We start from the raw sequence: 57671 nt of genomic DNA on the forward strand, positions 1-57671 counted from the left end.
TTAACCGCTATCAGCCGGGGGCCAAATTGTCGCTGCACCAGGATAAAGACGAAGCGCGCCTGGATGCACCGATCGTCTCGGTCTCGCTTGGGCTGCCCGCCGTGTTTCAGTTTGGCGGCTTACGGCGCAGCGATCCGCTGCGGCGGGTGCTGCTCGAGCACGGTGACGTGGTGGTGTGGGGCGGTGAATCACGGCTGTTCTATCACGCGATTCTGCCGCTGAAAGAAGGTTGTCATCCGCAGGTTGGACCGTGGCGCTATAACCTGACCTTCCGCCGCGCCGCATGATAACGAATAAAAATAAGAATTATTCTTGATGTGGTAGCTCAGCAGTTTACACTGCTGGCTGTTTTGATTGCTCTGGTTGCTGTTATGGAACTTCTGTTACTTGTCTGGCGTCAGTATCGCTGGCCCTTTATCGGCGTTATCGCCCTGAGCCTGCTGAGCGCCGCACTCGGTATCGGGCTTATCGCCTTCATCAACGTACGTCTGATTGAGACGGTCGACACGACGCTCGCCGTACTGCCAGAATTTCTCGGCCTGCTGTTGCTGCTGATGGCGGTCACCCTGGGCTCGCAGCTCGCGCTGACGACCCTGGGCCACCATTTTGTCTATCGCCTGCGCCGCGAGTTTATCAAACGGATCCTCGACACGCAGGTCGAGCGCGTAGAGAAGCTCGGCAGCGCCTCGCTGCTGGCAGGCCTGACCAGCGATATCCGTGCCATCACCATTGCCTTTGTGCGCCTGCCGGAGCTGGTGCAGGGCATTATCCTGACCGGTGGCTCGGCGGCCTACCTGGCCATGCTGTCGACGAAAATGCTGCTGATCACCGCGCTGTGGATGGCGCTGACCATCTGGGGCGGCTTCATGCTGGTGGCGCGGGTGTATCGCCATATGGCGACGCTGCGCGAAACCGAAGACCGACTGTATAACGATTATCAGACGGTGCTGGAAGGGCGCAAAGAGCTGACCCTCAATCGTGAACGCGCGGAGTACGTGTTTGAGAAAAAATTCACGCCGAATGCTCAGGACTATCGTCATCATATTGTGCGCGCCGACACGTTCCACCTGAGCGCTGTTAACTGGTCGAACATTATGATGCTGGGCGCCATTGGCCTGGTGTTCTGGATGGCGAACAGTCTCGGCTGGGCCGATACCAACGTCGCTGCCACTTATTCACTGACGCTGCTGTTCCTGCGCACGCCGCTGTTGTCGGCGGTGGGGGCGTTGCCTACGCTGCTGAGCGCACAGGTGGCCTTTAACAAGCTGAATAAGTTCGCGCTGGCGCCGTTCAGGGAGTCCTTCCCGCAGCCCACGGCCCACCCGAACTGGCAGACGCTAGAACTGCGTGACGTCACTTTCCACTATGAAGACAACACGTTTGCGGTGGGTCCGCTGAATCTGACGCTCAAGCGCGGTGAGCTGGTGTTCTTGATTGGTGGTAACGGCAGCGGCAAGTCGACGCTGGCGATGCTGTTGACCGGACTTTATCAGCCGGTGTCCGGGCAGATCCTGCTGGACGGCCAGCCGCTGGCGGCCGATAAACCGGAAGACTACCGGAAGCTGTTCTCGGCGGTATTCACCGACGTCTGGCTGTTTGATCAACTGCTGGGGCCGGAAGGCCAGGTTGCCGATCCGGCGCTGGTCGATAAATGGCTGGCTCAGCTGCAGATGACACATAAAGTGGCGCTGGAAGGCGGGCGCATTCTTGACCTGAAGCTGTCCAAAGGACAGAAGAAACGCGTGGCGCTGCTGCTGGCGCTGGCGGAAGAGCGCGACATCATTATGCTTGATGAATGGGCCGCCGATCAGGATCCGCATTTCCGCCGCGAGTTCTATCAGGTATTGCTGCCGTTAATGCAGCAGATGGGGAAAACGATTTTCGCCATCAGCCACGACGACCATTACTTTATTCACGCCGACCGGTTGCTGGAAATGCGCAACGGTCAGCTCAGTGAGCTGGTCGGCGAGGAGCGCGAGCGGGCTTCCCGCGACGCGGTGGCTCGTACCGCCTGATTTTTTTAACCGTTCTGCCGCTTTTTTCAGCGTCCGAACGGCCCGTTTAAACTTTTTTACATCTCTGCGCGCTATGCTTAATTCGCCCGGCGATCCGTCCGGGCGATGTCCCACGAATAAGGATTATTCATGCCACTGTTGAAAAAGAACAGCGCCCGTTTGCGTGATGAAGAGCGTCAGCGCCTGATTTGGCTGTTAACCACCGATAAAGCCGTCACTTCCGCGCTGCTGGGCAAGCTGACGCTTGCAGAGCAGTACGATGAAGGCACGCTGGCTGACGACCTGGCGGAAGTCGGCACGCTGGTGGCGCATCTGCCGCCGCCGGATCTTGCCGATACGCTGGAAGCGCTGCCGTCCGAAGAACGCCATGCGCTGTGGAATATGGTCGAAGATGACCGCCGCGGGAAAGTGCTGCTGGAAGCATCGGAGAACGTCTGGGACGACCTCATTGAAGATATGAGCGACCGGGCGTTGCTCGATGCACTGCAAACGCTGGATATTGACGAACAAATCTACCTGGTGCAGCACCTGCCGCGTGACCTGACCGGACGTCTGCTGGCGTCGATGTCGCCAGCGGAACGCGCGCGTGTGCATCAGGTAATGAACTATGCCCACGACCAGGTGGGGTCAATTATGGAGTTCGAGGTGATCACTATTCGCCCGGACGTCACGTTGGCCTCGGTACAGCGCTTCCTGCGTCGGTTGGGCAAAATGCCGGAAAACACCGATAAACTGTTCGTCGTGCAGCGCGATCAGACCCTGATTGGCGAGCTGGAGCTGAAAACAATTTTGCTCAACTCGGCCGATAAACACGTTCACGAGGTGATGGAGCCCGATCCGGTGGCTTTTCACCCGGAAGAAAAATCGGAAATTGTTGCCCGTACCTTCGAACGTGACAACCTGATCAGCGCCGCGGTCATTGATACCCATGGCAAGCTGATGGGGCGTCTGACCATCGATGAGATCGTTGACGTCGTGTATGAGGAAACCGACAGCGACCTGCGTCGAATGGGCGGTCTGAGCAGCGAGGAAGACGTCTTTGCGCCGGTGACCAAAGCGGTAAAAACCCGCTGGGCGTGGCTGGCGATTAACCTGTGTACGGCGTTTATTGCCTCACGGGTGATTGACGGTTTTGAACACACCATTTCTCAGCTGGTGGCGCTGGCGTCGTTGATGCCGATTGTTGCCGGGATAGGCGGTAATACCGGTAACCAGACCATCACAATGATCGTTCGTGCATTGGCCCTTCAGCATATTCAGCCGGGGAACTTTTCGTTTCTGATCCTGCGTGAAATGGGAGTCGCGCTGATTAACGGTATCGTCTGGGGCGGCATTATGGGCACTGTCACCTGGCTGTTGTACGACGATCTGGCGCTCGGCGGCGTGATGACGCTGGCGATGATCCTTAACCTGCTGGTGGCCTCAATCATGGGGGTGTTGATCCCGATGATCATGGCGAAGCTCGGGCGCGACCCGGCGGTCGGCTCGAGCGTGATGATTACCGCCATCACCGATACCGGCGGGTTCTTTATTTTTCTGGGGCTGGCGACGGTGTTTCTGCTTTAAGCTTCGCCCGCTGTTTCAGGCGTGCGGGCACCAGCACCATCATTATAATACCGGCCAGCACGCCAATGGCCAGGTTTCCGGTACTGACCGTCGCTGCGACGGTCACCAGCATCACCAGCGTTTCCGGCCACGGCGTCCGCTTCAGCGACGCTGGCTGGAGGCTTGGCCAGTTGAACGTCTTAAATGCCACAATCACCATAATGCCAGCCAGCACCGACATCGGTATTTTTGCCATCACTTCGCTGAGCGCGGTGACCAGCAGCAACAGCACCAGCGCTGCAGCAACGGTGGAAATTCGGCTGCGGGCTCTCCCCATTTCAACGTTAACGATGGTCTGACCGATCATGGCGCAGCCGGCAATACCGCCGTAGCAGCCGGCCAGGATATTGGCGATGCCCAGACCGGCGCTTTCCCGCGTTTTGTTTGACGGTGTCGCGCTGAGCTCGTCCACCAGTTTAGCGGTCAGCAGCGATTCCATCAGCCCGACTAAGGCGATGCTCAGGGCGCAGGGCCAGATAATTTTCAGGGTGTTGAGGTCCAACGGTACCTGCCACTGAGTCAGACCCGGCAGGCCGCCGCTCATTGAGCCTTCATCACCGACGGTTGGCAGAATTTGCCCGCTGGTGACGGTAAACAGAGTCAGCAGCACGATGGCGACCAGTGGGGAAGGGATGCTTTTCATCACGCGCGGTAGCCACAGGACGATAAGCATCGTGGCGACAAACAGCGCAACGATAAGCGGATTCCGACTCCAGAAGTGCGGAACCTGAGCAAAAAAGATCAGAATGCCCAGCGCATTCACGAAGCCGGTCATCACCGCATGCGGGATAAAACGCATCAGCTTCGCCATACCGCAAAGGGCAAATAAAATTTGAATGATGCCAGCCAGCAGCACCGCCGGTAGAATGTACGCCACGCCGTGCGCATGCACCATCGGGCCGATCACCAGCGCCACTGAGCCCGCGGCAGCAGTGACCATCGCCGGGCGGCCGCCGAGAAACGACATACTCAGGCACAGGACGACCGAGGCGATCAGGCTGACCTTGGGGTCAACGCCGGCAATGACCGAAAACGAGATCACTTCAGGAATTAATGCCAGCGCGGTGATGACGCCAGCGAGCACTTCGCGCGTAAACAGCGACGGTGAGCGCAAAACGCTCAGGGATGAGGTGTTTGACATAGGGTGTTCGCAGGTTATCGATGGCCGGTTTTCTATAAGCCACAGCTTGCGTGCGTACCATCACAAAGGGGAGAATAATACCGCTTCCCGTCACATTCTACTAGTACCAAATCTCATTTTCTGTACACATTTATTAAACATTTTAATAACAGATCTCAAAACTCAACTTAAATTTTAAACAATATTTAAATTTACCCGCCCTGGTGGTAACGTAACCGTACGGATGTTTTTACCTGCGTGTAACAACTCGAAAGTCAAGTAAGGCCCCCTACGATGAAAAAAAACATAGCTGTACCCAACTCACAGAAATCGGGTACCGAGAAGACTTCTGTGGCGAATAAGGCGAAGACTCGTGCGGTGCATGAGACAGATGTATTGCTGATCGGTGGCGGAATTATGAGCGCTACGCTGGGTACATGGCTGGAGGAACTGGAGCCAGACTGGTCGATTACCATGGTTGAGCAGATGGAGAGCGTGGCGGAAGAGAGCTCAAACGGCTGGAACAACGCCGGAACCGGGCATTCGGCGCTGATGGAACTCAACTATACCCCACAAAAAGCGGACGGCTCCGTCAGCATCGAAAAAGCCATTGATATCAACGAAGCCTTCCAGATCTCGCGTCAATTCTGGGCCCACCAGGTGACGCGAGGCGTGCTGACGCAGCCGAAAAGTTTTATTAATACCGTGCCGCACATGAGCTTTGTGTGGGGCGATGACAACGTTAATTTCCTGCGCGCCCGCTATCGCGCGCTGCAGAAGAGCCCGCTGTTTAACGGCATGCGCTATTCCGAAGACCACGAGCAGATCAAAGCGTGGGCTCCGCTGGTGATGGAAGGACGCGATCCGCAGCAGAAAATTGCGGCGACTCGTACCGAAGCCGGCACTGACGTCAACTATGGCGAAATTACCCGCCAGCTGATCAACGCACTGAAAAAGCGCGATCGCTTTTCCCTACAGCTGAACACCGTGGTGCGTCGTTTCCGTCGTAACGCCGATAACAGCTGGAGCGTGACGGTATCTGATGCCAACAATAGCCATGAGAAACGCACCATTAAGGCGAAGTTTATCTTTATTGGTGCGGGCGGTGCTGCGTTGAAACTGCTGCAGCAGACCAAAATTCCACAGGCCAAAGAGTACGCGGGTTTCCCGGTTGGCGGCCAGTTCCTGGTGTGCGAAAACCCGGACGTGGTGAACCATCACCTGGCGAAAGTTTATGGTCAGGCTGATGTTGGTGCGCCGCCAATGTCGGTGCCGCACATTGATACCCGTATTATTGATGGTAAGCGCGTGGTGTTGTTTGGGCCATTCGCGACCTTCTCAACGCGTTTTCTGAAAAATGGATCGCTGTGGGACCTGCTGGCCTCGACCAATAAATCCAACATTCTGCCGATGCTTAACGTCGGGCTGGATAACTTCGATCTGGTTAAATATCTGGTCAGCCAGGTGCTACAGAAAGATAAGGACCGCCATGCGGCGCTGCGTGCCTACTATCCGATGGCGAAAAAACAGGACTGGCGCCTGTGGCAGGCGGGCCAGCGTGTGCAGATAATCAAACGTGACGCGCGGATTGGCGGCGTGCTGCGTCTGGGGACTGAAGTTGTCAGCGACGATGAAGGGACCGTTGCCGCACTGCTCGGCGCATCGCCGGGGGCGTCGACCGCTGCGCCGATAATGCTTGAGCTGATGGAAAAAGTGTTTAAGGATAAAATGCAGACCGCAGAGTGGCAGACGAAGATTCGCCAGGTTGTGCCAACCTATGGCTCAACGTTAACTGAGAATCCGCATCTGATTGATAAAACGCTGGCCTACACCAGTGAAGTGCTGGGCCTGCGTCATGAAGGCGTTCGCGAGGCGGATCCTGTCCCGGCCGTTCAGACCGCGCCGAAGGCGGTACCGGTGAAAGAGATTGCGGATATTGCGCTGTAAGGTATGAACGTGACCCGCGGCGTAATTTCTGGTCACGAGAGATAAAAAAACCGGCGAATGCCGGTTTTTTTATTGTCACCTCAAGCCCGTCAGGGGGAGATTAACGCACTTCGGCGTTATGCACCGTTTCCTGAGCCTGCCAGATGCGATATTTGACTTCGACATTCTCGGGCGCGTAGACCACGATCGGCAGCTTGCTGTTGTAGCGCAGCATAGCGTCATCGCCTAGCGAAGCGGTGATGAATTTCTTGGTTTTTTCCTGGTTCGGGCAGGCCATCATGGTTGACGCCGGGCCGCTGATTTTTTCAACTACGTAATAGTCGTAGCCCCAGCCTTCCAGCGTTTTGCTTTCCAGTTCGCCGCCCAGGCGATGTTGGTTGCAGTCGACTTCCAGCGTTTTACCAATCAACAGTTCTACCTTATAGGCAGACTCATCTTTCTGCGCCGGTAGCTGAATCACCTGGCGCTTCATGCCTTTCTCAGCCTGCGGGTAAGGGGCAATTTTTTCCAGCGGCTGTTCAGCAGCCCACGCGCTGCTGGAGACGCAGGCGATGGCGAGTAATGATGCGGCAAGCTTATGTGCGTTTTTCACTGTTCATCCTTTTTATCAGTTTGCAACCGGGAGAGAATATCATTCCTGCGATGAATGATAATCGTCTTTTACCAAATTTTGCATTAGGAATAGTTCTATATATCGATTTCTGCCTTATGCTTGGTTTTTTATCTCATTCGCGGGCAAGGGGCCTTACCTGTTGCGCACGCCGATGCCGCTGACGGTGAGCTGAGAAAATATCCATAAAATAAATTCCTCTGCATAAATCATCATAGTCGATGATATCCCCGATCAAAAAAAGAGATAGTTGCACCGTGAAAAAGTTTCATTGGTGTATCACAGCACATATTGCTACATTGCCGCGCCTACGTCATTTGCATTACCGAACATGAGCGCAATATTTATCTGCGCGGAATCGCCATGCTCGTTTTACGTATTAATGCGTTTGATGTTGATGTATGTGGGTTGTTAACGAGTTGGCCATATTTATTGTTTTTACATTGATATCTGACCAACGTTGTTAGTAAAAGGTAATCTGGTTTTAATCAGTAACCGATAAATATTAATAATTTTAAAAAAGCATTATCGCTATCCGAAAGGGTAGACGTTTTATTTGATATGGTTTGTTGTCATAGTTAAAGGTTAAATGGTGAAAAAGTTAATTGTTGTTCTCTCTTTTATTTCTGCGTCTGTTTCTGCGACGGTAGATTTTAGTCATAGTGAGGTCGTCAATGAGGCTCAGGATGGTTCTTATTCTGTAAAAATGTCGGATGGTAGCGTGTGGCGCGGCGTCACTGAAAGTGAATTGACCGCACAACAAATAAAAGGCTACCAAATGCAGCAGGCGCTGCTCCATGCTCAACAAGTTAATCACTATGGCGTGAAAGGTCATTTAAATCTGACGCCGCAGATAAACCCTGGGACTATCAACGTTGCCGTCTCCAGCCTGCATTCTGAGGCTTTAATTCAGACCCCAAACGGCATTGTGAAGGCGGGTTCGCTCCCCCCTGACGCTCAGGTTGCGGTACCCTTCAATGGCGCATTCAATCAGCCGTTAAGAAGAGGGGGCGACCATGGCGGGATGCATTCCGGCGTTGAACACGGTACGGGCAACGGTGGAAATAATGCGGCTAATTCTACTAGTGCGCATGGTTTAGGTGGTGATAATCATATCGGCGGCGGCGCTGCTCAATCAGGTTCCCGAGGTCATTGGTAATGAAAAAAATAATTTTAGCTGGTCTTATTCTCTCCGTCACATTCACCGCGCAGGCCATCAGCGAGGGATATCGCAAACAGCTGGATAAATCTGGCTGTACGCAAATGAATGATGGGCACGGCTGTGATATTCACAAAACCAAAGCGCAGAATCAGGCGGCTGCTGCAAAAGCTAAGCCAGTTGCCATTGGTGAAGTCCGGGGGGATGCCGAAACAATATTAGGAATGCGTGCTAACGTTGCTCTGGATTATTTATTAAACCATAAGTATCAGCCTTATGGCGAAAGCGATTATGTTAAAGGGAAATGGATGATTAGAGTCGTCATTGATAAAAATAAAGATTACCAGGTGGTGAATGCGCAGATTCTCCCTTTTAGTCAATAAAACAATGTTCAGAAAAATACTCTATATTTTAGCGCTGCTGTGTCTGGTATCGATATTTGCAATTGGCTGTATTGCGATTGCATGGTTAATGACGCATACACGTTAAGCCTGAAGAGCAGGCATAAAAAAACCAGCCATGATGGCTGGTTTTTTTTGACTTTTTGGTCGGCACGAGAGGATTTGAACCTCCGACCCCCGACACCCCATGACGGTGCGCTACCAGGCTGCGCTACGTGCCGACGCATGAAGGCCATACTACCGCTTTTATCGCTGATTGCAAGTCGTCGGCTTGCCGATTGATTCATAATTAATCAATCAGTTAGCGATAAAGCGTTTTTCCTCTGTTAACACCTGTAACAGCAGGCTGAGCTGCGCTTTCTGGTCACGCACGCGCTCGCCTTCGGCGGTCCAGGTTTTATAGTGACCGTTACGATCGAGCACCACGGTCATCGTCGGGGTCGTAATGGCCAGCGAGTCGTTATCCGCTGAGGTGACCCAGTTATGACGGCGAGCTGCGCTGAACAGGTCCTGCCCCTGCGAGTATTCGTTGGCCGACGTACTGACGTGCAGCAGGCGCTGCATCAGCGTCGTCATAATATCTTTATGGTTGGTCAGCAAACCAATGCGCTGCGCCGGTGTGCCCGGCCAGTGGATGACCAGCGGAACCTGAAGCTGCGCGCGTGACCACTCGAAGCTATTATTCTGCCCGTTCAGCGCGACGCCGTGGCCAGCGGTAATAATGACGACCGTATCCTTCAGCTTGCCTGAGTCACGCAGGGCGTCCAGCACGCGGCTAATTTGTTCATCAACCTGGGCGGCCGCGCGGCCGTACTGCTGATCGGTTGCCTGCGCGTTACTGACGCTGGTGCCGTTAAACGATACCCACGAGAACCAGCGGTTCTCATCCTGGGCATTGTTCTTCAGCCAGTTAATCCACTGGTTCGCCGTTTGCGTATCGTTCTGCGCTTTGCCCGGCGGCAGCGAGAAGTCGGACAGCAGCGCCTGACGATAAATCGGGCTTTCAAAACCGTCGGAAGAGAACAGCCCCAGCTGGTAGCCCTGCTGGTTCAGCGCGCTGATCAGCGCCGCGGGAATACGCGCGGCCAGGACGCCATCCATGTAGGTTGGTGAAATACCGTAGAACAGTCCGAAGAGACCGTTATCGGCGGTATTCCCGGCGCTCATATGTTGGGTAAAGTTGACGTTATCGTGGGCAAAATGCGCCAGCGATGGCATCTGTTTTTCGAACCGTGAGTAGTTCAGGCCATCGACGGTAATCAGCAGTACGTTCTGCCCGGCACCCATATCGCGGAAGCGCAGATCGCTAAGCGGATATTGTACGGTGACGGCTTCAGGATCGCCCTGTTCAACCAGACGGCGCTGGTAGTCCTGGGCGTCGAGCAGACCGTGTTTTTCCAGGAAGCGGCGGGCCGTCATCGGATAGGAAAGCGGCAGGTTAGCGCGCTGCATGGTAATCGGGCGATAGAAGTTCGCATCCGCCCAGATATACATCACGTGCGAGGCAATAAAGGACGCAAAGAAGAACCATGCCACCGGGCGCGCATAGTGGCGGCGGCGCGTCAGGCTGCGTAGCTTCTGCCAGCTCCAGGTTGCAAAGAGCATTTCTACGAGCAGGATAACCGGCACGCTGATAAACATGAGCTGCCAGTCGCGGGCCGTCTCGTTTTGATCGGGGTTGATCACCAGCTCCCACACCACCGGATTAAGGTGCAGGTGGAAGCGGGTAAAGACCTCGCTATCGATAAGCAGCAGCGTCATGCCCGCCGTCGCCAGAATGGCGGACAAGAAGCGCATCAGGCGCTGGGACATGACGACAAAGGTCAGGGGGAACAGTATCAGCAGGTAGGCAGAGAACACCAGAAAGCTGAAGTGCCCGACAAGGCTGATGTAGGAGAAAACGCGTCCGGCCAGCGTTGTCGGCCAGTCGGCAACAAACAGATAGCGGCTACCGAGCACCATGGCCAACAGCATGTTGAACAGGGCGAACCAGTGCCCCCAGCTAACCATCTGGGAGACTTTTTCTCGATAGGGCTGACGATGTGTCACCATAAACTGTTGCTTGTACCCTTAGTGCGCAGGATCGCTATCAATGGAAGATTGCAGCGCCTGGGCAAAAGAACGTGCGATAGCCTGGCGTTGAGCCGGAGCTACGCTGCTGTTAATCAGGTTGGTCACCATATTACCCAGAACCATCAGCGAAAGGTCGGTCGGGGTTTTATGTTGTTCCAGCACGTTAGCCAGCTCGCTCAGCAGCTGTTCTACGTGTTCATCACTATAGCGGGATTGTTGTGGCATAAATCGAAATCTGTCTGTTCATTAAAGGGCAGTATATTACCGTAGCAGCAGCATTTTTTCCGCTTTTTTTCGGCGTAACGCGTTATCCTTTGCGCATTATACTGCCGCGACCTCGGTAAAGTGCGTGTTGCACAGTGACATCGGGGGTGGTTGAATACACCCGATCATTAAGGAGAGTTTAACATGAGTCTGGATATCGACCAGATTGCTTTGCATCAGCTCGTCAAACGCGACGAGCAAAACCTTGACGTGGTGCTGCGCGACACGCTGCTGGAGCCAACCGCGCCGGTTGAAGAAATGATGGCAGAGTTGCATCGGGTGTACAGCGCAAAGAACAAGGCCTACGGCCTGTTTACTGAAGAAAGCGAGCTGGCGCAGGCGCTGAAACTGCAGCGTCAGGGCGAGGAAGACTTCCTGGCGTTCAGCCGTGCGGCCACCGGCCGTCTGCGTGACGAACTGGCGAAGTATCCGTTTGCCGACGGCGGCATCGTGCTGTTTTGCCACTATCGTTATCTGGCGGTGGAATACCTGCTGGTGGCGGTGCTCAATAACCTGAGCAGTATGCGCGTTAACGAACAGCTGGATATCAGCGCGACCCACTACCTGGACATTAACCACGCGGATATCGTGGCGCGTATTGATTTAACCGAGTGGGAAACTAATCCGGAGTCAACCCGCTATCTGACCTTCCTCAAAGGCCGCGTCGGCCGCAAAGTTGCCGACTTCTTTATGGACTTCCTCGGCGCCAGCGAGGGCCTTAACGCCAAGGTGCAGAACCGTGGCCTGCTGCAGGCGCTGGACGATTTTGCCGCTGAAGCGGAGCTGGATAAAAACGAACGTCAGAACGTGCGTCAGCAGGTTTACGCCTACTGCAACGAACAACTGCAGGCTGGGGAAGAAATCGAGCTGGAATCGCTGTCTAAAGAGCTGTCTGGCGTGAGTGAAGTGAGCTTCAGCGAGTTTACCGCCGAAAAAGGCTACGAGCTGGAAGAGAGCTTCCCGGCGGATCGCAGCACGCTGCGTCAGCTGACTAAATTTGCCGGCAGCGGCGGCGGCCTGACGATTAACTTCGACGCCATGCTGCTGGGTGAGCGTATTTTCTGGGACCCTGCGACCGACACGCTGACCATTAAAGGCACGCCTCCAAACCTGCGCGACCAGCTACAGCGCCGGACCTCAGGCAAGAGTTAACCCCTCAGAGCCCGCACGCACTGCTGCGGGCTCTGTCTATCCCCGCATTCGCGTATCTTGAGTGACCCCACTCGCAATTCTGCTATCACACCGCGCCTTAACGGGTTGAATTTTGACCTTACTCTCAGTTATTTCTTAACAAAATAAATAAAAATGCGTTTCATTTTATATGCAAAGTTATTTTGATTCGATAAAGGAGGGCCGTTTTAGCAAAGAACGGCCTATGGCCGCGGTATTTTTTGCCTGATGCCGCGGGTAACTGAGAGGATAATTAAACATGCACAATACCTTCAGACACTCCCGGATCGCGTTAGCCTTGGCGATCGTCTTCGCTGGTGCGCTCAGCGGCTGTGATAATAGCGCTGCGGCACAGCGCGAGGGATCTGCGGCCCCACAGAATGTCCAGTCGCCGGTACTCTCCGCCGATGATACGCACGCGGTGTTGGTATGGGAAAAGCCGCTCGCCGAGGCAGAAAAGGTGGTCGATTACCATATCTACCGCGACGGGACGTTTGTGGGCAGCGTGCGGGATAACCAGGACGTTTACTCGCCGGCTAAACCCTACATTGATAATTTTTACCAAACGCTGGATGACGGCTGGCAGCAAAAGGTGGATCTGCGCAGTTTCACCGCCGATGGCCTGAAGGCCGATACGCAGTATCGCTTCACGGTTCGCGCCGTCTATGCCGATGGAAAAGAGTCTGCTGACAGCCAGCCAATAACGCTGCGTACGACCAAAACACCGCACGTGATTGATGTGAAAAGCGTGGGGGCGATAGGCGATGGCAAAACGCTGAACACGACGGCGTTACAAAAGGCGATCGACAGCTGCACGCTTGCTGCTTATCCCCAGGGGTGTAAGGTGACGATTCGCGATGGCGTCTTTAAAACCGGCGCCCTGTTCCTGCACAGCGACATGACGCTGGAAATCGCCGAAGGGGCAACCCTGCTAGGCTCGGATAATCCGGCAGACTACCCGATGAGCAAAGGTTATTTCCTCTATCCCTACACCGATAATCCGTTGCCGAAGCGCCCACCGTCGCTGATTAACGCACTGGAAGCGAACGATCGCGGTAGCTCGCATGCGGGAACCTTCCAGAATATTCGTCTGGTCGGTAAGGGTACCGTTGATGGCAACGGCTGGACGCGCGGCGTGAAGGCGGGCGGGGCGGAATCGATAGTGGATGAACTGGGCAATACCCTGCCGCAGTATCGCGCCAGTAATGCGAAGAAAGTCGGGGAAGATGGCGTACTGGCAAAAAATCAGACCGAGCAGGCGGTAGCGGAAGGCATGGACCGCGATAGCGCGTATAAAAACCGTCGTTCTAGCCTGATGACGCTGCGCGGCGTGCGCAATCTTTATCTGGAAGGTCTTACCATCCTGAATCCGGCCTTCCACGGCATTATGGTGCTGGAGTCGGAGAATCTCGCCTTCAATGCGCTTAGCCATAAAACTTTCGACGGTAATAACGCCGACGGCATTGAGCTGGGCAACAGTCAGCATGGCCTGGTGTTTAACAACTTCTTTGATACCGGCGATGACGGCATGAATTTCGCCGCGGGCTACGGGAAAGGCGTGGAAACTTTTGCTCAGAAGGCGCAAAGCGGCGCGTGGATCTTTAACAACTATTTCCGCAAAGCGCACGGCGCAGTGGTAACCGGTAGTCATACCGGCGCGTGGATAGAAAAAATTATCGCCGAAGATAACGTGATGTACCTGACCGATATCGGCCTGCGCATGAAAAGTCGCCCTTATTACGGCGGCGGCGCACGTGAGGTGGTATTCCGTAATAACGCCATGAAAGACCTGGCGAAAGAACCCTTTATTTTCACTATTAAATACAGCGCGGATGTTAACGACACCACGCCAGCGGCCGAGCCTGCGCAGTTCCGCAACGTGACCGTGGAGAACGTCTCCGTGGACGGTACGGCAGCGAAGAAAAGTATTCTGGTTGACGGCATGACCGCGCAGGAAATGACGCAAGCGTACGGCATTACCTATGCGCGCGATGCTTATCATCAGGATATTGCGTTCCACAACGTGAAGTTTCGCCATACCCAGGCGAGCAATATTAGCTTCCTGCGAGACAGTCAGTTTACGCAGGTCACTTTCGATCCTGCCGGGAAAGCGTGGAACTTTGCGCAGGTGAGCGGAATTACGCTGAAAGACGGCGTGAATGATGCCGTGATATCGGCGACAGGTACGGAGAAGATTGTGCGGGATGCCGCATCGAAGTAAAAAAAAACGGCTCCCATAAGGAGCCGTTCTTTCATCACGTAGATTCGTTAGCGATTAAGCGCGTACGAAGTCGATGTGAGACAGTTTCGGCTTGAACGGGTGACGCTGCACCGCCTGAGCTTTAACTTTTTCTTCTTTACCATCAACAACGATGGTCAGAACTTCGCTGTAAAATTCAGCGTTGTTCTGCAGGTTCCACAGCTTGTCGTGGTCCAGTTCGATAGCAACCGGAGCTGCTTCGCCACCATAAATGATAGCCGGGAACTTGTTAGCTGCGCGCAGGCGGCGGCTCGCACCCTTACCCTGCTCTTTACGTGCTTGTGCTTCGATAGTAAACATTGAATAGCTCTCTTGATTAATCCTGCTACAGGCGACCCAGCAGCAGGCAAATGATCTGCTTCACGGATGTGAAAGCGGGCGGCATTATAGCTTCGATTCCCCGGGCGGGCAATGAAAACCTCACCGGGCAGAGGGCGTTACGCCAGGGCTCGCTCCCTTGTCTGAATTTGACCACGCGGCTTTTCTATCCTCTACACTTAAGGCGAGCCATTTTTGACAGGAGGAGACATGAGAATATGGCCCATCGTGACGGGGGTGGCTATTTCTTTGGCGCTGGTGGCCTGCCGCTCGCCGACGCCGCCGAAAGGCGTCACGCCCATTAATGATTTTGACGCGAGCCGTTATCTGGGCAAGTGGTATGAGATTGCTCGCCTGGAGAACCGCTTTGAACGGGGATTGGAGCAGGTTAATGCAACCTATGGCAAACGGGCCGACGGCGGGATTTCTGTCGCCAACCGCGGCTTCGACCCGCAGAAAGGCGAGTGGAAGCTGAGTGAAGGGAAGGCGTATTTTACCGGTGAGCCCACGACGGCAGCGCTGAAGGTTTCCTTCTTTGGTCCGTTCTACGGTGGCTACAACGTGATTGCGTTGGATGATGAATACCAATATGCGCTGGTCAGCGGGCCCAACCGCGACTATCTGTGGATTCTGTCGCGCACGCCGACGCTGCCGCCGCAGGTACGTCAGAATTACCTGAACATTGCCCGCGGCCTCGGTTTTGCTGTCGATCGCTTGGTGTGGGTGAAGCAAACGCACAGCTAGCGTAGTTCGTTGGCCCGGCGGTAGCGCCCTTCATAGTCGAAGATCTTTTCCCGCACCTGCCAGTAGGGGCCTTTTTTGCGGGCGACGATAAAATCCGGTGCCCGCAGCAGAGCCTGCTGGCTGAGGATATCGGCGGGCGTTATCCAGCGCAGCGGTACGCCGGGCGTACGGGTATGCGGGCGAATAAACAGCTGCTCAAACGCCGTTTTCTGTGCGGGTGTGTGCAGGCGGAAGCGTTCGCTGACGTCGGCACCATCTTCGTCGTAATAGGTGATTTTCAGCCAGCCACCTTTTTCGTCCATCCCGTCCTGTAACACCATGCCGCTACAGCGCAGCACCAGCGCGTCTTTTAGCTTCAGCGCCGCCTTCAGCATATCGTCCGGGTCCACCAGTACGGTGTCGCACTCGCGACAGCGGCGGGCGGCAATATCGTTCTCGGCGTTACACTGCGGGCAGTTTTTAAAGCGGAAGCGGTAGTCGCACTGCTCGCGGTGGCCTTCATCATCCTCAAGCCAGCCCTGGCAGCGGCGGCCAAAATGCTCAATGAGCGTGCCGTCGGCGGTCATTTTGCCCCAGAAGGTATTGGCAAAGCCGCAGCCAGGGCAGAATACCTGTACCGGCACGTTATCGCTTTTACCTTTGGGTGCCCCCACTTCCGGGGCGTACAGGTCGTGTGGGTTGCCGGCGTAATCCAGAATCAGACAGTCCGTTTTCCCCGGCGCCAGCCGCAGGCCGCGGCCGACAATCTGTTGATACAGACTGATCGATTCCGTTGGGCGCAGGATAGCAATCAGATCGACGTGCGGCGCATCAAAGCCGGTCGTCAGGACCGCGACGTTCACCAGGTAGCGGAACCGCTGGTTTTTAAACGCCTCAATCAGGCTGTCGCGCTGCGGCCCCGGCGTTTCGCCGGTGATCAGCGCGGCATCATCGGCGGGCAGCAGGCCGGTGATTTCCCGGGCGTGTTCAACGGTGGCGGCGAAGATCATCACCCCTTTGCGCGTCTGTGCGAACTCTTCTATCTGGCTAATAATGTGCGGCGTGATGCGCTGCTGCTGTTTGAGTTCACGGTTGAGATCCGCCTCGCTAAACAGGCCATTGCTGTTGGCCTGCAGGCGGCTGAAATCGTACTGCACGACCGGCATGTCCAGCCGTTCCGGCGGCGTCAGGTAGCCGTGCTTTATCATGTAGCGCAGCGGCAGCTCGTAGATACAGTCGCGGAACAGGGCATTTTTATCGCCGCGCACCATACCATGATAGTGGAACTGATAAATCCAGCCTTTGCCGAGGCGGAAGGGCGTTGCCGTGAGTCCGAGCAGGCGGATCTGCGGATTGACCTTTTGCAGGTGGCCGAGGATTTGCTGGTACTGACTATCGTCGTCGTCGCTGATGCGGTGGCATTCGTCGACGATCAGCAGCGAAAACTCCCCCTGAAAATGGTCAAGATTTCGCGCTACGGACTGTACGCTGCCAAAAACCACCTTACCGTGACTCTCTTTGCGTTTCAGCCCGGCGGCATAAATATCGGCTTCCAGCCCGAGCGCGCAGTATTTGGCATGGTTCTGTGCGACCAGCTCTTTCACGTGAGCCAGCACCAGAACGCGGCCGCGCGCCAGCCGCGCCAGCTCGGCGATGACCAGACTTTTGCCTGCGCCGGTGGGGAGCACGATAACCGCAGGTTCGGTATGGCGGCGAAAGTAGGCCAGGGTGGCGTCAACCGCTTCCTGTTGATAGGGACGTAGTGTAAAAGTCATTGCCGTGATGTTAGTCCTTAATAGCCAAATAGTATGCCATGAATCTTTTCGCTTGAGTGGGATAACAAGCCCGTTATACTTAACGATTGTTACTACTCCTTTTGCGGACGTTTCGTCCGGCACCCGGCACTATTACAGGCTAAAAATACTTCATGCGACTTGATAAGTTTATCGCTCAGCAACTCGGCGTCAGCCGTGCTATTGCCGGGCGTTTGATCCGCGGGCACCACGTGACCGTTGATGACGAAGTGGTACGCGATACCGCCTTCAAACTGCAACCCGAACATAGCGTGGCCTATGAAGGCAATTCGCTGACGCAGCAGAGCGGCCCGCGCTATTTTATGCTCAACAAGCCTCAGGGCTATGTCTGCTCAACCGAAGATCCGGATCACCCGACGGTGCTGTATTTCCTTGATGAACCGGTAGCGCACAAGCTGCATGCTGCGGGGCGTCTGGATATCGACACGACCGGGCTGGTGCTGATGACCGACGACGGTCAATGGTCTCATCGCATCACCTCGCCGCGTCACCACTGCGAAAAAACCTATCTGGTGACGCTGGAAAACCCGGTAAGCGATGATACCGCCGCGCAGTTTGCCAAAGGTGTGCAGCTGCACAATGAAAAAGATCTCACCAAACCCGCCGTGCTGGAAGTGGTGACGCCTACTGAAGTGCGTCTGACCATCAGCGAAGGCCGTTACCACCAGGTAAAACGGATGTTTGCCGCCGTGGGCAACCACGTCGTAGGGCTGCATCGTGAACGCATCGGCGAGATAGCCCTCGACCCCACGCTGGAGCCAGGGGAATACCGCCCATTAACCGCAGAAGAAATCGCCAGCGTTGGCGCCCCAATGCGCTAACCCACTCATTAGAGGTAGATTGTGACGTCCAGGCCGCGCTCGTCGTTAAAGATTGTTTTTATTCTTGGCCTTCTGGCCATGTTAATGCCGCTGTCGATCGACATGTACCTTCCGGCGCTGCCGGTCATTTCCGCGCAGTTTGGCGTTCCGGCCGGCAGCGCGCAGATGACCCTCAGCACCTATATTCTCGGCTTTGCGCTTGGCCAGTTGCTGTATGGCCCGATGGCCGATAGCCTGGGACGCAAGCCGGTGATCCTCGGCGGCACGCTGATCTTTGCCGCGGCGGCGGTGGCCTGTGCGCTAGCACCGACAATCGACTACCTCATCACCACGCGTTTCTTCCACGGTCTGGCGGCGGCAGCGGCAAGCGTGGTGATAAACGCCCTGATGCGCGATATTTATCCAAAAGAAGAGTTCTCGCGCATGATGTCGTTTGTCATGCTGGTGACCACCATCGCGCCGCTGGTGGCGCCGATGGTCGGCGGTGCGGTACTGGTGTGGTTTAGCTGGCATGCAATCTTCTGGATTCTGGCGTTAGCGGCGCTGCTGGCGTCGGCGATGATCTACTTCTTTATCGATGAAACGCTGCCGGTTGAGCGGCGTCAGCCGTTTCGCCTAAGCACCACGCTCGGCAACTTTGCTTCGCTGTTCCGCCACAAGCGGGTGCTGGCGTACATGCTGGCTAGCGGCTTTAGCTTTGCGGCAATGTTCTCGTTCCTGAGCGCCGGGCCGTTTGTTTACATCGAGTTGAACCACGTTTCGCCGCAGCACTTTGGCTATTATTTCGCGCTGAACATCGTTTTCCTCTTTATTACTACCACGATCAACAGCCGCTTCGTCCGCCGGGTGGGGGCGCTATGGATGTTCCGCGCCGGGCTGCTGATTCAGTTTGCGATGGCTATCTGGATGGTGGTCACCGCGCTGCTGGACGTCGGCTTCTGGTCGCTGGTGCTGGGGATTGCGGCGTTTATCGGCTGCGTGTCGATGGTTTCTTCTAACGCCATGGCGGTCATTCTTGATGAGTTTCCGCATATGGCCGGTACGGCCTCTTCGCTGGCTGGCACCTTCCGCTTCGGTATCGGCGCCATTGTGGGTGCGCTGCTGTCGATGGCCACCTTTACCACCGCCTGGCCGATGCTCATTTCCATTGCGCTCTGCGCCTCCTGTTCCATCCTCTTCTATCTCTACGCCAGTCGACCGCGCAAAGCGTCGCACTAGTCAGCTTTTTGCAGGGGCGAAATACGCCCCTTTGTTGATACATATCAACAGAAATTGCATTGCCGCTGGGGTGTAATGTTTCTTTTATGTAAAATCCATTAATGTAAAAAGTCACATTGTTGTAGATAAAAAGATTGCGTTAGATCACAGATACGGGTACATATAGCGCGCAAATGCATCAGTACACCGAATGATGTCGTAAGAAGAATGTTGAATGCAGGCGTTTTTTTGCTGGATGCAGGACGATTTGTCAACAATGTGTTAATATGGATGTGAAATAATTGTGAAGCACTGTTGCTTCCGGGGAAAGAACGTAATGACATTACAGCTATCAATCGTACATCGACTGCCGCAGGACTATCGCTGGTCTGCGGGTTTTGCAGGTTCCAAAGTTGAACCGATTCCGCAAAATGGCACGGCGGGCGAAAACGCGCTGGTGGCGCTCAAGCTTTTAAGTCCGGACGGCGACAGCGCCTGGCCGGTGATGCACTCGCTTAGCCAGGCGCTCACGGATATCTCCGTCGACTGCTCCGTGCTGGAGTGCGAAGGCGAGCCGTGCCTGTTTGTGAAGCGCCAGGACGAATTTGCCGCGACCTGCCGTCTGAAAAACTTTGGCGTCGCCATTGCTGAGCCGTTTTCCGGTAACAATCCGTTTTAACCGTCAGCTCAGCGCGATGAGCTGACGCGTATACGCCTGCCTGGGTTCGGTAAAAACGCGCCGACATTCACCCTGCTCGACAACCTCTCCCTGCCGCAACACGATGACCTGGTGGCACAGCGATCGGACAACCTGCAAATCGTGGCTGATAAAGATATAGGCCAGACCATGCTTTTCCTGTAACGCCTTGAGCAGCGCCAGGATCTGTGACTGAACGGTGCGATCGAGCGATGAGGTGGGTTCGTCCAGCACGATCAGCTGCGGTTTGAGGATTAGCGCCCGCGCGATGGCGATGCGCTGCCGTTGCCCGCCGGAAAAAGCCGCCGGGTAGCGCTGGCGGGTGTCGGGATCTAACCCCACTTCCTGCATGACGTGGATAACCTGCTGTTCGCGTTCGGCCGACGACAGCGACGGCTGGTGCACCCGCAGACCTTCCTCAATAATCTGTAGCGCGGTCAGCCGCGGGTTGAGCGACGAATTGGGGTCCTGAAATACCACCTGAATACGATGGCGTAGCGGTAGCATCTGCTGGCGATTGCGCCCCTGAAGGGCTTCACCGGTGAAGCGAATCTCACCCTGAGAAGCAATCAGCCGCAGCAGCGCCAGCCCGGTCGTACTTTTACCTGAACCCGATTCCCCTACCAGACCCAGCGTTTCACCGGCTCGCAGAGTAAAGCTCAGGTTTTTCACCACCTGATTCTGGTCAACGATCCGCCGTAGAATGCCTTTACGCACAGGAAATGCCACGCTGAGCTGATTCACTTCGAGTAGCGGCACGGCGTCCGGGGGAAGGGCGCAGGGCTCGCCGGTGGGCTCGCTGTCGAGCAGCCTGCGGGTGTACGGATGCTGGGGGGCTGCGAACAGCGCCGTTGATGCGTTTTGTTCAACGCAGCGTCCGTGCTGCATCACCGCCACCCGGTCGGCCAATTTGCGCACGATGCTCAGGTTATGCGTAATGAACAATAGCCCCATATTGAGCTCCGCGCGCAGCTCGCGCAGCAGCTGAAGAATTTGCGCCTGTACCGAAACGTCCAGCGCGGTGGTGGGCTCATCGGCAATCAGCAGCTCCGGGCGGGTGAGAAGGGCCATGGCAATCATTACCCGCTGACGTTCGCCGCCGGAAAGCTGGTGCGGGTAGTCCGCCAGCCGTTTTAAAGCATGACGGATGCCAACGCGCTCCAGGCAGTCGAGAATTTCGCCGCGCGCTGCCTCTTTACGCATCCCTCGGTGCAGCGACAGCACCTCGCCGAGCTGTTTTTCCAGCGTGTGCAGCGGATTTAACGACACCATCGGTTCCTGGAAGATCATGGCGATGCGGTTTCCGCGCACCCCGCGCAGGGTTTGCGGGCTGGCATGGAGCAGCGACTCGCCGGCAAAGCGGATATCACCGGTCGGATAGCTGACCGGTGGCTCCGGTAGCAGGCGCAGAATGGACAGCGCCGAGACGCTTTTCCCTGAACCCGATTCACCGACCAGCGCCAGCGTTTCACCGGCGTTCAGCGACAGCGAGAGCTGCTCGACGACGGTGGTGGTCACACCCTGCTGGCGAAAGGCGATAGAAAGGTTGTCGATTTCCAGAAGTGGCTGCTGCATCTTATACCGCCTTAGAAGGATCGCAGGCATCGCGCACCGCTTCACCGATAAAAATCAGCAGCGACAGCAGGACGGCGACGCAAAGAAAACCGGCGATCCCAAGCCAGGGGGCCTGTAGATTATTTTTGCCCTGTAACAGCAGTTCACCCAATGAAGGCGAGCCGAGCGGCAGCCCAAAGCCGAGAAAATCCAGCGAGGTGAGGGTGGTAATGGAGCTACAGAGAATAAACGGAATAAAGGTCAGGGTGGCGACCATCGCATTGGGCAGCATATGGCGCAGGATAATACTGCGGTCGCCCACGCCCAGCGCCTGGGCCGCGCGGATATAGTCGAAGTTACGGGTACGCAAAAACTCCGCCCGCACTACCCCAACCAGCGACATCCAGCCGAACAGCACGGTGATGGCCAACAGCCACCAGAAGTTGGGCTGTACGACGCTTGATAGCAGGATTATCAGAAACAGCGTCGGCATTCCCGACCATACCTCAATAAAACGCTGGCCCCAGAGGTCGACGCGCCCGCCATAGTAGCCCTGAATCGCGCCGACGAGCACGCCCATGACGCTGGAGCAGACGGTCAGAATCAGACCAAACAGCAGCGAGATACGGGTTCCGTAAAGAATGCGCGCCAGCACGTCGCGACCATTGGCGTCGGTGCCCAGCCAGTTCTGCCGCGACGGCGGCGACGGGAAGGGGGTCGTGGTGGCGTAGTTAATGCTGCTGGCGCCAAAACGCACCGGGGCCCACAGCACCCAGCCGTTTTGCGCCAGACGCTGCTGGAGCCACGGATCCTGGTAGTCGGCGGCAGTGGCAAACGCGCCGCCGAAGGTTTTTTCACTGTAGGTTTTCAATACCGGTGTATACAGGCTGCCCTGATAGCTCACCAGCAGCGGCCGATCGTTGGCGATCAGCTCTGCACACAGGCTGCAGATAAAGAGTGCCAGAAAAATCCACAGCGACCAGTAGCCACGGCGGTTGTGGCAAAAGCGCGCCCAGCGTGCCTGATTAACGGAGCTTAGGGTCATGACTAGCGGCCCTCAAAATCAATACGGGGATCGACCAGCGTATAGCTGATGTCACTGACGATATTCAGCAGCAGGCCTATCAGAGTAAAGATATACAGCGTGCCGAACATGACCGGATAATCGCGTGAGACGGTCGCCTCATAGCCCAGCAGACCCAGGCCGTTCAGCGAGAACATCACCTCAATCAGCAACGAACCGGTGAAGAACATGCTGATAAAGGTCGCGGGGAAGCCAGCGATCACCAGCAGCATGGCGTTGCGAAAGATGTGCTTCCACAGAATTTGCCGCTCGCTGACGCCTTTCGCCCGTGCCGTGACCACGTACTGCTTGCGGATTTCATCAAGAAAAGCGTTCTTGGTCAGCATGGTCAGCGCGGCAAAGCCGCCGATGACCGTTGCCAGCACCGGTAGCGTAATGTGCCAAAGATAGTCGGTGATTTTCTGATACCACGGCAGGGCAGCGAAATTCGCCGACACCAGCCCACGCAGCGGGAAAATATCGTAGTAGCTGCCGCCAGCGAACAACACGATCAGGACGATGGCGAACAGAAACGCCGGAATGGCGTAGCCGATAATAATCCCGGTACTGCTCCAGATATCGAAGCGGCTACCGTTATACACCGCTTTGCGGATGCCGAGCGGTATCGAGACCAGGTAGATGATCAAGGTGCTCCAGAGCCCCAGCGTCACCGATACCGGCAGGCTCTCTTTCATCAGTTGCATCACTGAGGCATTGCGGAACAGGCTGTTGCCAAAATCGAAGCGCAGATAGTCACCGAGCATCTTGAAGTAACGCTCGTGCAGCGGTTTATCAAAGCCGTAGCGCTGGGTGATTTCAGCAATCACTTCAGGGTCGAGGCCGCGGCCGCCACGATACTGGCTTTCGGCAATATTGCTGACCCCCGCGCGCGACTGGCCGCCGCCCATACCGCCTCCGCCGCCGGGCAGGCTGCCCTGCTGACCAAACTCTACTGCGGCAATGGCCTGATCGACCGGGCCGCCGGGGGCGATTTGCACAATAAAGAAGTTCAGCGTGATGATGGCCCACAGGGTTGGGATAATCAGCAGCAGTCGACGTACCAAATAGGCGGCCATGTTCTCTCCTTAGCGTCGGGAGGCGGGCAGACGCGCCGCTTTATTGACGTCATACCACCAGGTGTCGAAGCCGGGGGCATCGATGCCGGCGTTATACAGCGGATGTACGGCCGGGTAGGCGAACTTATCCCAGTAGGCGGTGCGGCTGCCCGACATATACCACATCGGCAGCATGTAATAGTTCCAGGTTAACACTCGGTCAAGCGCGCGGCCAAGCGGCACCAGCTTTTGCTTGTTACCCTGCCAGCGGATGATCTGGTCAATCAGGCTGTCGATCGCCGGGCTGGCGACGCCGGGGGCGTTGTAGGACGAGTTGATATAGGCTGATGACCACGAAATCTGTAAATCCCCACTGGGCCACGGCATCGCTCGCCATAGCCGTGGCATCATGTCGTAGTCGCGGCTACGCATGCGGTTAGTGACCTGCGAGATATCGGTCTGGCGGACATCCATCGTAATGCCCAGGCGCTGTAAATTATGCTGGAATGGCATCACCCACTGGTCGTTACCGCCGGACGGCAGCAGCAGCTCAAAACGCAGGGGCTGGCCGGTTTTTTCGTTGACCCGCTGTTGGCCTTTCAGCACCCAGCCCGCCTCGTTCAACAACTGTCCTGCTTGCAGCAGGTTTTGGCGATCGAAACCGTCGCCGCGTGAGGTGGGTGGCTGATAAATAGCGCTGAATACCTCCGGCGGCAGCGCGTCTTTAAGCGGCCCCAGCAGGATTAACTCGTCGGCGGTCGGGTAGCCGCGGGCGGCGTATTCGGTGTTCTGAAAATAGCTATTGGGGCGGCTGTAGGCGTTGTAGAACAACGCTTTGTTCATCCACTCAAAATCAAACGCCATGCTTACCGCCTGACGCACTCGCCGGTCGGCGAATACGGGACGCTGGATATTAAATGCCAGCCAGCGGGTATCCTGTGCAGCATCGTTTTTCTGTTCATTCTTGACGATATAGCCGCTGGCGAAGTTTTTGCCGATATAGCGGGTTGCCCAGTTTTTGGCGCTGCTTTCGGTGCGTACATCGTAGGCACCTGCCTTAAAGGCTTCGAACGCGACGTTATCGTCGAGATAATAATCGTAGCGCAGCGAGTCAAAATTCCAGCGCCCGCGGTTTACCGCTAAATCGGCACCCCAATAGTCTTTCACGCGGGAGTAAATAATATACTGCCCCATTTTCCAACCGCTGATGCGGTAGGGACCGCTGGCCAGCGGCGGTGTGCTTAAGGGATCGCTCAGTTTATGATCTTTCCAGAACGCTTCCGGTAGGATGGGCAGGGTAAACAGCCCCAGCATGTCCTCTTTGCCGGGTTTGGCCAGCACAATGCGTACGGTGAGCGGGGCAATCGCTTTAACGGTGGTGCCTTTATAGATCAGCCGAAACTGCGGTACGCCTTCCGTCATGAATTTCTGGAAGGTGAACGCGACATCGCGGGCGGTTATCGGGCTGCCGTCATGAAAACGTGCGCGCGGGTTAAGCGTCAGCTCCACCCACGAAAAATCATCGGCATAGCGTGCATGCTCGGCAACCAGCGGGTAGTAGCTACCCGGCTCGTCGTCAGAGGTGGTGTATAGCGCATCGTACAGCGATTCGGTACGGACGGCGGCATTGCCGCGCAGAGCGTAACGGTTAAAGTTATCGAAGGTGCCGATGGCCGCCAGCGTGACGTTTCCCCCCTTCGGTGCCGCGGGATTGACGTAATCGAAATGATGGAAGTCGATAGGGTATTTCGGCTCGCCGATCACCGCAAACGCGAAGCTTTCTTTTATCGCCTGCGCCTGCGTCGAGAAAGCGCACAGCAGCAGGGCAAAACAGATACGCGCTACGATCACAATAGGGGCACCCCGCGATGAAACAGCTTGATTGAACACACCTTTTATCACGAAATCTTAATAGACCGTCAATCTTGTGTGAAATACTTTGCGGGCTTACGGTATTCCGCCATCAGGTCGTTGAGCGCCAGCGGGCGGCTTATCAGGTAGCCCTGGAGGTAATTGACGCCGTGGTCCCGCAGCCACGCGGCCTGTTCTTCGGTTTCAACCCCTTCGGCCACGGTGACAATATTCAGCCTCCGGGTTAGCGTCAGCACGGCATCGAGTACCGGGGACGTAATGGTCTCGCGACCAATTGCGCTCACAAAACCGCGGTCGATTTTCAGGTAATCGAGGGTAAAGCGCTCAAGGTAGATGAGGGCGCTGTGGCCGGTGCCGAAATCATCAATTGCCACTTCAATGCCTTCACTGCGCAGCCAGGAAAACAGGCTCATCGCCTTTTCCTGGTGCAGCATGTCGCGTTCGGTAATCTCCAGTACCAGCTGGAAGTAGTTATCCGGCAGGCTGGCCGACAGCTTGCGTATATCCTGCTGGAAGCTCTCGGCGTGCAGATGCCCCGGCGCGATGTTGATACCAAGTTTGGCTCCCGGCGGCAGAATGTCTTTTAGCGTCTGCGCATCGGCGGCAATCAGCTCGAACAGATGCTGTGTCAGGGGCACAATCAGGTTCTGCGCTTCGGCAAAGCTGATAAAAGCATCCGGCGGAATATTGCCCGCCGTTGGGTGTGACCAGCGCATCAGCGCCTCGACGCCGCCAATCTGCTGATTTTTAGCATTCACGACCGGCTGATAAACCACGTAAAACTGGCGATGCTTAATGGCGGAAAGAATCTCTTTTCCCGGCCGCGAGCGGATGGTCAGGATATAGAAGCACAGCATGCCGCCAATCAGCCCACAGGCCAGACCTAATAGCAGGGCATACAGCGAGTTATCGGTGCTGGAGGCGTTGCTGTACAGATACACTTCCAGCGGGACGCCCTTGATTTTCACGTGCCGAACCGGGGTATCGGTAATTTCGCTCAACGCGATAGGTTTGCTGCTAAACGTGGAAATGGCCGTCTTACCGTTCACCACCAGTGCCACGCCGTTGTAGGGCGTTTGTTTCGATGAGTAGAGCACCCACGGCATTAAGTTGGCGTTAATTGAGGCGAAAACGCCGCGATTTTCCAGCAGCGGGCTTTTGACCCACAGCACAAAGGCCGGAGTGGTCGGCATCATCGGCGTGCCGGAGAGGATCCCCATCACGTGGTTTTTGCTCAGGTCGAGATCCGGAACCAGATCCTTAAGCGGCATCGACATCGGCCCGGTCGCAGAGGAACAGTAGGCGACGTGGTTTTTTACCAGCAGAAAGGCGCGCACGTTCATACTAAAGGCGGCCCGGGCGGTCAGTTCTGAAGAGACCTCTTCACAGGCGTTCACCGTGAGCGGCTGGAGCGAATCGATGGTGACGAGGATTTGGCTGAAATAGCTGTTCAGGTAGTTTTGCAGGCTTGAGATGGTAGTATCAAACTGCTCGGAACGGCGATGATGAAAAATAGAAAACTGCGCCACCCCGGCAACCAGGGCAATCAGTAGCCCAGCAATAATGCTGGTGAATACAATTCGGCGGTTAATTGATGAGTAACGGGTAAACATGCAACTTCTCTATGCTACGGAACTCTAAAGAAAAGAATACTGATGAAGCATAAAAAAAGCACTGCCAGAGCAGTGCTTTTTTTATGCTTACCGCCAGCCAAGGGAAACCGGCGGTAAGGGCCATTACGAACGGCTCAACACGCGGCGAGCTTCGTTGTAACGCTTGTTCCAGTATGGCTCATTCATGCTGGAAATGGTCACACCGCTGCTGGTGGATGCATGAACGAACTGGTTGTTACCAATATAAATGCCAACGTGACGGCCGGTTGAGCCTGCGCGGAACAGTACTAAGTCACCGGTACGAAGCTGACTGCGCGAAACGGATTTGCCCGTTTCCTGCTGCTCCCAGGTGGAGCGCGGCAGCTCTAAACCAAACTGTTCGCGGAAGGTGCGCTGGACGAAGCTGGAGCAGTCGATGCCGCGTTTGGTGTCGCCACCCAGACGGTAACGGACGCCTTTCCAGCCTGCGTATTGCTCCATCAGACGTGATTTCACGTCGAGGTTACGCACCATACTTTCAAATTCATCCTGAGAGGCTTGCAGTGAAGAGGTATCACCGCTACCCACACCAAGCGTCTCAGAATGCATATTCTTTGCGGTATTACCGGTTGAACTACAGGCAGAAAGCAGAACCGCAACTGCTACTGCTGGAATCGCTCGCAAGATATATCTCAAAATCGGCTGAGATTTGACCATTTTCGTTGTTTTCCCTTGAAGTCCTTAACGACCGTAGCCGTTATAAAAAATGCCAAACGCGTCTGAGACTAAATACACGCAATCAATGAGACAATTCTTTGAATTCAGTTTTGTGGCGCAGCGCACAAACTTTAATTTAAGAACGCAATAATTGCCCTTCGAAGCGACAAACGCGAATGAGATTACCTTAACGAAAGCGGCATTGCGAGCGCTTTTGCCCTATTTTTTATAAGAAATAGTGATACACAAAGTTAAAATTTGTGAATGGGTAAAAAAACGCCTGCAGTGGACAGAAAATGGGCAACTCATTCATTATTCTGGTGAATATTGTGACCGGAAGATTACATTGATAAAAAATATATAAGAAATGAAAAAGAGGGCCGTGGCCCTCTCTTTGCTGTGTCAGACACAATGGTTATTTAGTGACCTAATTTCAGTTTGGCGAAATTGGGTAAATTTCGCTCAAATAGCGAAATGAGGGTATCGCTTAATGGCGTCATTAACACCCACGGTACGCCAATCAGTACGGCGGTGAGCGAGCCGACGGCGATATCGGTAAACCAGTGGGCGCCGATCATTACGCGCGGGAAAGCGAAAACCACAAAAATAACCAGTGAAATAGCGAACGCTTTACGACCAAAATAGCGCCACATGAAGGTGGCAAATATCAGCAGCATCATTCCGTGGTCGCCGGGGAAACTGTCGCGTGAACCGTCTTTGGTGGAGAAGGCAATAAAATCGCTGACGCGGTGTACGCCGGGGACGGAAACCGATGGGCTGCTACGGGTGACCGGCATCAGATGCTGGGCCAGCTGATTAATGATGACCGCCGCCAGCAGCATGACCAGGCCAATAATGACGATACGTCGACGGCCTTCGCCGTTTTCTTTAACCCAGAAGCTCAGCATCAGGCAGCCCATTGCCAGCAGCGAACAGCCGTCGAACGCGCGGTTGTTAATAATGGCTAAAAACCACGCATAGCCGAGGTTATCCGGCGTTAACCCTTGATTAAATAATTGAAAAATAGCCAGGTCCGCGGTCGACCACAACCCGTGATTGGCAGGCAGATACCAGGACATAAATAACGCCACGCCGGCGGCGTTCAGTAACAAAATCAAGGGAAAACGTGTTCGCATTATCAAATTCACCGCAGTTAATCTCGCAGGAAACCTTAGCGGCATTACCCTAAACGAAGTTTCAACAGCGCGGATTGTAGTGCATTCCAGTCGCACTGCGCGTCGTGAATGAGCTCGATTCGGCTGTCGGGCGGAGCGACATTCTGCGTTTCAATATGCAGATCGGCCCCCTGGCGGTTAATACGCACCAGGCCCTCAGGAATACGCATCACCGCTTTCAGCCTGGCGACCGGAGCCAGCCGCGCCCATTCGAGCAGGCCGATGGTATCAAAAGTGGTGTCGGCATCAAAAATCCAGCCGCAGGCATAGTAGCCCTGGCCCTCATTGACGCTGCGACGCCAGCGCTGGTGCGCCGGCAGGCTTAAGGCGGCCAGACCTTTGTTCGAGGGATGTGAATGCGCATGGGCGGCGCTGGCGCGCAGCTCGCTCAGGTTGTGGCGCGGGGTATCAAGCAGAGCAACATCAATATTGCCCTGCGTCGCTTCCACGTGCAGGCGCGTGCTGCCGTTATGCTGCCACCAGTCGGCCATTGCCCGCTGGCTTTCTGCCGTTGCGCGGTCGGCTTTGTTGCTGACGATGATGTCAGCCGCCGCCAGCTGATCGCGGAAGTTTTCGTTATGCAGGATTTTTTCATCCAGAAGCTGGCGCGGGTCTACCACACACAGCGTGGCGCGCAGGTCGATCCATGGCTCGTACACCGGGGCGGTCAGCAGATCGAGGATCTGCTTCGGGTGACCCAGACCCGTGGGCTCAATCAGCAGACGATCCGGTTTGCCCTGGCGCAGCAGCGTGTTTAATCCTACATGCATCGGCAGGCCGTTGACGCAGCACATGCAGCCACCGGGGATCTCTTTTAGCAATGCGCCGCTGTCGGCCAGCAGTGCGCCGTCGATACCGACTTCGCCAAATTCATTGACCAGCACGGCCCATTTTTCATCGGCGGGTTTATGTGCCAGCAGATGCAGAATCGAGGTGGTTTTACCGCTGCCGAGAAAGCCGGTGATCAGATTGGTTTTCGTCACGAGAGCTCCGGGATAAGAAAAAGTGTTAACGAGATCACTCTATCCTGACGAAAACGGGATGAAAAGAGAAGGGGAGAAGCGGGCCACGTGAAAATCGGCCCGCGTTATGGCAGGAAATGTTAACGGTTCAGCGCCGTCAGCACTGCCTGGCGTGCACCTTCGTGGACCAGGCTTTGCCATGCTTGTTCAACGGCTTGCACAAACAGTGGGTTGGCCGGCAGGTCGCTGCCGAAAACTTCCTGGAGCGTCAGCAGTGCGGTAACCCGGCTTTCGTCATCGCTGTTGGCAACGATGCCGCGAATTTTTTCCGCCAGCGGATCGCGCACATCTATTGGCTCGCCCGCATCGTCAATACCGCTGACGTAGCGCATCCAGCCAGCAACGCCCAGCGCCAGCAGCGGCCAACGGCTGCCGTTTTTCAGGTGAATACGAATACCGTCAAGCAGACGCTGCGGCAGTTTTTGGCTACCGTCCATGGCTATCTGCCAGGTGCGATGCTGCAACGCCGGGTTACTGAAGCGGTCGATCAGGCTATCGGCGTAGGCACCGAGATCGACGCCGGAAATGCTCAGCGTGGGGGCCTGTTCGGCCATCATCAGGTGGCGTGCGGCGCGGCGATAGGACGCGTCCTGCATACAGTCGCTGATGTGCGCGTAACCCGCCAGATAGCCCAGATAGGCAAGGAAGGAGTGGCTGCCGTTGAGCATACGCAGCTTCATCTCTTCCCACGGCAGCACGTTGTCGACCATTTGCGCGCCGACGCTACCCCAGTCGGGGCGACCGGCGACGAAGTTGTCTTCAATTACCCACTGAATAAACGGTTCGCAGCTGATAGCGCAGGGATCTTCAACGCCAAGTTCGCGGGTGATTTCAGCCAGTGAGGCGTCGGTGGCCGCCGGGACGATACGATCGACCATGGTGCCGGGGAAGCTGACGTGTTCAGCAATCCAGCTCGCCAGCTGCGGATCGCGGCGGGTCGCCATATCCAGCACGGCGTTTTTGACGACGTGGCCGTTATCCGGAATGTTGTCGCAGGAAAGCACGGTAAACGCCGGCAGGCCGCGCGCGCGGCGACGGTGCAGCGCTTCAACGAGGATCCCCGGCGCGGAATGCGGTTCGTCCGGCGATTGCAGATCGTGCACGATGCGCGGCTGGGTGAAATCGAGATGGCCGGTGGCCGGATCGAGGCAATACCCTTTTTCGGTAATGGTCAGCGAGACGATTGCCACCTGGGGTTCGCAGAATTTTTCGATAATGGCGGCGAGTGAATCCAGCTTTGCGTTCAGGCACTCATGGACCGCGCCGATAATAATCGGCTGGTTACCCGCCGCGCTTTTTTCCATCACGGTAAACAAATGATCCTGCTGACGCAGCTGACTCATCAGGACATCGCCGCTAAACAGGCTGATTTCGCAGATGCCCCAATCGCCGCCGTGCTGGTTGAGCACCCGGTCGGTTAACAGCGCCTGGTGCGCGCGGTGAAAGGCGCCAAAACCAAAGTGCACAATCCGCGAACGCAGCCTTTGTCTATCATATTGTGGGCGCTGCACGCTGTCAGGGAGGGGGCACGAGGCGATAGTCTTCATTGTTTACACATCCAATTAACGATTAATTAACCTGCGCAGTGTAAAGTTATATGACAACAAATTGAATTGGTGTGCCGTATTTATCCCGTTACTGTGAGCTGGATCAATCAATCCAGGCGGATTATTTGACGGTTTAGAATAAACATGTATGGTAGTCGTCATTAACGGTGATTTTATTGGTATAACAACTTTAGAGGTAGAGGCAATGGAACAAACCTGGCGTTGGTACGGCCCGAACGATCCGGTATCTCTTGATGATGTGCGTCAGGCTGGCGCAACCGGTGTAGTGACCGCATTGCACCACATTCCGAACGGTCAGGTATGGCCGGTTGAAGAAATTAAACAGCGTCAGGCGATGCTGGCTGAAAAAGGGCTGACCTGGTCCGTTGTTGAAAGTATCCCGGTTCACGAAGACATCAAAACCGGTTCTGGTCAGTACCAGACCTGGATTGCTAACTATCAGCAGAGCATCCGTAACCTGGCGGAATGCGGTATTGATACCGTGTGCTACAACTTTATGCCCATTCTCGACTGGACGCGTACCGACCTTGAGTACACGCTGGAAGACGGTTCGAAAGCGCTGCGTTTCGACCAGATTGCCTTCGCGGCCTTTGAACTGCACATCCTCAAGCGCGAAGGCGCTGAAGCGGACTACTCTGCGGAAGAGCAGCGTCAGGCGCTGGAATACTTCAACGCCATGAGCGAAGCGGACGTCACCAAGCTGACCCGCAACATCATCGCCGGTCTGCCGGGAGCGGAAGAGGGCTATACCCTTGACCAGTTCCGCGCGCGTCTGGCGGAGTATGACCACATCAGCAAAGATCAGCTGCGTGAAAATATGGCTGTCTTCCTGCGGGCGATCGTGCCGGTTGCGGAAGAAGTGGGCGTGCGCCTGGCGGTTCACCCTGACGATCCGCCGCGTCCGATCCTCGGCCTGCCGCGCATTGTGTCTACCATTGAAGATATGCAGTGGCTGAAAGAAACCGTTAACAGCATCAACAACGGTTTCACCATGTGCACCGGTTCTTACGGCGTGCGCGCGGATAACGACCTGGTGAAAATGATCGAAACCTTCGGCGACCGTATTCACTTCACGCACCTGCGCTCCACCTGCCGTGAAGATAACCCGAAAACCTTCCACGAAGCGGCCCACCTGCAGGGCGACGTGAACATGGTGGCGGTGGTTGACGCGATCCTCACCGAAGAGCAGCGTCGTAAGAAAGCCGGCGATCTGCGTCCGATTCCGATGCGTCCTGACCACGGTCACCAGATGCTGGACGATCTGAAGAAGAAAACCAACCCGGGCTACTCGGCGATTGGTCGCCTGAAAGGTCTGGCGGAAGTGCGCGGCGTTGAGCTGGCGCTGAAAATGACCAAGTTCCGCGACCTGCTGTAAACGCGATTTCCCTGTCCTGATTCTCTCCCTCTGAGGGGAGTGAATCGCCGCTGTGTCCTTGGGCCTCGAGGCGCGCAGCGTGCGATTTTCTTCCTCGCCCATCGGGGGAGGATCGGGGTGAGGGGAAATACGACACGCATAAAAAAGGACAGCCTGCCAGGCTGTCCTTTTTCTTTATTGTGCAAGAATCAGCGGTTAGTCCGCGCGGCCCATATAGCGTTTTTCTTCGATATGGATGCGGATTTTCTCACCGGAAGTCAGGTATTCAGGTACCTGGACAACCAGACCGGTGGTCAGGGTAGCCGGTTTTGTACGGGAACTGGCGGAAGCGCCTTTAATGCCCGGTGCGGTCTCGACAATTTCCAGGTCTACGGTCTGCGGCAGCTCAAGCGCCAGCACCTGGCCATCCCACAGCAGCACCTGCATGTCCGGCATTCCGCCTTCCGGGATAAACTGCAGTTCTTCCGCAATCTGGTCGTGGGAGAAAATGTACGGGGTATAGTCTTCTTTATCCATGAACACGTATTCGTTACCGTCGATATAAGAGAAATCGACGAAACGACGGTTCAGGGTGACGGTATCGACCATATCATCGCCTTTAAAGCGCTCTTCTACCTTCAGGCCGGTGCTGACATCGGAAAAACGCATTTTGTACAGCGTTGCGGCGCCGCGGGCGCTCGGTGACTGAATATCAATATTTTTTACAATCAGCAGCTTGCCGTTGTAATTCAGCACCATTCCTTTCTTAATTTCGTTCGCTCTTGGCATTGCAATTATCCTGTGAATAAGGGGTCTAAAATATCGCGTAAAAGTACTCGTGCCGGGCGTTTCAGGCAAGCGGAATTAAAGGCTTTTGCTATCTCTGACTAAAAGGTGGTACTGTGCGCCGCATCCACCTCTACACCAGAACAGAGAGCCTTGATGGAGTGTCGTCCGGACTGCGGGGCTTGCTGCACTGCTCCTTCTATTACCAGCCCTATTCCCGGCATGCCCAACGGCAAACCGGCCAATACGCCCTGCGTGCAGTTGGACGAACGCCAGCGCTGCAAAATCTTTGGCTCGCCTCTGCGCCCGAAGGTCTGTGCCGGGCTGCAGCCCGCGCGCGATATGTGCGGCGCAAACCGTGAAGAGGCGATGACCTGGTTACTGCATCTTGAGGCGCTGACCGCGCCTTAGACGTCTTTAATCCGCATCAGACAGACGATTGTTGCGGCACACAGGACCAGCGCAATCCAGAACACGGTGTGATAGTTCCAGATTTCGGCCACGATGCCCGCGAGTGAACCGGCAATAATCCAGCCGACGCGTGAGGTGTTGGCGTACAGCGTGGTAGCAGAGCCCGCCTGGCCTGGCATCAGATCCTGGAAATAGAGCATACCAATCCCGCCGAGAATACCGATATACACCGCGTTTAATAGCTGCATAGCGAGCAGCAGCGTCGGGCTGTTGAAGGTCAGCATACCGACATAGAAGAAGAGGCCCGCCACGGCGGCAACGCGCATCAGAAAGCGCTTGCCCAATCGCTTAGCAAAGTAGCCAGCAATCAACATCGTCGGAATTTCCAGCCCTGCGGCGGTGCCCATCATGATTCCTGCTAACTTCTCCGGCAGGTGCAGTTCGTTGATGATGTACAGCGGCATATTAATAATATACAGGCTGTTAGTCCCCCACATCAGGGTACAAATGACAAACAGCAGCAGCGCGTCTTTACGATTGGTGCGCGGAGCCTGAATAGCGCCGCCGATGGCGGTTGTTTCTTTGCGCATGGTGGGGAGAAACAGCCAGACCATGGCGCCGCAAACCACAAACGCTGCCGCCGCCGACAGATACATCACCGTGAAGCCGAACCCCATCGCCAGCGCATAGGCCAGCGGGGGCCCGATCACCCACGCCAGCGACACCTGCGCACGCATAATGGAGCTGAACATGACCGCTTCGCGACCGGTTTTATCGGCGTGCTCACGCGCCAGTGCAAACATCTGTGGGTTAGCGGTAGAGCCGAAGCTGCTCAGGAACACGCCGACAAACAGCAGAATAAAGTAGTTGCGGTTCCAGGCGAACAGCGCGCAGGCCAGCACCCCAAGCAGGCAGCAGAACACAATCAAATTTTTGCGATCGCCGCGCTTGTCGGACCATGAGGCGAGAAACTGGCTGACAAAAATACCAATAACCGCGCTGCCGGTAAAAAAGAAGCCGACCATCGCCGGACGAACGTGGACTTCGTTGCTGAGAAACAGGCTCAGCGTGGGCGTTTGCAGCGCACCGGCGATACCGGTCAAAAATGCGACAATCAGGAAGGATGAGGACGTGAAATCAAACGATCGCCGTGGGGCGGCGGCGGTACTGTTTTGCATGTTGTTTTATCGGTCACTGTAGGAGAGGCGGCGAGTTTACGCCGCGGCTCAGAAGATGAACAGTCACCTGAATCAAATTTGGCACGAAAAATTAAAAAAGCATTTCAAAAAACCAGCTTACATCATGCTGAAGTGGTTGATGGGAGCATCATCTCGCTTCAGCAAATGTGGCGTGAATGCTAATGAAATGTGCTGTAGATCTAATTTATGCAATCAAAATGTCAGCAGAACTTGCAGGCTGATTAAGAAAGGCACAAAATTATTGAAACGTTTCAGCGTCGTCTTCAGCATCTGTCCCGCGGAGTACGGCGATTTTGTCTCACAAAAGCTGAATCGATTCAATTCAGCGAGCGAGGGGAACCATGTTCCAGTTAACTGTTCAGGATATTCATCCCGGCCAGCAGGCCGCGAATAAAGAAGAGGCTATTCGGCAGGTTGCCGCTGCGCTGGTCAGCGCAGGCAACGTCGCTGACGGTTACGTCGCCGGCATGCTGGCGCGTGAGCAACAAACCTCCACGTTCTTGGGTAACGGCATCGCCATTCCGCACGGCACGACCGATACTCGCGATCAGGTGTTGAAAACCGGCGTTCAGGTTTATCAGTTCCCGCAGGGCGTTACCTGGGGGGAAGGGCAGACCGCCTATGTCGCCATTGGTATTGCCGCCAGCTCCGACGAGCATCTTGGCCTGCTGCGTCAGCTGACGCATGTGCTGAGCGATGACGCGGTGGCTGAACAGCTGAAAACCGCGACGACCGCCGAAGAGCTGCGTGCCCTGCTGATGGGGGAAAAACAGAGCGAAGCGCTGAAGCTGGACAACGACATGCTGTCGCTGGACGTCGCGGCAAGCGATCTGGTCACGCTGCAGGCGCTGAACGCAGCACGTTTAAAAGAAGCCGGCGCCGTCGATGCGAATTTTGTCGCGAAGGTGATCAACGATCGCCCGCTGAACCTGGGTCAGGGCATCTGGCTGAGCGACAGCGCTGAAGGCAACCTGCGCAGCGCTATCGCAGTCAGCCGTGCGGCCGAGCCGTTTACCGTTGGTGAAGCAGCGGCATCTGTGCTGATTACCGTCGCCATGACCGATGCGCAGCCAACGGCCGTGCTGAACCGTCTGGTCAACCTGCTGCTGGACAACAAAGCTGAACGTCTGCTGAAGGCTGACGCGGCCACGCTGTTAGCGTTGCTGACCAGCGATGATGCGGCGGCTGACGACGTGCTGAGCGAAGAATTTGTTATTCGTAACGAACACGGCCTGCACGCCCGCCCGGGCACCATGCTGGTCAATACCATTAAACAATTTAGCAGCGACATCACCGTCACCAACCTGGACGGCAGCGGTAAACCGGCTAACGGCCGCAGCCTGATGAAAGTGGTGGCGCTGGGTGTTAAGAAAGGTCATCGCCTGCGGTTTACCGCGCAGGGTGATGATGCTCGTCAGGCGCTGGACGCCATCGGCGAAGCCATCGCTTCAGGCCTCGGGGAGGGCGCATAAATGAGCAGAAGAGTAGCCACAATTACCTTAAACCCGGCCTATGATTTGGTAGGGTTCACGCCAGAAATCGAGCGTGGCGAAGTGAACCTGGTTCGCACCACCGGGCTGCACGCGGCGGGTAAAGGCATCAACGTGGCCAAAGTGCTGAAAGATTTGGGCATCGACGTGACCGTTGGCGGCTTCCTGGGTAAAGATAACCAGGACGGTTTTCAGCAGCTGTTCAGCGAACTGGGCATTGCCAACCGCTTCCAGGTGGTGCAGGGCCGTACGCGTATTAACGTGAAGCTGACCGAGAAAGACGGTGAGGTGACCGACTTTAACTTCTCTGGCTTTGAAGTGACGCCGGCGGACTGGGAGCGTTTCGTTAACGATTCCCTGAGCTGGCTGGGTCAGTTCGATATGGTCTGCGTCAGCGGCAGCCTGCCGGCGGGCGTTAGCCCGGAAGCGTTCACCGATTGGATGACGCGTCTGCGCAGTCAGTGCCCGTGCATCATTTTCGACAGCAGCCGTGAAGCGCTGGTGGCGGGCCTGAAAGCCGCGCCGTGGCTGGTGAAGCCAAACCGTCGCGAGCTGGAAATCTGGGCTGGCCGCAAGCTGCCTGAAATGAAAGACGTGATTGAAGCTGCCCACGCGCTGCGTGAGCAGGGCATCGCCCACGTGGTGATTTCGCTCGGCGCGGAAGGTGCGCTGTGGGTGAACGCTTCCGGCGAGTGGATTGCTAAGCCGCCTTCAATGGAAGTGGTCAGCACCGTAGGGGCGGGGGATTCGATGGTTGGCGGTCTGATTTACGGCCTGCTGATGCGCGAGTCCAGCGAGCATACCCTGCGCCTGGCGACGGCGGTTGCCGCGCTGGCGGTAAGCCAGAGCAACGTCGGGATTACCGATCGTACCCAGTTGGCCGCGATGATGGCGCGCGTCGACCTGAAACCCTTTAACTAACAGCAGGAGAGGCGTATGAAAACGCTGCTGATTATCGATGCCAAACTCGGACAGGCTCGTGCTTATATGGCGAAGACCCTGCTGGGCGCGGCGGCGCAAAAAGCGCGCCTGGAGTTAATTGATAACCCGAACGATGCTGAACTGGCGATCGTGCTGGGCTCCGCTCTGCCGGCCGACACGGCGCTGGCGGGCAAACAGGTTTATCTTGGCGACATCAACCGCGCGGTCTCTCATCCGGAGCTGTTCCTGAGCGAAGCCAAAGCCCACGCGCTGCCGTACGAAGCGCCGACGCAGGCTGAGCCGACGGCGACCGGGGCGGTCAAACGCATCGTGGCGGTAACGGCATGTCCAACCGGCGTTGCGCACACCTTTATGGCAGCAGAAGCCATTGAAACCGAAGCTAAAAAACGCGGTCTGTGGGTGAAAGTAGAAACCCGTGGCTCCGTGGGCGCGGGCAATGCTATCACGCCGGAAGAAGTTGAGCAGGCTGACCTGGTTATCGTGGCGGCGGATATCGAAGTGGATCTGGCGAAGTTTGCCGGTAAACCGATGTACCGTACAACAACCGGCCTGGCGCTGAAGAAAACGGCGCAGGAGCTGGATAAAGCGATAGTCGAGGCCAAGCCGTACCAGCCTTCAGGCCAGAGCAAAACGCCGGCCGATTCGGCGAAAAAAGAGAGCGGCGGCGGCGCTTATCGCCACCTGCTGACCGGCGTATCCTACATGCTGCCGATGGTGGTTGCGGGCGGCCTGTGTATTGCGCTGTCCTTCGCATTCGGGATCAAAGCATTTGAAGTGAAAGGGACGCTGGCCGCTGCGCTGATGCAGATTGGCGGCGGTTCAGCCTTTGCGCTGATGGTGCCGGTGCTGGCGGGCTTTATTGCCTTCTCCATTGCTGACCGTCCGGGGCTGACCCCAGGTCTCATCGGCGGTATGCTGGCGGTAAGCGGCGGCTCCGGTTTTATCGGCGGTATCATTGCCGGTTTCCTGGCCGGTTACGTGGCGAAGCTGATTAGCACCAAGCTGAAGCTGCCGCCGAGCATGGAAGCGCTGAAGCCGATCCTGATCATTCCGCTGGTTTCCAGCCTGATCGTGGGTCTGGCGATGATCTACCTGATCGGCACACCGGTCGCCGCGCTGCTGAACTGGCTGACCCACTGGTTGCAGACCATGGGCACCGCGAACGCGGTCCTGCTGGGCGCAATCCTGGGGGCGATGATGTGTACCGATATGGGTGGTCCGGTTAACAAAGCGGCATACGCTTTCGGCGTTGGCCTGCTGTCTACGCAAACCTATGCGCCGATGGCAGCCATCATGGCGGCCGGTATGGTTCCGCCGCTGGCAATGGGGATTGCAACGCTGGTTGCGCGTAACAAATTCGATAAAGGTCAACGTGAAGGGGGCAAAGCGGCGCTGGTTCTGGGTCTGTGCTTTATCTCTGAAGGGGCGATTCCGTTCGCCGCTCGTGACCCGATGCGCGTTCTGCCTTGCTGCATCGTTGGCGGCGCGGTAACCGGCGCTATCTCGATGCTGGTTGGCGCGAAACTGATGGCACCGCACGGTGGTCTGTTTGTGCTGCTGATTCCTGGCGCGATCACGCCGGTGCTGGGCTATCTGGTGGCGATTGTCGTCGGTACGCTGGTGGCGGGCCTGTCTTACGCGGTGCTGAAGCGCCCGGAAGGTGAGGTCGCGGCGAAAGCGTAAGCGTTCGAAAAACGTGAAAAAGGGCCGAGGATTCGGCCCTTTTTTTATACCTGATGGCGGCTGCGACTACCCGTAGGCCCGGTAAATGTGACGCCACCGGGCAATCAGGCGGCGGCAGACTCGGTCTGCTGTGCCTTCAGCCAGGCAATCTCTTCTGCCCAGATATCCGGGTTGATGGTTTCCAGAATCAGCGGGATACCGTCAAAACGGTTGTCCTGCATGATAAAGCGGAACGCATCGTGGCCGATGTTACCTTCACCCAGGCTATGGTGGCGGTCAACGCGGCTACCAAATTCACTTTTGGCATCATTCAGGTGCATACCGCGCAGATAGTTAAAACCGACAGTGCGCTCGAACTCAGCGAATGTTTCCGCGCAGGCCTCGGGGGTGCGCAGGTCGTAACCGGCGGCAAATGCGTGGCAGGTGTCGATGCAGACGCCAACGCGGGATTTATCCTCTACGCCATCGATGATGGCGGCCAGATGTTCAAACTTAAAGCCGAGGTTGCTGCCCTGACCGGCGGTGTTCTCAATGACTGCCGTCACGCCTTCGGTCTGCGCCAGCGCGATATTGATAGATTCGGCAATGCGCGCCAGACATTTATCTTCATCAATTTGCAGCAGATGGCTGCCGGGATGGAAGTTCAGCAACGTCAGCCCCAGCTGCTGACAGCGCGTCAGCTCATCAATGAAGGCCTCGCGTGATTTCTCCAGCGCCTCTTCAACCGGGTGGCCAAGGTTAATCAGATAGCTGTCGTGTGGCAAAATTTGCGCCGGGGCGTAGTGGTATTTTTCACAGGCGGCTTTGAAGTCGTCGATAACCTCGGGGGTCAGCGGCGCGGCGCGCCACTGGCGCTGATTTTTGGTGAACAGGGCGAAGGCGGTGGCTTCGATTTCAGCGGCCCGAATTGCGGCGTTTGCCAGGCCGCCAGCGGCGCTGACGTGCGCTCCGATGTATTTCATCATGGGTTCCCTAAAGAGTTCGAGTTGCAGGAAGGTGGCAAGAGACAACGACGCGTCTGCAACTTGAAATATGACGAGAAAAACCCGCCATACTCAAAAGGGGTGAGTATAGCGGGTTAAGCGGGGAGCGTCGTGTTCGATTATGCCATCACGCTATGGATAGCGAGGTTAATCGCGCCGCCGCCAACAATCAGCCAGATAAACAGCACCAACGCCATCAGCAGCGGTTTTGCACCGGCTTTTTTCAGCGCGCTGACGTGGGTGGTGACACCCAGAGCCGCCATCGCCATCGCCAGCATGACGGTGTCGAGCGTAATCAGCATTTGCACCAGGCTTTCCGGCAGCAGGTGGAACGAGTTGAAAATCGCCACCACGATAAACAGAATGGCAAACCACGGAATGGTGATTTTACTTTTCTGCTCGGCGTTCGCCGGGGCCAGCTGTTTAACGCGTGCGGCCATAAACAGCAGGAACGGAGCCAGCATCATGACGCGCAGCATTTTGGCGATAACTGCCGCATTTTCAGCGTCCGGGTTGATAGCATGACCGGCCGCGACCACCTGAGCAACTTCGTGCATGGTGGAGCCAATATAAATGCCGTAGGTTTCCGGGCTAAACCAGTGCGCCAGCAGCGGATACATCGCCGGGTAGAGGAAAATCGCCAGCGTACCAAAAATGACTACCGTCGCGACGGCGACCGTGACTTTGCTGGCCTCGGCTTTGACGACCGGCTCGGTCGCCAGCACCGCGGCGGCACCACAGATACTGCTCCCTGCGCCGATAAGCCAGCTGGTCTGTTTATCCAGGCCAAAGACCTTCTGCCCTAACCAACAGGCGATAAAGAAAGTGCTGGAAAGCGTCAGTACGTCAATGATGATGCCGCTGACGCCGACGTCAGCAATCTGCGAGAACGTCAGGCGAAAGCCGTACAAAATAATCCCCAGACGCAGCAGGTGCTGCTTGGCAAAGAGCACGCCCCCGTCGCAGGACTGCCAGATTTTTGGGTAGACGGTGTTACCTATGACCATCCCAAACAGAATAGCCAGCGTCAGGGCGCTCATCCCCGCACCGGCGATAGCCGGCACGCTGCCTGCCCAGATTGCCGCGCCGGTGATGACGGCGCTGAGCGCAAGCCCAGGGATAAAGTGTGTGATACTACGATGATGGTGTGTCTGTAAGGTGACTTGTGTCATAACCCTCTCCTTTGTCTGGTAAAAAGGTTACGCCCGAGTGGTTTAAAAATAAAATTGATTATATATTTATAATTAATCGTAATAACTGGTAAGGGCGGCTCTGACGGGCCGGGAAACTATGCATATCACGCTACGACAGCTCGAAGTTTTTGCAGAAGTGCTGAAAAGCGGGTCCACCACCCAGGCTTCGCAGATGCTGGCGCTGTCACAATCGGCAGTCAGCGCGGCCTTGACTGACCTGGAAGGTCAGCTCGGGGTTCAGCTTTTCGATCGGGTTGGTAAACGACTGGTGGTGAATGAGCACGGGCGTCTGCTGTATCCGCGTGCGCTGGCGCTGCTGGAGCAGGCGGGCGAAATTGAACAGCTGTTTCGCGAAGATAACGGGGCGATTCGCGTCTATGCCAGCAGTACGATCGGCAATTACATCCTGCCGGGGGTGATTGCCCGCTACCGCAAAGATTTTCCCACGCTGCCGTTGGAGCTGAGCGTCGGTAATAGTCAGGACGTGATCAACGCGGTGGCCGATTTCCGCGTCGATATCGGTTTGATTGAAGGGCCTTGCCATTCGGCGGATATCATCGCCGAGCCGTGGCTGGAAGATGAACTGGTAGTATTTTCAGCGCCGCACAGCGCCTGGCTGCTGGGCGAAATCACGCTCGATAAGCTGGCGATGGCGCCGTGGATCCTGCGTGAGAAGGGTTCCGGTACGCGCGAAATTGTCGACTACCTGCTGCTTTCGCATCTGCCGCAGTTCCAGATGGGGATGGAGCTGGGGAATTCCGAAGCTATCAAGCACGCGGTGCGTCACGACCTAGGCATTAGCTGCCTTTCACGCCGGGTGATTGCCGAGCAGCTGGCGGCAGGTACGCTGGTCGAGGTGCCCGTTCCGCTGCCGACGTTGAGCCGCACGCTGTGGCGTATTCATCATCGGCAGAAGCACCTGTCGAATGCCCTGCGGCGTTTTCTGCACTACTGCGATAGTTAAAAACACCATCGGATGCTTTACTTATAATAAGAGAGCAATCATGAAGGTCTCTTATAACAGCGCATTTCTACCGTGATCTGCCGGCTTCGTCTGCTACAATCGCGCCTCATTTTTTGGATGGATAGCATTTTCACATGGGTTCCGAAACAAAAACCACACAAGCGCCCGCGCTACGCCGCGAACTCAAGGCGCGTCACCTGACGATGATCGCCATTGGCGGATCTATCGGTACAGGCCTGTTTGTTGCGTCCGGCGCAACCATTTCTCAGGCGGGCCCGGGCGGCGCGCTGTTTTCCTATATTCTGATTGGCCTGATGGTGTACTTCCTGATGACCAGTCTGGGCGAGCTGGCGGCGTATATGCCGGTATCCGGCTCCTTCGCGACCTACGGTCAGAACTATGTGGAAGAGGGCTTCGGCTTCGCGCTGGGCTGGAACTACTGGTACAACTGGGCGGTGACCATTGCCGTCGACCTTGTGGCCGCACAGCTGGTCATGAGCTGGTGGTTCCCGGACACGCCGGGCTGGATCTGGAGCGCGATGTTCCTGTGCGTCATCTTCCTGCTGAACTACATCTCGGTGAAAGGCTTCGGTGAAGCGGAATACTGGTTCTCGCTGATTAAAGTTGCCACCGTTATCATCTTCATCATCGTCGGTATCATGATGATCCTCGGCATCTTCAAGGGCGCGCAGCCGGTCGGCTGGAGCAACTGGACAACCGGCGATGCGCCGTTTGCCGGTGGTTTGTCGGCAATGATTGGCGTGGCGATGATCGTCGGTTTCTCCTTCCAGGGAACCGAGCTGATTGGTATCGCGGCGGGTGAATCTGAAGATCCGGAGAAGAACATTCCGCGCGCGGTGCGTCAGGTGTTCTGGCGTATCCTGCTGTTCTACGTGTTTGCGATTCTGATTATCAGCCTGATTATTCCGTACACCGATCCCAGCCTGCTGCGTAACGACGTGAAAGATATTTCCGTCAGCCCGTTCACCCTGGTGTTCGAGCACGCGGGCCTGCTGTCTGCGGCGGCTATTATGAACGCGGTTATTCTGACGGCGGTGCTCTCGGCGGGTAACTCCGGGATGTATGCCTCTACCCGTATGCTGTACACCCTGGCCTGCGATGGCAAAGCGCCGCGTATCTTCGCTAAGCTGTCCCGTGGCGGTGTGCCGCGCAACGCGCTGTATGCCACTACCGTGATTGCCGGGCTTTGCTTCCTGACCTCAATGTTTGGTAACCAGACCGTGTACCTGTGGCTGCTGAACACCTCCGGGATGACCGGCTTTATTGCCTGGCTGGGGATTGCGATTAGCCATTATCGCTTCCGTCGCGGTTACGTGATGCAGGGGCACGATATTAATAACCTGCCGTACCGTTCCGGGTTCTTCCCGCTGGGGCCGATCTTTGCCTTCGTGCTGTGCCTGATCATTACCCTGGGTCAGAACTATGAAGCGTTCCTCGCCGACACCATCGACTGGGGCGGCGTGGCGGCAACCTATATCGGTATCCCGCTGTTCCTGGTCATCTGGTTTGGTTATAAGCTGAGCCGCGGGACGCACTTTGTCCGCTACAGCGAAATGCACTTCCCGGAACGCTTTAAGCAGTAACGCGAGTGAGCGACCTGATTGCCAATAAAGCCTCTCTTCGGAGAGGCTTTTTTATGCCTGAATGTTTATTAATTGTTACTTCTTGACATAACTTTAAATAACCTTAATTGATAATCGTTATCATTACCTTTATCATCACAACCCATACAAAAAGATGAAGCCACTTCCTTTTCTCGGTGAGATAAATGCCGAAGGACCAGCCACATCTGCATAAAAAAACAGGCCGCCGGTCAGCGGCATTAAGCAGCATTTGTGAGCAAGACCCTTTGTTTTAATTGAGTATTCACCTCATGGAGAATGGAAATGTTTAGGTTAAACCCCATCGTTCGGGGCGGGCTGTGCGCGTCCGTCATGTCCCTGGCGCTGCCGGTGTGCGCGGCAGAGGATAATGAAATCATGGTCGTGACGGCGGCCGCCACCGAGCAAAGCGTAAAGGATGCCCCCGCCAGTATCAGCGTTATTACCCAGCAGGATTTGCAGCGTAAACCGGTGCAGAACCTGAAAGATGTGCTGAAAGAAGTGCCGGGCGTTCAGCTTACCAATGAGGGGGATAACCGTAAGGGCGTCAGCATTCGTGGGCTGAGCAGCAGCTATACCCTGATCCTGATTGACGGCAAGCGCGTGAATTCACGTAACGCCGTCTTCCGCCATAACGACTTTGACCTGAACTGGATCCCGGTTGACGCCATTGAACGCATTGAAGTGGTGCGCGGGCCGATGTCCTCGCTGTACGGCTCCGACGCCTTGGGCGGGGTGGTCAATATCATCACGAAAAAGATCGGTACGAAGTGGACGGGAACGCTCACTGCCGATACGACAATTCAGGAACATCGCGACCGCGGCGATACCTGGAATGGTCAGTTCTTTACCTCCGGCCCGCTGGTGGACGGCGTACTGGGCGTGAAGGCGTTCGGCAGCCTGTCAAAACGTGAGAAGGACGATCAGCAGGCTTCTCGCTCCAGCACCACCGGCGAAACGCCGCGTATTGAGGGCTACACCAGCCGCGACGGCAACGTCGAATTCGCCTGGACGCCGAATGAAAACAACGATATTACCGCCGGGTATGGTTTTGATCGCCAGGATCGTGAGTCTGACTCGCTCGACCGTAACCGTCTGGAACGTCAGAACTACTCGTTGAGCCACAACGGCCGCTGGGATATCGGCAACAGCGAGCTGAAGTACTACGGCGAGAAAGTCGTTAATAAGAACCCGGGCAACACCAGTGAAATTACCTCAGAAAGCAATGCCATCGACGGCAAATACGTGCTGCCGCTGGGCGTGATTAACCAACTGGTCACCTTCGGCGGCGAATGGCGCTACGATAAGCTGACCGATCCGGTCAATCTGACGGGAAGCACCAGTACGAAAACTTCTGCTAGCCAGTACGCGCTGTTCCTTGAGGATGAATGGCGGATTTTTGAACCGCTGGCGCTGACGACCGGGATCCGTATGGATGACCATGAAACCTATGGCGATCACTGGAGCCCGCGCGCGTATCTGGTGTATAACGCCACCGATACGCTGACGGTAAAAGGGGGCTGGGCGACCGCGTTTAAAGCGCCATCGTTGCTTCAGCTAAGCCCGGACTGGACCTCTAATTCCTGCCGCGGCAGCTGCCGTATTGTCGGCAGCCCGGACCTGAAGCCGGAAACCAGCGAAAGCTTTGAAATCGGTCTTTACTACCAGGGGGATGAAGGCTGGCTGGACGGCGTGCAGGGAAGTGTGACCACTTTCCAGAATGATATCGACGATATGATAAGCGTTAACCGTACAAGTGATAAAAACGCTGCGCCGGGTTATCCGAACTTTGTCGGTTTTAAAAATGGCGTACCGGTGTTTGCGTACTACAACGTGAATAAAGCGCGTATTCGTGGGGTGGAAACCGAGCTGAAAGTGCCGTTTGGCGAGCAGTGGAAAATGACGCTGAACTACACCTACAACGACGGTCGCGATCTGAGCAACGGTGACGATAAACCGCTACAGGAGCTGCCGTTCCACACGGGTAACGGGCGCGTTGACTGGACGCCGCTACAGGACTGGTCGTTCTATCTGGCGGCGAGCTACACCGGCAAGCAGCGTGCGGTAAGCAGTACGTCGAAAACGCCGGGCGGCTATACCACCTGGGATCTCGGCGGAGCATGGCAGGCGACGAAAAACGTGAAGCTGCGTGCGGGCGTGCTTAACCTTGGGGATAAGGATCTGTCGCGTGACGACTACAGCTATAACGAGGACGGACGCCGGTACTTTATGGCGGTAGATTACCGCTTCTAAAGCGTCATCATAGTGGTGCCGGGTGGCGCAGGCGCTTACCCGGCCGACAATGTTACGCAAACGCGTAGGCCCGATGTGCGTAGCGCCATCGGGCTGTTTGATTACCAGTAGCTGCGCCAGTTCTGTACCGCGCGCGTTATCGCTTCCATCAGGAAGTAATCCCCCCAACTACAGCACTCGTTCACCCCAATGCCGCCTTTGAAGTAGTACACCGAATGCTTCAGCAGACCCTGACCTGGGGTATGTTCACGGTTAACGTATTCATCGATCATGCGATTAATCATGCGCAGCGCCAGGGTTTCGTAGCTCTCTTTATCCGGATGCGTGGCCGGCAGATGTTTCACCAGCTCAAGCAGCGCGCAGGCGACAATCGCTGCCGCCGAGCTATCGCGTTCGCTGGCGGGATCGGTGAGCGCCAGATCCCAGTAGCAGATCAGATCCTCCGGCAGGCGATTCAGGTAGTAATTTGCCAGCGTCTGGCTGAGCGCCAGCAGGCGATCGTCGCCGGTGTGCAGATAGTTCAGCAGAAAACCGTACACGCCCCACGCCTGGCCGCGTGCCCAGCATGAATCGTCGGAGAAGCCCTGATGCGTATTGCCAAAGCGCGGCTCGCCGGTTTCGACATCCATATACCAGGTATGGAAGGTAGAACCATCTTCACGCACGATGTAGCGGCGCGCGCGATCGATATGCTGTTTGGCTGCGTTGGCATAGCGCGGATCGCCGCTGGCGCGCGTGGCTTCATACAGCAACGGTAGGTTCATATTGCAGTCGATGATCATGCGCCCCTGTTGTTCAGGATTGTTCAGCTCGCCCCATGCCTGAATGATCCCGGCCTTTTCGTTATAGCGCTCCATCAGCGCATCGGCGGCCAGCAGCGCGATATAACCCGCTTCGCGGTTGCCGGTCACCCGTTGCCCCGCCACGCATGAAAGGCTGTAGAGAAAGCCCAGATCGTGGTGGTTAGTATGATCGCGGTTGATGATCCGCTGGCCGAACGAGTGAATATGCTGTTCTGCCAGCGAGCGGTAGCGCGGCTGTCCGGTCCACTCGTAGGCCAGCCACAGCTGCCCGGTCCAGAAGCTGGTGGTCCACTCAATATTGTCGATGATGGGGTAGACCCCTTTTTCACAGGCTGCATCGGGGAAGCGCTGGCCAAAATAGTGCGCGTTGCTGTCAATTGCCGCCAGCAGTGTGGGCATTATCCCGCGAATTTTTTGGCTTAGTGCGTCGCGTTCACCAGGCTGAAGCCGACAGCGGGTAAGCGGTTCTTTATTGATCATTTCAGACGTCATGCGGTCATTTTCCCGTATTAATTAAGTGCTTGATGTTTGATTTCCTGACCTACAGCGCTCTTTTTGTGGCTGTAGCAGGCTGAAAGGGTGAGGGCCGAAACGCCGGTAAAGACCAGGGCGATAATGCCCATAATCAGATAGGTATGCTCAAAGCCGATGGTCTGGTAGGCGTAGCCCGCCGGTGGCGCAACGACGATGGAACCGACGTAAATCATCGCCTGGTAGCCCAGCAGGTACATGGTGGCGTTCACGCGTTTATCGAAATGCTCGGCGATATACTTAAAGACCGACACCAGAATCAGCGCGATTTCAATACCGTACAGCGGTTTCACCAGGCAGATAATCAGCGGATCGTTGGTCAGGCCGGAGATAATAAGACGCACGCTGATGACCAGCCCGGTGAGCAGCATTCCCTGTTTAGCGCCAATGCGGTTAACTATCGCCGGCACCAGCATCATGCCGAAGAATTCGGCGGCGGACTGGGCGGTACTCATGTAGCCGAACATCGCGTTGCCTTCTTCTTTGGTGGCAAAGAAGGTGACGAAGTAGCGCGAGAACTGCTGCTCGGCGATGAACATCATCCACGCCACGCCCGCGATATAGAGTGCAAACATCCAGAACTTACGGTTCGCCAACAGGTGCAGTACATCCGTAATCACAATCTTGTCTTTTGACAGGACGCTGTTCTCTTCCTGGCCGAAGTGGTCCACCTTCAGCGTCAGCAGCACGGCAAACATACACAGCGCCGATACGCTGCTGATGGCAAAGTTGATTTTCGGCGAAATGTTATACAGGAAGCCGGAAAATGACGACGCGGTGGCCCAGCCGAGCGCCGCCCACATGCGGATGCGGCCGAACTCCATATTGTAGAGGCGGCTGAAGCGGTCAACGTAGGACTCTTCTGCCGCGACCCCCGCGTACCAGCCGAGGCTGAAGAACAGCGCGCCGACGATCATCCCGCTAATAAAATGACTTTGCAGCAGCGGCAGGTAGATCCAGATGTAAAAGGGCGCCATCAGCGCAGAGACGATGCAGACAAAATAGAGCAGGTGCTTCTTCATGCCGATTTTGTCCATGATGAAGCCGTATACCGGCTTGATGACCACCGCGAAGACGCCGTTCACCGCAAAAACGGTGCCAATGTCTACGGCGTCCAGCCCGGCCTTGTCGCCGAGCCAGATGGCGTACAGGCCGAAGCTGGCCGCCCAGGTAAAGGTAAAAAGAAAAACAAACAGACTTAGCTTGATGTATGCCGAACGAGTCGACTGAATGGGTGTAGTCATAACGGTCTCCGCCGCGAATCAGAGGTCAGGGTTATTTCAACGTGAGCGTTTTGCCGTTCACGGTTAACTGCGAGGTAGCAAGGTCAAAAGTCAGATCATCGGGCATGGGGCGTACCGCGCCTGGGTCGGCGCTGACGTAGCAGGCCAGCCAGCCGGTGCCCGCTTCCAGCTGTGTGGTCAAGCAGGGAATATCGGCCGGTGCCGCAAACAGCAGGTTGCTGTTGGGTGGGGTCGTTACGGTACTTGCACGGCGATTGCCGCACAGATTGACCAGCCGGCTGTAGTCATGGCGCGTTTCCAGCGTTACCGCATCGCCGTAGCAAAGACGGCTGCGCAGGTGGTGGTGATTGACGGCGAATCCCCCCTCAACGCATTGCAGATTTCGAGGTGTCGTGATGCGGTGAACGCGAATGTGACCGTTTTCCTGCGCCATCAGCCAACTGGTGACGATAACGTCAGGCCATGGTCGCCATTCGCTGCGCACCCAGTCCCCGGTGACTTCCGCGCTGTCGCATGCGCGGCGGCCGCGATAGTAGTCGTCTCCTGCGCTGAACAGCAGCATCGAATCCACCGCGGCGTGGTTGAGCCCGTAGCGTCCGCGCTCCAGAGTGAAGCCGAAGTGGCTGGAATAGGCGAATTTGCTGTACTTCTGCTCGAAGTTCACAAAGTTATTTTTGTCGAACTGACCGGACATGAGCATCCACGCGTGGCGGCCGCCGTCGCTGTGCACCACAATTTGCCCGGCCTCCGGGATAGGGTGGTGCACGTCAAGTGCGGGCATCGGCTCACATTCCGCGCGCCAGAATCGACTCTCCTCCGGCAGAGCCAGAATCAGCATGGCTTTCAGCGCCCAGTAGGGGGAACCGGGGCTGTTATAATCTTCGGCCATAATCAGATTCGGGTAGGCGTAGCCAATCGAAAACAGCCCGTCGGCGCCGATAAACGGCTGCGTCTGCCAGTAATCCAGGTGACGTAGAATCAATCCCTTGACCACGCCGGGCGTAAAAACATCCAGTTCGGTAAAGGCGACGGCGCTCCAGAAGGCGACCTGGACAAACCGATAGGTCAAGCTGCGACCGAAGGGAATGGCCGCACCGTCGGTGGTGAAGTAGTAACGGTAGTCCTGCGCAAAGCGCTGGGCGCGCTGACGATAGCGCAGGCAGCGCTCCGGGTCGACATCCTGCATAAAGTGGCTGTAGATGAGGCCGTAGAAGTGAAACGCGCTGGAAATGTAGTAGTCGCGCGGCTTACCGTGGCCGTCGCAGTACCAGCCGTTGCCGAGCCAGAAGGGTTCGATGGCGTCGAGATGACGGTTGATCACCGCCATATCATAGCCGCGCCCGACGCATTTGAGTCCCAGTTGAATCAATACCGGGAAAAAGTGCCAGTTGTTATCCGGCACGGCGACCTCGGCGCTTTGGCTCAGCCAGCGAACCAGATTGTCCTGTTCTGTGGCAGACAGCGCCTGCCATAGCCCGCTGTCCGGCAGCGCCAGCCCGAGACCGAATGCCGCCATCTCGACGCAGCGCTGGTCGTTGTCACCAACATCGCCCCAGTATCCGGGGTGCTGCGGATCGCAGCCGTGACGGACGCCGGTCACCAATTGCGCATACCATGGCGGCGTCGTACCGCCGCTAACCAGCGGAAATGCTCCCCACAGCAGACGAATAACTCCCTCCATACCGGCCACCGTGTCCGGATACTGGGCGGCGGTGTCGCCGGCATGAAGGCGCGTGCAGTCGGCCGACAGATGGGGAACTGCCGCCGCAATCCAACCCTGTAGTAACGCACTGTATTCTTGTTTCGTCCGCATAGTGAAATCCCGTTTCAGTCTGTTGATGGCGGACGAATAATAGGAATTTGCGACGGGCAACAAATGTGATAGTGCTCGTACTTTTGCGTACGTCAGGTAATTTAAAATAATTTTTGGCGTATTTTGCCGTGGAAGTTTTATTCCGATGATGAAAGTTTAAGTTTATTAACATACGAGGCGGACGCGGTGGCACATTCCCGGCAAACGGAAGACACAACCTGGCTTGAACAGATACATCTCAACGATAAGTCTATTTATTTCAATCGTATGCAGAATATGCCCGCCAACTACTACCATTGGCACCAGTGTGCGGAAATTCTCTGCGTATCGCGCGGGGTGGGGATCGCGCTATTGGAACATCAGCAGTACACGGTGAAACCGGGGCGTTTATTTATTTTCCCGCCCGGTAAGCTACATAAGGTGTACGTCGAGCAGGACGAGCGCAACGTCTACCATCGGACGACCCTTCACTTTAACCCGCTGCTGCTGGAGCCGTGGTTGCGCGATTTTCCCCGCCAGCAGATGCTGTTGCGCCAGCTGTGCGGGCGAGGTGAGAAGGCGCGGGTGTTCGATGTCGGCGACCTGCACCCGGTGATTGAAACGCTGCTACAGCGCTTTGAAACGTTGACTCAGGATGCCAGCTGGAGCACCAGCGACAGCGCCTTTCTGATCATGCAGCTGATTAGCCTGTTGCCACAGCAGGAGCAAGCGGCCGGGCATAATACCTTCTCGTCGACAATCATCCGCTGGTTGGAAAACCACTACCACGAGCGCTGTTCGCTGGAGGACATCGCAGCGGTGATGGGGTGCTCACGCGGGCACACTTCCCGGCGTTTTCACGATGAAACCGGCGGAACTATCCAGGCGTATTTAATGATGCGGCGTATTCGCCAGGCCTGCGAGTTATTGCTGCATTCACAGCATTCGGTGCGGGATATTGCCGAACGGGTCGGTTTCACCGAGTACGCGTGGTTTATTACCTGCTTTCGCAAGAATATGGGCAAAACGCCGTTGCAGTACCGCAAGGCGTATCCGTATACGTTGCCGGAAATGGAAGCGATGTGATTGGGGGATGATCTGTAGGCCTGATAAGCGCAGCGCCATCAGGCAGGCATTGCCGGATGGCGGCGCGAGCACCTTATCCGGCCTACTTGAAGAGGTGTTCGGCGTGGAAGCGCAGGTGATCTTCAATAAACGAAGCAATAAAGTAATAGCTGTGGTCGTAACCCGGCTGAATGCGTAGGGTCAGCGGCCAGTCTTTCTGCCGCGCGGCTTCGGCAAAGACCGCAGGCTGCAGTTGATCGGCGAGGAATTGATCGTTATCGCCCTGATCAATCAACATCGGGATGGCATGTTCTACCTGGCTTGCCAGCAGCAGCTCGGTGCTGTCCCATTCTTTCCAGCGAGTAACGTCATCCCCCAGATAGGCATTAAACGCTTTCTGCCCCCACGGTACCCGGCACGGGTTGACGATCGGCGCAAAGGCCGACGCGCTACAGTATTTACCTGGGTTCTTCAGCGCCAGCATGAGCGCACCGTGGCCGCCCATGGAATGGCCGCTGATGGCGCAGCGATCGCTGACGTTAAACTGCGCCTGAATCAGCGCCGGCAGCTCGTCGCGCAGGTAATCGTACATGCGGAAGTGGGCCGCCCAGGGGGCTTCGCTGGCGTTGAGATAAAAACCGGCGCCCTGGCCCAGATCGTAGCCCGGATCGTTGGCTACGCCTTCGCCGCGTGGGCTGGTATCCGGCATCACCAGAACAATACCCAGCTCGGCGGCGATGCGCTGCGCGCCCGCTTTGGTGGTGAAGTTCTCATCGTTGCAGGTCAGGCCGGACAGCCAGTACAGCACCGGCGGCGGCGTCTTTTTTCCTTCTGGCGGCAAAAACAGACTCAACGTCATCGGGCAGTTCAGCGTGGTGGAATGGTGCTGCCAGCGCTGCTGCCAGCCGCCATAACAGCGGTGCTCTTCAAGCATTTCCATGCGGGCTCCTCGCGGTTTTGGTCAGAATTAATAATGTCATCATACAGATAATTCATCGTCGGTGAGTAACTTTCACTTCCGCACATGCTTCACATGTTGCATCATAAAGATAACTTTAATTTTACATTTGAGGCGTTCATGCCGGTACGAATTGCGCTCAGCGGCTTTCTGGTGCTGGTGACGACGGTGGGGATAGGGCGTTTTGCCTTTACGCCTCAGGTGCCGCTGATGATTGCCGAAGGCCAGCTGACGCTGACCAGCGCCGGGCTGGTGGCGGCGTTGAACTATCTGGGCTATCTGGTCGGGGCCTGGGATGCGATGCGCGCCGGTCGCGGCGTTGAAGCGCGGCTGTATCTGGGCATTATTGGCGCTGTCGCGCTGACCTTTTTCTCCGCGCTGGCGGATAACGCCTGGTTACACGGTGCGCTGCGCTTTGTCATCGGCTGCATGAGCGGCTGGGGGATGGTGCTAACGGCAGCGTGGGTCAATGAACGGCTGGCGCATTACGCCCGGCCGGGGCTCAGCGCGGCGGTGTTTGCCGGGCCGGGGGCCGGGATCGCCATCAGCGGGCTGCTCGGCGTCTTTATTCACGCCCAGTCGCTGAGCGCCGCTGCGGGCTGGCAGCTCTATGGCGTGCTGGCGCTGCTGCTGGTGGTCATGGTCGCGCGCTGGCTTCCGCGTCCCGGTGAGCTGCATCGCAGCGGCGAGCAGCCGCCACCCCTGACGCTCACGACGCCTTTACGGCGGCTGGTCTGGAGCTACAGCCTGGCCGGTTTCGGCTATATTTTACCTGCAACGTTCTTGTCACAACTGGCCAGCCAGCGTTTTCCAGACAGTCTGTTTGCCCAGTTTATCTGGCCGGTTTTTGGGCTGGCGGGGGCGACGGGAATTGCGCTGAGCATTGCGATGCGCCGCTTTGGCCACAGCCATCAGCGGTTGGCCATCGTCTTGTGGCTACAGGGGGCGGGTGTGCTCGCTGCCTGGCTGCTGCCGGGAATGAGCGGCCTGGTCGTCGGCGCGCTGCTGGTTGGCGGCGGCTTCCTGGCGGCGGTTCAGCTGTCGCTGCTGTTCGGGCGGGAGCTGGCTCCGCATCATACGCGTTATATGGCCGGGCTCTTAACCACCGGCTACGCCATTGGTCAACTGGTGGGGCCGATGACGTCGGCGCTCTCAACCTGGCTGACGCAGCGCCTGGAACCGGCGCTGGGCATCGCCGCCGTGGCCCTGCTGATTGGCGGGATGCTGGTCTGGCGTCCGCAGCCCGAAAGATAAGAACGATTGCAATAATTATCGCGCCGAAGACTGGATTCTGTGCGTCGCCTCACGCACAATGAGTGCAAACTTTGCACCAATAAAAGCAAAGCGCCACACCTGCAGGAGAAACACTATGTCATCACTAAGTAAAGAAGCGGTCCTGGTCCACGAAGCGCTGGTCGCCCGTGGTCTGGAAACCCCGCTGCGCCCACCGGTGCGCGAAATGGATAATGAAACCCGTAAGCGCCTGATTGCTGGACATATGACTGAGATCATGCAGCTGCTGAATCTCGATCTGAGTGATGACAGCCTGATGGAAACGCCGCATCGCATAGCAAAAATGTATGTAAACGAAATTTTCTCGGGCCTCGATTACGCGAATTTCCCGAAAATTACCGTCATTGAGAACAAAATGAAGGTCGATGAAATGGTGACGGTGCGCGATATCACCCTGACCAGTACCTGCGAACACCATTTTGTCACCATTGACGGTAAAGCGACCGTGGCCTATATCCCGAAAGATTCGGTGATCGGTTTGTCGAAAATCAACCGCATTGTGCAGTTCTTTGCCCAGCGCCCTCAGGTGCAGGAGCGTTTGACGCAGCAAATTCTGACCGCGCTGCAAACGCTGCTTGGCACCAACAACGTGGCGGTGTCCATCGATGCGGTGCACTACTGCGTGAAGGCGCGCGGTATTCGTGATGCGACCAGTGCCACCACCACGACATCACTCGGCGGCCTGTTCAAGTCCAGCCAGAATACCCGCCAGGAGTTCTTGCGCGCGGTGCGTCACCACAACTAATCGGTAAACGGAGTCGGTAGATGGAGCGTAACGTCACGCTGGATTTTATTCGTGGCGTTGCCATACTCGGAATTCTGCTGCTCAATATCAGCGCCTTCGGTTTACCGAAGGCGGCTTACCTTAACCCGGCCTGGTACGGTGAGGTCACCTCGCGCGATGCCTGGACGTGGGCTGTTCTTGACCTTTTCGCGCAGGTTAAATTCCTCACGCTGTTTGCGCTGCTATTTGGCGCAGGACTACAGCTTCTGCTGCCGCGCGGTTCGCGTTGGATCCAAAGTCGTTTAACGCTGCTGGCTCTACTTGGGTTTATACACGCGCTGCTATTCTGGGACGGCGACATTCTGCTGGCCTATGCGCTGGTGGGGCTGATTTGCTGGCGTCTGGTGCGCGATGCCGGTGAAGTGAAGGCGCTGTTTAATACCGGCGTGATGCTGTACGCCGTGGGCGTTGCGGTGCTTATCCTGCTGGGGCTGATTGCCGATAACGGGCAAAGCCGCTCGTGGCTGCCGGATGCGTCAAGCCTGCTTTACGAACACTACTGGAAGCTGAACGGTGGCGTTGAAGCCTTCCGAAACCGCGCCGATATGCTATCGGCAAACCTGCTGGCGCTGGGTGCACAGTACGGTTGGCAGCTGGCGGGGATGATGCTGATGGGCGCCGCGCTGATGCGCTGCGGCTGGCTGAAAGGGCAGTTCAGCCCGCGCCACTATCGCCGCTGCGCGGCGGTGTGCATTACGCTCGGCGTGCTGATTAATCTGCCGTCCATTGCGTTACAGTGGCATCTTGGCTGGGACTACCGCTGGTGCGCTTTCCTGCTGCAGGCCCCGCGTGAAATCAGCGCGCCGCTTCAGACGCTCGGCTATGCGGCGTTGGCCTACGGTTATTGGCCACAAATTAGCCGATTTAAGCTGACTGCCGCAGTGACCTGCGTAGGGCGTATGGCGCTCACTAACTATCTGCTACAAACCCTTATCTGCACCACGTTGTTCTACCATTTCGGCCTGTTTATGGACTTTGACCGCCTGATGCTGCTGGCGTTTGTGGTTCCGGTCTGGCTGGTCAACCTTACCTTTTCGCTGCTGTGGCTGCGCCGTTTCCGTCAGGGGCCGGTGGAGTGGCTGTGGCGACAGCTGACGGCAAAAGCCGCAGGCGTTTCCTTCCGCAACACATTTAGATAACGATCAAGATCACAACCATTAACAAAATGGATGTAACCGTTTCCAGACGTGTGAACTCCCTCACGTAGTTGCCGCAAACTCGCTGCCAGAATAGCGCTTCTTGATGGACCCAGGAGGTGTCACGTGTACAGCAGCAAGAGTCTACCGGGCGGTGAGTATGGTCACCATTCGTGATGTCGCCCGCCAGGCGGGGGTATCCGTCGCCACCGTTTCGCGGGTGCTGAACAATAGCGCGCTGGTGAGTCAGGACACCCGGGATACGGTGATGAAAGCGGTTGCCGCGCTGGGCTATCGGCCTAATGCCAACGCCCAGGCGCTGGCGACCCAGGTGAGCGACACCATCGGTGTGGTGGTTATGGATGTCTCCGACGCCTTCTTCGGTGCGCTGGTCAAAGCCGTTGATACGGTGGCCCAGCAGCATCACAAAAATGTGCTGATTGGTAACAGCTACCATGAGGCAGATAAAGAGCGTAATGCCATTGAGGTGCTCATCCGCCAGCGCTGTAGCGCGCTGATCGTGCATTCGAAAGCGCTGAGCGACCGTGAAATCAGTGAATTCATGGCGCAGATGCCCGGCATGGTGCTTATCAACCGTCTTGTTCCCGGCTACGCGCATCGCTGCGTGTGCCTGGATAACGTGAGTGGCGCGCTGATGGGCACGCGGATGTTGCTCAATCATGGCCATCAACGTATCGGGTACCTGGCGTCCAGCCACCATATCGAAGATGACGACCTGCGGCGGGAAGGCTGGTCGCGGGCGCTGCTGGAGCAGGGCATTGTTGGGCCCGAGAGCTGGGTGGGTACCGGCACGCCGGATATGCAGGGCGGTGAAGCGGCAATGGTTGAACTGCTGGGACGCAACGCCGGGTTAACGGCGGTGTTTGCTTACAACGATAGCATGGCTGCCGGTGCGCTAAGCGCGCTTAAAGACAACGGCATTGCGGTGCCGCAGCAGGTTTCAGTGATTGGTTTTGACGACATTCCCATCGCGCGTTACACCGATCCACAGTTAACTACCGTGCGCTATCCCATTGTTTCAATGGCGAAACAGGCCACAGAACTGGCATTGCTGGGGGCGGCGGGTAAGCTCGATGCCGATGCGACGCACTGCTTTATGCCGACCCTGGTACGCCGTCATTCGGTCGCTCAGCGGCAATTTGTGCATCCCATCACGAACTAAAGTGTTAAACCGATGTAACCGTTTTCAATCTGTGAGTAAATTCACAGATTGTTAACATCGCCGTGGCTATAGTGGCAGCGTTTACCAGACTGAAACATGATGTAACGGTGATTAATCACTTTTAATCGCGTTGAACGGCTGCAAAAACAGTTTTAATCGTAACCTGGATTGTTACTCAACACGGAAGAAC

The 57671-nt window shown here is 56.3% G+C and carries 48 protein-coding genes and 1 tRNA gene (1 of these 49 only partly in view); 25 read left to right on the top strand and 24 right to left on the bottom strand.

What is annotated here, in order from left to right:
- From alkB to mgtE, 3 genes are all read left to right on the top strand, one after another.
- On the top strand, window positions 1–287 hold the end of the coding sequence (alkB, locus tag V6942_RS15930; RefSeq protein WP_106924360.1) for a DNA oxidative demethylase AlkB. It extends 355 nt beyond the left edge of the window; only the last 287 of its 642 coding nucleotides appear in the window; its start codon lies off the left edge, out of view; the stop codon is at window positions 285–287.
- 84 nt (window positions 288–371) lie between these two features.
- The gene (locus tag V6942_RS15935) at window positions 372–2015 is read left to right on the top strand and encodes a multidrug ABC transporter permease/ATP-binding protein (protein WP_333501469.1); all 1644 of its coding nucleotides are present in this window, start codon (window positions 372–374) and stop codon (window positions 2013–2015) included.
- 129 nt (window positions 2016–2144) lie between these two features.
- Complete coding sequence (gene mgtE, locus V6942_RS15940; RefSeq protein ID WP_333501470.1) at window positions 2145–3581, top strand: magnesium transporter; 1437 nt, start codon at window positions 2145–2147, stop codon at window positions 3579–3581.
- Here mgtE and V6942_RS15945 read toward each other — a convergent pair.
- Window positions 3544–4761, bottom strand: a complete 1218-nt coding sequence (locus V6942_RS15945) for a SulP family inorganic anion transporter (RefSeq protein ID WP_333501471.1) — start codon at window positions 4759–4761, stop codon at window positions 3544–3546. The genes mgtE and V6942_RS15945 overlap by 38 nt on opposite strands.
- Window positions 4762–5034: 273 nt before the next feature.
- Between V6942_RS15945 and mqo the strand changes: the two genes are divergently transcribed.
- The gene (mqo, locus tag V6942_RS15950) at window positions 5035–6687 is read left to right on the top strand and encodes a malate dehydrogenase (quinone) (RefSeq protein ID WP_106924364.1); all 1653 of its coding nucleotides are present in this window, start codon (window positions 5035–5037) and stop codon (window positions 6685–6687) included.
- A 100-nt stretch (window positions 6688–6787) separates the two neighbouring features.
- On the opposite strand, the gene eco is transcribed toward mqo, so the two are convergent.
- Window positions 6788–7279, bottom strand: coding sequence for a serine protease inhibitor ecotin (eco, locus tag V6942_RS15955; protein WP_182928574.1), 492 nt, complete (start codon window positions 7277–7279; stop codon window positions 6788–6790).
- Window positions 7280–7889: 610 nt separating this feature from the next.
- On the opposite strand from eco, the gene V6942_RS15960 reads away from it, so the two are divergent.
- Both V6942_RS15960 and V6942_RS15965 read left to right on the top strand, forming a co-directional pair.
- A complete protein-coding gene (locus V6942_RS15960) occupies window positions 7890–8456 on the top strand; it encodes a hypothetical protein (RefSeq protein WP_333501472.1) in 567 nt (188 codons plus the stop codon).
- Window positions 8456–8839, top strand: a complete 384-nt coding sequence (locus V6942_RS15965) for a hypothetical protein (protein ID WP_182930684.1) — start codon at window positions 8456–8458, stop codon at window positions 8837–8839. The genes V6942_RS15960 and V6942_RS15965 overlap by 1 nt, the downstream gene beginning before the upstream one ends.
- Window positions 8840–9001: 162 nt before the next feature.
- On the opposite strand, the gene V6942_RS15970 is transcribed toward V6942_RS15965, so the two are convergent.
- The 3 genes from V6942_RS15970 to V6942_RS15980 form a co-directional block, all read right to left on the bottom strand.
- Window positions 9002–9078: transfer RNA gene (locus V6942_RS15970), tRNA-Pro, on the bottom strand.
- Window positions 9079–9154: 76 nt separating this feature from the next.
- The gene (gene yejM, locus V6942_RS15975; protein ID WP_333501473.1) at window positions 9155–10909 is read right to left on the bottom strand and encodes an LPS biosynthesis-modulating metalloenzyme YejM; all 1755 of its coding nucleotides are present in this window, start codon (window positions 10907–10909) and stop codon (window positions 9155–9157) included.
- Between the two features lie 18 nt (window positions 10910–10927).
- The gene (locus tag V6942_RS15980; protein ID WP_333501474.1) at window positions 10928–11155 is read right to left on the bottom strand and encodes a YejL family protein; all 228 of its coding nucleotides are present in this window, start codon (window positions 11153–11155) and stop codon (window positions 10928–10930) included.
- 183 nt (window positions 11156–11338) lie between these two features.
- Between V6942_RS15980 and yejK the strand changes: the two genes are divergently transcribed.
- Window positions 11339–12346: a nucleoid-associated protein YejK gene (gene yejK, locus V6942_RS15985; RefSeq protein ID WP_106924370.1), complete on the top strand. Its 1008-nt coding sequence runs from the start codon at window positions 11339–11341 to the stop codon at window positions 12344–12346.
- A gap of 277 nt (window positions 12347–12623) precedes the next feature.
- Window positions 12624–14585 carry a glycosyl hydrolase family 28 protein gene (locus V6942_RS15990; protein ID WP_106924371.1) on the top strand — a complete coding sequence of 654 codons (1962 nt, stop codon included), beginning with the start codon at window positions 12624–12626 and terminating at the stop codon, window positions 14583–14585.
- Between the two features lie 54 nt (window positions 14586–14639).
- Here the strand turns inward: V6942_RS15990 and rplY are convergent, their stop codons facing one another.
- Entirely contained in the window at window positions 14640–14924 is a 285-nt protein-coding gene (gene rplY, locus V6942_RS15995; RefSeq protein ID WP_106924372.1) for a 50S ribosomal protein L25, read from the bottom strand.
- A 228-nt stretch (window positions 14925–15152) separates the two neighbouring features.
- Here rplY and V6942_RS16000 point away from each other — a divergent pair, with 228 nt between their 5' ends.
- Window positions 15153–15686 carry a lipocalin family protein gene (locus V6942_RS16000; RefSeq protein ID WP_106924373.1) on the top strand — a complete coding sequence of 178 codons (534 nt, stop codon included), beginning with the start codon at window positions 15153–15155 and terminating at the stop codon, window positions 15684–15686.
- Here V6942_RS16000 and V6942_RS16005 read toward each other — a convergent pair.
- A complete protein-coding gene (locus tag V6942_RS16005; protein WP_333501475.1) occupies window positions 15683–17440 on the bottom strand; it encodes a DEAD/DEAH box helicase in 1758 nt (585 codons plus the stop codon). The two genes, V6942_RS16000 and V6942_RS16005, sit on opposite strands and share 4 nt — an antisense overlap.
- A 152-nt stretch (window positions 17441–17592) precedes the next feature.
- Between V6942_RS16005 and rsuA the strand changes: the two genes are divergently transcribed.
- The 3 genes from rsuA to V6942_RS16020 all read left to right on the top strand — a co-directional run bounded on the left by rsuA (window position 17593) and on the right by V6942_RS16020 (window position 20176).
- Window positions 17593–18300, top strand: a complete 708-nt coding sequence (rsuA, locus tag V6942_RS16010) for a 16S rRNA pseudouridine(516) synthase RsuA (RefSeq protein ID WP_106924375.1) — start codon at window positions 17593–17595, stop codon at window positions 18298–18300.
- Between the two features lie 21 nt (window positions 18301–18321).
- A complete protein-coding gene (locus V6942_RS16015; protein WP_106924376.1) occupies window positions 18322–19518 on the top strand; it encodes a Bcr/CflA family multidrug efflux MFS transporter in 1197 nt (398 codons plus the stop codon).
- Window positions 19519–19834: 316 nt separating this feature from the next.
- On the top strand, window positions 19835–20176 hold the full coding sequence (locus tag V6942_RS16020) for a YejG family protein (RefSeq protein ID WP_106924377.1): 342 nt from the start codon (window positions 19835–19837) through the stop codon (window positions 20174–20176).
- Window positions 20177–20179: 3 nt separating this feature from the next.
- Here V6942_RS16020 and yejF read toward each other — a convergent pair whose 3' ends face one another.
- The 9 genes from yejF to V6942_RS16065 form a co-directional block, all read right to left on the bottom strand.
- Window positions 20180–21769 carry a microcin C ABC transporter ATP-binding protein YejF gene (gene yejF, locus V6942_RS16025; protein ID WP_333501476.1) on the bottom strand — a complete coding sequence of 530 codons (1590 nt, stop codon included), beginning with the start codon at window positions 21767–21769 and terminating at the stop codon, window positions 20180–20182.
- Window position 21770: 1 nt separating this feature from the next.
- Complete coding sequence (locus V6942_RS16030) at window positions 21771–22793, bottom strand: microcin C ABC transporter permease (RefSeq protein ID WP_333501477.1); 1023 nt, start codon at window positions 22791–22793, stop codon at window positions 21771–21773.
- A gap of 2 nt (window positions 22794–22795) precedes the next feature.
- The gene (locus V6942_RS16035) at window positions 22796–23887 is read right to left on the bottom strand and encodes a microcin C ABC transporter permease YejB (protein ID WP_333501478.1); all 1092 of its coding nucleotides are present in this window, start codon (window positions 23885–23887) and stop codon (window positions 22796–22798) included.
- Window positions 23888–23896: 9 nt separating this feature from the next.
- Complete coding sequence (locus V6942_RS16040; protein WP_333501479.1) at window positions 23897–25717, bottom strand: extracellular solute-binding protein; 1821 nt, start codon at window positions 25715–25717, stop codon at window positions 23897–23899.
- 68 nt (window positions 25718–25785) lie between these two features.
- Window positions 25786–27351, bottom strand: a complete 1566-nt coding sequence (locus tag V6942_RS16045; protein WP_333501480.1) for a cyclic di-GMP phosphodiesterase — start codon at window positions 27349–27351, stop codon at window positions 25786–25788.
- Between the two features lie 123 nt (window positions 27352–27474).
- Window positions 27475–28047: a bifunctional murein DD-endopeptidase/murein LD-carboxypeptidase gene (gene mepS, locus V6942_RS16050; protein WP_106924382.1), complete on the bottom strand. Its 573-nt coding sequence runs from the start codon at window positions 28045–28047 to the stop codon at window positions 27475–27477.
- 419 nt (window positions 28048–28466) lie between these two features.
- The gene (locus V6942_RS16055; RefSeq protein ID WP_181357951.1) at window positions 28467–29183 is read right to left on the bottom strand and encodes a phosphatase PAP2 family protein; all 717 of its coding nucleotides are present in this window, start codon (window positions 29181–29183) and stop codon (window positions 28467–28469) included.
- Window positions 29184–29227: 44 nt separating this feature from the next.
- On the bottom strand, window positions 29228–30205 hold the full coding sequence (locus tag V6942_RS16060) for a GTP-binding protein (RefSeq protein ID WP_333501481.1): 978 nt from the start codon (window positions 30203–30205) through the stop codon (window positions 29228–29230).
- A gap of 119 nt (window positions 30206–30324) precedes the next feature.
- Window positions 30325–31791 (bottom strand): fructuronate reductase, encoded by a 1467-nt coding sequence (locus V6942_RS16065; protein WP_333501482.1) that lies wholly within the window; start codon window positions 31789–31791, stop codon window positions 30325–30327.
- A gap of 205 nt (window positions 31792–31996) precedes the next feature.
- Between V6942_RS16065 and uxuA the strand changes: the two genes are divergently transcribed.
- The gene (uxuA, locus tag V6942_RS16070; protein WP_106924385.1) at window positions 31997–33187 is read left to right on the top strand and encodes a mannonate dehydratase; all 1191 of its coding nucleotides are present in this window, start codon (window positions 31997–31999) and stop codon (window positions 33185–33187) included.
- A gap of 195 nt (window positions 33188–33382) precedes the next feature.
- On the opposite strand, the gene yeiP is transcribed toward uxuA, so the two are convergent.
- A complete protein-coding gene (yeiP, locus tag V6942_RS16075; RefSeq protein WP_106924386.1) occupies window positions 33383–33955 on the bottom strand; it encodes an elongation factor P-like protein YeiP in 573 nt (190 codons plus the stop codon).
- A gap of 153 nt (window positions 33956–34108) precedes the next feature.
- Here yeiP and V6942_RS16080 point away from each other — a divergent pair, with 153 nt between their 5' ends.
- Window positions 34109–34363 carry a YkgJ family cysteine cluster protein gene (locus V6942_RS16080; protein ID WP_106924387.1) on the top strand — a complete coding sequence of 85 codons (255 nt, stop codon included), beginning with the start codon at window positions 34109–34111 and terminating at the stop codon, window positions 34361–34363.
- On the opposite strand, the gene setB is transcribed toward V6942_RS16080, so the two are convergent.
- Window positions 34360–35541, bottom strand: a complete 1182-nt coding sequence (gene setB, locus V6942_RS16085; protein ID WP_106924388.1) for a sugar efflux transporter SetB — start codon at window positions 35539–35541, stop codon at window positions 34360–34362. The two genes, V6942_RS16080 and setB, sit on opposite strands and share 4 nt — an antisense overlap.
- A 362-nt stretch (window positions 35542–35903) precedes the next feature.
- Between setB and fruB the strand changes: the two genes are divergently transcribed.
- The 3 genes from fruB to fruA are packed head-to-tail and all read left to right on the top strand — an operon-like array spanning window position 35904 to window position 39677.
- Window positions 35904–37034: a fused PTS fructose transporter subunit IIA/HPr protein gene (gene fruB / locus V6942_RS16090; RefSeq protein ID WP_106924389.1), complete on the top strand. Its 1131-nt coding sequence runs from the start codon at window positions 35904–35906 to the stop codon at window positions 37032–37034.
- Window positions 37035–37973 carry a 1-phosphofructokinase gene (gene fruK, locus V6942_RS16095; protein ID WP_182930294.1) on the top strand — a complete coding sequence of 313 codons (939 nt, stop codon included), beginning with the start codon at window positions 37035–37037 and terminating at the stop codon, window positions 37971–37973.
- Between the two features lie 15 nt (window positions 37974–37988).
- Window positions 37989–39677: a PTS fructose transporter subunit IIBC gene (fruA, locus tag V6942_RS16100; protein ID WP_106924391.1), complete on the top strand. Its 1689-nt coding sequence runs from the start codon at window positions 37989–37991 to the stop codon at window positions 39675–39677.
- Window positions 39678–39781: 104 nt separating this feature from the next.
- On the opposite strand, the gene nfo is transcribed toward fruA, so the two are convergent.
- Both nfo and V6942_RS16110 read right to left on the bottom strand, forming a co-directional pair.
- Entirely contained in the window at window positions 39782–40639 is an 858-nt protein-coding gene (gene nfo, locus V6942_RS16105; protein WP_333501483.1) for a deoxyribonuclease IV, read from the bottom strand.
- A gap of 140 nt (window positions 40640–40779) precedes the next feature.
- Entirely contained in the window at window positions 40780–41832 is a 1053-nt protein-coding gene (locus tag V6942_RS16110) for a YeiH family protein (RefSeq protein WP_106924393.1), read from the bottom strand.
- Window positions 41833–41950: 118 nt separating this feature from the next.
- Between V6942_RS16110 and yieE the strand changes: the two genes are divergently transcribed.
- From yieE to cirA, 3 genes are all read left to right on the top strand, one after another.
- Entirely contained in the window at window positions 41951–42817 is an 867-nt protein-coding gene (gene yieE / locus V6942_RS16115; protein ID WP_333501484.1) for a DNA-binding transcriptional regulator YeiE, read from the top strand.
- Window positions 42818–42951: 134 nt separating this feature from the next.
- Complete coding sequence (locus V6942_RS16120; RefSeq protein ID WP_106924396.1) at window positions 42952–44421, top strand: amino acid permease; 1470 nt, start codon at window positions 42952–42954, stop codon at window positions 44419–44421.
- A gap of 303 nt (window positions 44422–44724) precedes the next feature.
- Window positions 44725–46692: a catecholate siderophore receptor CirA gene (gene cirA, locus V6942_RS16125; protein ID WP_106924397.1), complete on the top strand. Its 1968-nt coding sequence runs from the start codon at window positions 44725–44727 to the stop codon at window positions 46690–46692.
- Between the two features lie 101 nt (window positions 46693–46793).
- On the opposite strand, the gene V6942_RS16130 is transcribed toward cirA, so the two are convergent.
- The 3 genes from V6942_RS16130 to V6942_RS16140 are packed head-to-tail and all read right to left on the bottom strand — an operon-like array spanning window position 46794 to window position 51083.
- Complete coding sequence (locus V6942_RS16130; RefSeq protein ID WP_333501485.1) at window positions 46794–47987, bottom strand: glycoside hydrolase family 88 protein; 1194 nt, start codon at window positions 47985–47987, stop codon at window positions 46794–46796.
- Window positions 47988–48004: 17 nt separating this feature from the next.
- Window positions 48005–49270: an oligosaccharide MFS transporter gene (locus V6942_RS16135; protein WP_333501486.1), complete on the bottom strand. Its 1266-nt coding sequence runs from the start codon at window positions 49268–49270 to the stop codon at window positions 48005–48007.
- A gap of 31 nt (window positions 49271–49301) precedes the next feature.
- The gene (locus tag V6942_RS16140) at window positions 49302–51083 is read right to left on the bottom strand and encodes a DUF2264 domain-containing protein (RefSeq protein WP_333501487.1); all 1782 of its coding nucleotides are present in this window, start codon (window positions 51081–51083) and stop codon (window positions 49302–49304) included.
- A gap of 186 nt (window positions 51084–51269) precedes the next feature.
- Between V6942_RS16140 and V6942_RS16145 the strand changes: the two genes are divergently transcribed.
- Window positions 51270–52148 (top strand): AraC family transcriptional regulator, encoded by an 879-nt coding sequence (locus V6942_RS16145; RefSeq protein WP_197974893.1) that lies wholly within the window; start codon window positions 51270–51272, stop codon window positions 52146–52148.
- Between the two features lie 82 nt (window positions 52149–52230).
- Here V6942_RS16145 and fghA read toward each other — a convergent pair whose 3' ends face one another.
- Window positions 52231–53067 carry an S-formylglutathione hydrolase gene (gene fghA, locus V6942_RS16150; RefSeq protein ID WP_106924400.1) on the bottom strand — a complete coding sequence of 279 codons (837 nt, stop codon included), beginning with the start codon at window positions 53065–53067 and terminating at the stop codon, window positions 52231–52233.
- 138 nt (window positions 53068–53205) lie between these two features.
- Between fghA and V6942_RS16155 the strand changes: the two genes are divergently transcribed.
- From V6942_RS16155 to galS, 4 genes are all read left to right on the top strand, one after another.
- On the top strand, window positions 53206–54339 hold the full coding sequence (locus tag V6942_RS16155) for a YbfB/YjiJ family MFS transporter (protein ID WP_182930301.1): 1134 nt from the start codon (window positions 53206–53208) through the stop codon (window positions 54337–54339).
- A gap of 115 nt (window positions 54340–54454) precedes the next feature.
- Window positions 54455–55123, top strand: coding sequence for a GTP cyclohydrolase I FolE (folE, locus tag V6942_RS16160; RefSeq protein WP_106924401.1), 669 nt, complete (start codon window positions 54455–54457; stop codon window positions 55121–55123).
- Between the two features lie 20 nt (window positions 55124–55143).
- Window positions 55144–56301 carry a DUF418 domain-containing protein YeiB gene (gene yeiB / locus V6942_RS16165; protein WP_182930302.1) on the top strand — a complete coding sequence of 386 codons (1158 nt, stop codon included), beginning with the start codon at window positions 55144–55146 and terminating at the stop codon, window positions 56299–56301.
- A gap of 157 nt (window positions 56302–56458) precedes the next feature.
- Entirely contained in the window at window positions 56459–57481 is a 1023-nt protein-coding gene (gene galS, locus V6942_RS16170; RefSeq protein ID WP_106924403.1) for an HTH-type transcriptional regulator GalS, read from the top strand.
- Window positions 57482–57671 lie beyond the last annotated feature (190 nt).

This window comes from Kluyvera genomosp. 2, from assembly GCF_036759865.1.
In the GTDB taxonomy this organism is placed as follows: Bacteria; Pseudomonadota; Gammaproteobacteria; order Enterobacterales; family Enterobacteriaceae; genus Kluyvera; species Kluyvera ascorbata_B.

Excerpts from the sequence above, each read along its gene's own strand:
- mqo (WP_106924364.1), top strand. The coding sequence starts at position 5,035 with ATGAAAAAAAACATAGCTGTACCCAACTCACAGAAATCGGGTACCGAG.
- V6942_RS16030 (WP_333501477.1), bottom strand. The coding sequence starts at position 22,793 with ATGACCCTAAGCTCCGTTAATCAGGCACGCTGGGCGCGCTTTTGCCAC.
- yieE (WP_333501484.1), top strand. The coding sequence starts at position 41,951 with ATGCATATCACGCTACGACAGCTCGAAGTTTTTGCAGAAGTGCTGAAA.
- fghA (WP_106924400.1), bottom strand. The coding sequence starts at position 53,067 with ATGGAAATGCTTGAAGAGCACCGCTGTTATGGCGGCTGGCAGCAGCGC.
- V6942_RS16035 (WP_333501478.1), bottom strand. The coding sequence starts at position 23,887 with ATGGCCGCCTATTTGGTACGTCGACTGCTGCTGATTATCCCAACCCTG.
- V6942_RS15935 (WP_333501469.1), top strand. The coding sequence starts at position 372 with ATGGAACTTCTGTTACTTGTCTGGCGTCAGTATCGCTGGCCCTTTATC.
- yeiB (WP_182930302.1), top strand. The coding sequence starts at position 55,144 with ATGGAGCGTAACGTCACGCTGGATTTTATTCGTGGCGTTGCCATACTC.
- V6942_RS15990 (WP_106924371.1), top strand. The coding sequence starts at position 12,624 with ATGCACAATACCTTCAGACACTCCCGGATCGCGTTAGCCTTGGCGATC.
- uxuA (WP_106924385.1), top strand. The coding sequence starts at position 31,997 with ATGGAACAAACCTGGCGTTGGTACGGCCCGAACGATCCGGTATCTCTT.
- V6942_RS16110 (WP_106924393.1), bottom strand. The coding sequence starts at position 41,832 with ATGACACAAGTCACCTTACAGACACACCATCATCGTAGTATCACACAC.
- setB (WP_106924388.1), bottom strand. The coding sequence starts at position 35,541 with ATGCAAAACAGTACCGCCGCCGCCCCACGGCGATCGTTTGATTTCACG.
- V6942_RS16155 (WP_182930301.1), top strand. The coding sequence starts at position 53,206 with ATGCCGGTACGAATTGCGCTCAGCGGCTTTCTGGTGCTGGTGACGACG.
- V6942_RS16120 (WP_106924396.1), top strand. The coding sequence starts at position 42,952 with ATGGGTTCCGAAACAAAAACCACACAAGCGCCCGCGCTACGCCGCGAA.
- V6942_RS16045 (WP_333501480.1), bottom strand. The coding sequence starts at position 27,351 with ATGTTTACCCGTTACTCATCAATTAACCGCCGAATTGTATTCACCAGC.
- yejM (WP_333501473.1), bottom strand. The coding sequence starts at position 10,909 with ATGGTGACACATCGTCAGCCCTATCGAGAAAAAGTCTCCCAGATGGTT.
- V6942_RS15965 (WP_182930684.1), top strand. The coding sequence starts at position 8,456 with ATGAAAAAAATAATTTTAGCTGGTCTTATTCTCTCCGTCACATTCACC.
- yejK (WP_106924370.1), top strand. The coding sequence starts at position 11,339 with ATGAGTCTGGATATCGACCAGATTGCTTTGCATCAGCTCGTCAAACGC.
- V6942_RS16005 (WP_333501475.1), bottom strand. The coding sequence starts at position 17,440 with ATGACTTTTACACTACGTCCCTATCAACAGGAAGCGGTTGACGCCACC.
- V6942_RS15945 (WP_333501471.1), bottom strand. The coding sequence starts at position 4,761 with ATGTCAAACACCTCATCCCTGAGCGTTTTGCGCTCACCGTCGCTGTTT.
- V6942_RS16065 (WP_333501482.1), bottom strand. The coding sequence starts at position 31,791 with ATGAAGACTATCGCCTCGTGCCCCCTCCCTGACAGCGTGCAGCGCCCA.
- nfo (WP_333501483.1), bottom strand. The coding sequence starts at position 40,639 with ATGAAATACATCGGAGCGCACGTCAGCGCCGCTGGCGGCCTGGCAAAC.
- mepS (WP_106924382.1), bottom strand. The coding sequence starts at position 28,047 with ATGGTCAAATCTCAGCCGATTTTGAGATATATCTTGCGAGCGATTCCA.
- V6942_RS16055 (WP_181357951.1), bottom strand. The coding sequence starts at position 29,183 with ATGCGAACACGTTTTCCCTTGATTTTGTTACTGAACGCCGCCGGCGTG.
- V6942_RS16135 (WP_333501486.1), bottom strand. The coding sequence starts at position 49,270 with ATGACTACACCCATTCAGTCGACTCGTTCGGCATACATCAAGCTAAGT.
- V6942_RS16080 (WP_106924387.1), top strand. The coding sequence starts at position 34,109 with ATGGAGTGTCGTCCGGACTGCGGGGCTTGCTGCACTGCTCCTTCTATT.
- V6942_RS16020 (WP_106924377.1), top strand. The coding sequence starts at position 19,835 with ATGACATTACAGCTATCAATCGTACATCGACTGCCGCAGGACTATCGC.
- fruK (WP_182930294.1), top strand. The coding sequence starts at position 37,035 with ATGAGCAGAAGAGTAGCCACAATTACCTTAAACCCGGCCTATGATTTG.
- yejF (WP_333501476.1), bottom strand. The coding sequence starts at position 21,769 with ATGCAGCAGCCACTTCTGGAAATCGACAACCTTTCTATCGCCTTTCGC.
- fruB (WP_106924389.1), top strand. The coding sequence starts at position 35,904 with ATGTTCCAGTTAACTGTTCAGGATATTCATCCCGGCCAGCAGGCCGCG.
- cirA (WP_106924397.1), top strand. The coding sequence starts at position 44,725 with ATGTTTAGGTTAAACCCCATCGTTCGGGGCGGGCTGTGCGCGTCCGTC.
- V6942_RS16130 (WP_333501485.1), bottom strand. The coding sequence starts at position 47,987 with ATGACGTCTGAAATGATCAATAAAGAACCGCTTACCCGCTGTCGGCTT.
- V6942_RS16000 (WP_106924373.1), top strand. The coding sequence starts at position 15,153 with ATGAGAATATGGCCCATCGTGACGGGGGTGGCTATTTCTTTGGCGCTG.
- galS (WP_106924403.1), top strand. The coding sequence starts at position 56,459 with ATGGTCACCATTCGTGATGTCGCCCGCCAGGCGGGGGTATCCGTCGCC.
- rsuA (WP_106924375.1), top strand. The coding sequence starts at position 17,593 with ATGCGACTTGATAAGTTTATCGCTCAGCAACTCGGCGTCAGCCGTGCT.
- folE (WP_106924401.1), top strand. The coding sequence starts at position 54,455 with ATGTCATCACTAAGTAAAGAAGCGGTCCTGGTCCACGAAGCGCTGGTC.
- fruA (WP_106924391.1), top strand. The coding sequence starts at position 37,989 with ATGAAAACGCTGCTGATTATCGATGCCAAACTCGGACAGGCTCGTGCT.
- mgtE (WP_333501470.1), top strand. The coding sequence starts at position 2,145 with ATGCCACTGTTGAAAAAGAACAGCGCCCGTTTGCGTGATGAAGAGCGT.
- V6942_RS15980 (WP_333501474.1), bottom strand. The coding sequence starts at position 11,155 with ATGCCACAACAATCCCGCTATAGTGATGAACACGTAGAACAGCTGCTG.
- V6942_RS16140 (WP_333501487.1), bottom strand. The coding sequence starts at position 51,083 with ATGCGGACGAAACAAGAATACAGTGCGTTACTACAGGGTTGGATTGCG.
- rplY (WP_106924372.1), bottom strand. The coding sequence starts at position 14,924 with ATGTTTACTATCGAAGCACAAGCACGTAAAGAGCAGGGTAAGGGTGCG.
- yeiP (WP_106924386.1), bottom strand. The coding sequence starts at position 33,955 with ATGCCAAGAGCGAACGAAATTAAGAAAGGAATGGTGCTGAATTACAAC.